Source organism: Pedobacter sp. AC212, assembly GCF_979258625.1.
Genome location: NZ_OZ409870.1, coordinates 980,417 through 1,038,087 on the forward strand (window position 1 = coordinate 980,417; position 57,671 = coordinate 1,038,087).

A 57,671-nucleotide genomic window follows, 5' to 3' on the forward strand; every position below is an offset into this window, starting at 1 on the left:
CGACCGCGACCACGATTCAATTTACATTCATCGTATCGTTACGCACCCTGCTTATCGTGGTTGTTCTTTCGTAAAAGAAATTATCAAGTGGGCAAAAGGTTATGCAGCCAAAAACGATATCAAATATATTCGTATGGATACCTGGGCTGATAATGAGAAGCTTTTAGCATATTATACTGGCTGCGGTTTTGATTATGTTGGCGTAGTTACACTCGAAAAATCGGAAGGTTTGCCTAAACACTATGAGGGAATCAGTTTAAGTCTCTTCGAGATTGTCGTTTAGCAATCATTTTAATTCGATTTCCCAACTTAACATATCATCTACCTCACCAATATTTACAAAATGGTTTTTTTCCAGAATGGAATAGGAGGCTACATTACTCTTTTCAGTAGCAGCATAAATTGATTTAACCTTTGGTTGTTCTCTTGCCCATTCAATTATTCTGCCCACTGCCTCGGTCATAAAGCCTTTGCCCCTAAAATCTTCGTAAGTGCCATAGCCAATTTCAATTTCTCCATCAGCGTCGGGTTCGCCAACAAAGCAAATATCGCCAACCATTTTTTGGTCTGATTTAGAAATAATTACCCACAAGGTGTGATAGAGATAGTCTTTATCTTTATCGAAAACGTTGGGTAAAATAGTTTGCTGAAGTGCATCGTGTAACGATTTCGAAATATTTTTTTTGGTAGGTAAAAGTCCGAATTCTTTTTCAAGGGAATGATCATCGAGAATATATTTTAATAGTTGATCATGAAGCAATGGTTTTAAAATAAGCCGATCGGTTTCTATCATAGTGGAGCATTAAACAGAAGTTAATTTACGGTTTTTGTTGATTATCTTTTCGAACTAATGCTGCATTAAACCCCATCTCCCCGTAAGTTTCTAAACCTTTTGCGGGCTTCTGCACTGAACATGCTGCCGGGATAATCGGTAATCAGTTTTTGGAAATAAAGTTTAGCCTGTACAATGTCGTTCAGTTTTTTCTCGTACAAATCGCCAAGTGTAAACAGCGCATCATCAGTCCAGATACCATCTTTAAAATCTTCGCTTACTTTTTTTAGAATCTCTGCAGCTTTTTGGAATTCGTTTGATTTAATAAAGATTTTTGCCTTGGTCATCATGACTGCATCAGCAAGGCCATTTTGCGGATAAGCAATGGCTATACTATCTAGCTTATTGACTGCTTTTGCCGGTAAATTTCTAAAAATCAACATCTCTGCATCAGCGTACATTTTCAAAGCATTACTATCTGTAGGGGTTTGAATATTATCAGAAATTAATAGACTTAAATTCAAAGCATCGTTAGCGATTAATTGTGAGGTCGCAGCCTTTAATACCTGGCATTGGCCATTACTGTATTCAAAATTACCCTGATAAAAGGAAAGTTTTGCACTTCGAAAACGAGCCTCGTTTCCTATGGATTGACCTTCAAACTGTTTACTCACTTGCTCATATACCAAAAAGGCCTCCCAAGGTTGGTTGGTAAGAATGTAAACATCACCCAAATCAAGTTTCAGCTGGCCAAGATCCTGGCTACTTAATCCTGGCATTTGCAAAGCTTCTTCTAAACCTTTTTCGGCCTTCTCAGCCTGATTTAAATAATATGCATGCAGATTCGCTAATTTCTTAATCGCGAATAAAGTGTTTTTATTTTTTCCATTTTCATCTAGCAGAGTTTGATAATCTTTGGCTAATAAATTAAGGTCTGCTAAAATTGGTTTGCCAGTAGTTTGGATATTGTATTTGGTATTTAACAGTTCAATTTTGGATGGTAAATAGTATGGGTTATCCTTACCTTTAGTGAGCAGGTACTCATAAGCTTTGATAGCAGTTTCATAAGCGCTATTATCAACGAAAGTATATATCGCATTAAACAAAGTGCCGCCATCGGCCTTAGTGCGTTTATCAAAAGCAATCAGCTGGCGCAAAGCCATGTCGAACTCTTGCTGTTGAATGTAATTCCAGGTTAATAACTGGATGTAAACCTCTGCATCTGGAAATCTTTGAATCTTTTTTAAAATACCTGTCTGAAAGGTTTGATAATCGGCCTTGTCATCAAAAATTACAGGCAAGATGGCTTGCGCTTGTGGCAGTAACTGTGGGAGTGTGGCCAATGCATCTAGATATTCCTGCATGAGCATGAGTTTATCCTTTTTAAAACGGTAGATGTTTAAAAGCTCGTAAACAAAAAACTCATCATTACCCAGTATTTTCCTGCCTTGTTTAAAAGTTTGAACAGCGAAATCATAATTTTCAAATCTATAAAAGCTATTGGCCAGACTACGGATTTTAAACTCATCCTTCGGTAATTTATTAATAACCTCATTAAAAATTTTATTAGCTGCCTGAATATCGCACTTTTCTTGATAGAGCTTGCCTAATGCAACAGGATAGGCATCATTTTCTGGACTTTGGCGAATGAGCTTCTTTACAGCTTTTTCGGCAACATCGTAACGTTTTAATTTTAAAAGAGAATTGAAATAAATATCAAAATAGCCTTCATTATTTGGGCTGGCAAAAACTTTCTCTAATAAAACGACAGCTTTTTCATATTCCCCATCACGATAATATTGAATAATTAACGACGTATTATCGGCAGTAATAGGTGGATTTAGCCGTAAAACTTGCGCATTAGCACCTAATGTTAACAAGAAAAATACAAATACGATTAGTCTATTCATTATGCCAATTATAAGGTTTAAAAGTAATTAAAAAGGCTGAAAGCTAAAAACCCGATTGGTAAACATTAACTAAATGGATTTAGTTGAAAGCTAAGGCAAAGGCTTATTAATTCCAATAATAATGTTACCTGCAATTTATTTTGTCTCTATTTTTTAAATACTAAATTGAGCCCGTTGGCATCTCATTTTGATAAGTAACATTGTTGGTGTAAAGCATAGTAAACTAACAGGGTTCCTTATTTTTGTCATCCCGTGAGAAATTAATTTATGTTAAAAAGAATTATTCTATTTGTTTTAATAGCTTCAGTTTGGGGATGTAAGAATCCGCAAAAGGGGGAGACTATACCTGTAGATGATTTTTTTAAAACGTTTGATAAAGCTTATTATCACATCTCTCCGGATGGTAAAAGTTTATCGTACTTGAAACTTCAGGATAAGAAACTCGATCTCTTTGTTGAAGATCTGGCCACTGGAAATAGTGTTCAGCTGACGCATTTAACTGAAAAAACAATCAGTTTTCATTTTTGGACAAGCAATAATGAATTGATCTATTACACTGAAGATGAATCTAAAGACCGGCGTTCGGATATTTTTGTAATTAACAAAGATGGAAGCAAGCAGGTACAACTTAGTGCAAATGAAAAAACACGTCTAAAGGTTATTGAAGATCAGCTTATTGATGATAAATATATCATTGTTGCATCCAATAAAAGAGATTCTACAGTGTTTGATGTTTATCGTTTAAATGTGAGGAATGGCCAAATGGATATCGCGGCTAAAAATCCAGGGAATATTACCGAATGGATGACTGATAATAAAGGTGTCTTAAAAATTGCTATCGCCAGTGATGGTGTAAACGAAACACTTTTATATCGCGAAAATGAAAATCAGTCGTTTCAGCCGGTTTTCAGCAACAATTTTGAAACCACTTTCCGACCTGTGGCATTTTCAGAGCAAGAGCCAAATGTGCTTTATGCGATATCGAATGTGAATAGGGATAAAAATGCGCTAGTTTCTCTTGATTTGAAAACAGGTAAAGAAAAGAAAGTGCTGTTTGCAAACGACACTTTGAATGTAGTGGATGCGAGATATTCACGGGCAAAAAAGAAAATGCTGTTTGTAACCTGCGAAACCTGGAAGAAGCAAAAATACTATCTGGATAGCGATTCTAGAGATACCTACAGTAAAATTGATTTAAATTTGCCAGGCTCCGAATGGCGGATAATGGATAAAGACAAGCAGGAAAAAGTTTTTGTAATTAGAACTTTTACCGATAAAAGCCCAGGTTCGTACTACTTATACACTGCAGGTGATAATAAATTAAAAAAACTCACTGATATCAATTCTTCCATTAAAGAAGAGATGATGTGCGATATGAAGCCGATTAGTTTCAAAAGTCGCGATAGTTTAACCATTAATGGGTACCTCACGCTCCCGAAAAACAAAAAAGCAACAAATTTGCCTGTTGTGGTATTGCCGCATAATGGGCCGGGGGAAGAAATAGTTGGGGTTATAATGCTGAAGTACAGTTTTTGGCCAGTCGGGGTTATGCTGTTTTGCAGGTAAACTACAGAGGATCGACGGGTTATGGTAAATCATTTTATGCAGCTGGTTTTAAGCAGTGGAGCGATAAGATACAGGAAGATGTAAACGATGGTGTGCGTTGGCTAATCGAAAAGCAAATCGCAAATCCTAAAAAAGTGGCTATTTATGGGAATGGTTTTGGTGGTTATATTGCATTAAACTGTTTGTATAAAAATCCCGATCTTTACAGCTGCGGCGGATCAAATTCTGGAGTAATTAACTTGTTTAGTTATCTGAAAACCATTCCTCCGTTTTTAAAATCGAACCTGCAAATGTATTATGAAATTGTTGGCAATCCGGTAACCGATACAGATTATATGCGTTTTGCATCACCCGTATTCCATGCCGATCGTTTTAAAACGCCGGTTTTTATTGCGCAAAACCCTAAAGATCCACGGGTAAATGTAGCAGAAGGTGTTCAGTTTATTAAGGAATTGAAAAAGAGAAATGTGCCAGTTACCTATATTGAGAAAGAAGAAGGGCCAAACCCTGTATTACGCCAGCAAGGAAGAACTGCATTGTATAAAGCGTTGGAAGAGTTTTTAAAAACAAATCTGAGCAAGAAATAAATTATGGCCCTCGACAAAAAAAGTGGTTATCGCAAAAATTTCTCGCTTGGCGTTACCTTTATTGTTCTCATCTCGATTCTATTTATTCTATCATTATTTTTGGCTTTTAATTTCAGTAAAAAGTCTATTGAAAACGAATTTGTATCAGAAAAAGTAAACGTTTTAGAGCAAAGCATTAAAGCTTATAACGATTTTTTTCAGAACAAAATGCCTGAAATTTCATATTATAATGGCTTTTTGGATTCTGCAACTGCGGCAAAATTTGTAGATACGGTAACGATTAAATATCCATTTATCTCGAAAGTTACTTTTTATGATACTGAGGTAAAAAACGTTGCTGTGAAAGACGGGATGAACGTTGGTAATCTATCCATCGGACCGAAATCCATCTATCAATTTGGTAAAACCGTAGCACCAGATTCGGTAAAACTGTTTTCTGAATATGATACACGTTCTTTTAAAGTTGGAGATGATTTTAATGCAATGGCTTACAAGCTGGTAACCTTTGTAGACCTATTAGATACTGCAGCTGTACCCACCCAGGAAGAACTTTTCACGAATTTTTCTGTGGTAAAATCAAATAAAATCACTTACCTAAACATTCCCCGACGCGAAGATCTAAAAATCTACAAGGATATGATGCGCCATAAGCTGAACCCTTTGCCGGTTTATCAGCAGGATATGTTGGTATTTCAACTTGACCCAAATAAGATCAAGGTAATTAATACAAGACCATTGTTGTATCAAAAGATTGAAGTTGAGCCATTAACCTATGACCCAATTGATACCTCTGATGAGAATATGACTACTGAAATTGCGCTGCCGGGTGCATTTTCTGATTTCAAATTATATTTCACCTCGTCAAAATCATATATCAAAAAAGAGATATTTATTTACTTTATGCCGATTGCTTTAGTATTGCTTTTGGTGTATGGCGTATTGTTGTTGGTAGCTTTTCTAATCTATCGTAATCTCAACATCAACAGTAAAATGTTTAAGCTTCAATATGATTTTGTCAACAACCTTACCCATGAGTTTAAAACACCGGTTAGTGTAATTAAAATTGCAGGCAACAACATTAAAAGTGCAACTGCATTAAGTCAAAAAGAACAGCAACTTTATGGAAAAATTTTAGATGAAGAAGCGGATAAACTCAATGGCTTAATGAACAAGTTACTGGCTTTTACTCAAATTGAAAACAAAGCCATAAAGCTTAACCAGGAGCAGGTAAATATTGAAGACTTCATCGAAAGTACAATTGAATCGCACACGTTAAAACATCCTGATTTTAAAATTACTTATGAAGTTGTAGGGTTTAAAACCTTTATTACAGACCCGGTGTTATTAGGAAGCCTTTTCGATAATTTAGCAGAAAACGCTTATAAATATTCTAAACCTGCTCACAAGATACTTCACATTAGCGCAAAGCTAATTAAGGGTGTTTTGGTTTTTAGGTTTGCGGATAAAGGAATTGGTATTCCGGCATCTGAATTAAACAATATATTTAAAAAGTTTTTCAGGATACAGAATGAATACAACCAAATGGGAAGTGTAGGCTTAGGTTTGGCATTTTGTAAAGAACTGGTTAACTTTATGCAGGGAGAAATCTCGGTTAAGAGCAAAGTGGGGAATGGCACGGAGTTTAAAATTGTGCTGCCTTACAATAGTTCAAAGTAGAAAGTTAAAAGTAGAAATGCGATTGAGGCTATTTGAGCTTAATGCATTGAAAATTAAAATACTATAAAGTCTGAATGTTGTGATTTTGTTTGCCATGGTTAACATCTCAACCTTTGAACTTTACAACATATAAACACACAAAAATGTCTAAAGAAGTAAAAATATTAATTGTTGAGGATGATGAAAATCTTCGCTTTTTAGTCGCACATCGTTTAAAAACTGAAGGCTATAATGTTTTAGAAGCCAATGATGGCGAATCGGGTGAGCGGATGATTATAGCCGACCAGCCAGATATTGTTTTATTGGACTGGATGATGCCAGGAAAGCAAGGTGCCGAGGTTTGTGAAAGTGTTCGTAAACAAGGTTTCGAAAATCTAATCATTATGATGACGGCTAAGGCACAGGATGTTGATAAAATTGATGCTTATAACTTTGGCGCATCAGATTACATTACCAAGCCATTTAATATGGATGTTTTGGTTGCGATGCTGGAAAGCAAAGTAAAATTCATCGTAAATAAAGATACCGCAGAAATTCACCGTTTCGGTAACATGGAGCATCATCCGAATATTCATACTTTATTTAGAGATGGAAAGAAAATTGAGCTTACCATTTTAGAAAACCGGATTTTGCTTTATTTCTTGCGCAATCCTGGAAAAGTAATTAATCGCGATGAGTTGATGTTGGTGGTTTGGGGTTACAATTCTGATGTTAACACCCGAACATTGGATATGCACATTGTTCGCCTGCGTAAAAAAATTGAATTGAATCCTGATAATCCGCAATTGCTGCAAACCGTTCGCGGTGTGGGTTATCGTTTTAATGCGGGATAAGAAATGATTGGATGATTGAGTTTTGAATGAGAGAATGTTTTAGGTTATCGCACATTCTCTCATTCCATCAATTTTCTAATTCAAAATTCTCTACGCTCTTTTCAACGTAAATACCGTTATTTCTGGCAAAATTCCTACTCTTCCCGGATAGCCTAAAAATCCATAACCTACGTTAACGTAAAGCTGTTGTTTTTGCTCCTGATACAATCCGGCCCATTCTTTATATATGTATTGCACCGGGCTCCATTGGTATTCTTTTAAGCGAACGCCAAACTGCATTCCATGGGTATGGCCACTGAACATTGCATCAATTTGCGGGTATTTTTGTAGCACTTCACCCCGCCAATGCGAAGGGTCATGACTGAGCAATAATTTCACCGGCAGGTCATCAGTATTTTGAACAGCCAGTTCCATTTTACCATATTTTGGAAAACGGCCCATTCCCCAGTTTTCTATACCTAAAATGCCAATTTCTTCACCATCTACTTTTAACCTGCGGTGTTCGTTCATCAACAAATCGTAACCCATAATTTTATGGACATCAACCATATCCTTTAAGTTTTTAACTTTTGCCGGAGATGATGTTTTGCCAAAATAGTAGTCGCCATAATCATGGTTACCTAAAGAGGAATACACGCCCAATGGCGCTTTCACTTTTGCGAAAATATCCTGGTAATCTTTGACTTCATTGGTGAGGTTATTAACCAAATCTCCGGTGAAGAAAACAAAATCAGGTTTTTCGCCCATCAGCATTTCTATACCACCTTTAACCGCGGTTTTGTTATAAAAACTACCAGAATGGATATCGGAAATTTGGGCCATCGTAATTCCATCGAAAGCTTTTGGAAGATTAGGTAGAATTAGATTTACCTTTCTAACCTGATAATCGTAAGCACCCGAGATAATGCCCCAGCTTAAGGAAGTTAAAGGAACTGCTGCTGCTACTAAACCAGCTTTAACTAGAAACTCTGAACGTGAAATCGGTTCTGCTTCGCTTATTGGCTGGTCTTCTGCTGTAGGTTTTTTTCTGAAAATCTTTATGAATAACCTACGTAAATCATCGAGCACTAAAAATGGCAGCATTGCAAATTTGCAGGCTACTGTGAGAAAGAAGGCGACTAAAATGATAGCTCTTAAAGTAAGAAACAGGTTTAAATAAATTCCGGCGAAAACGCCAACAATTAAAAGAATACTATAAGACCAATATAAAATTCCAAAAACCTTTTTGGTGCGTGGTTTCCAGTTTTTAAAAACAGAAACGATTGCTTTGTAGCAATAAATATCGAATGCAATAATAAATATACAGGCAACGATGATGAAAGGAAGTCTTCCCATACTCGGGTTGTTCGATTTAAATTAAAAATTTGGGTACTCTATTGGTCTGCTAAATTAAGTATTTGCAGTCAATAAACTATTTAGAATTCTGTTAGGGTTATCTAGAAAGGATTTGTAAACCCGATAAACTTCAGTTTCCTCATAGCTCACCCTCGTTATATCTTCTTCAGCCATTTCATAAATTGCTGCATTTGGGTATGCCAGCAATATCGGAGAATGTGTGGTAATGATAAATTGGGCATTTTGATTAACCAAGCTGTTAATTTTGGATAACATTGCAATTTGCTTAGTTGCAGAAAGTGCCGATTCTGGCTCATCCAGAATATAAACACCATTTCCGTTAAATCGATTCATAAACAGTGACCAAAATGACTGCCCATGAGATTGCCTATGCAACGAAAGCCCACCGTAGGAGTCAATGATTTTTGGTCCTCCAACTTCTTCATCAAGTTTGTCAATCTCGCTGGCAACATTATAAAAACTTTCACCCCTTAAGAAAAAACCATCTCTTGGTTTCTTAAAACTTTTGGCTATTGTTAAATAGTTGTGTAAATCGGAATGGGTTTCAGTACTTTTGAAATTGAAATTCTTACTTCCTCCTTCAGCATTAAAGCCAAGATTAACGGCGATTGCCTCAGTTAATGTCGATTTGCCAACTCCATTTTCACCAGTTAGAAACGTTACTTTTGGATGAAAAACCAATTCTTCAAAAGATTTTAAACAAGGAATATTAAACGGATATCTTTCTGGAAGATTTTGCCGATTTAGCCTCAGCGATAGAAGATATCCGTTAAATTCCATTTAATTTATTCTAGAATTTATTAAGTCTTTCATTAATTACTACCTAAAATCGTCTTCATCTTCTTCCTCGTCAAACTCGGCATTAAATAAACTGCCAAACATATCTGAGAATCCAAAACCTCCGTTCAAATAGTTTTTGCTCAATTGAGAATATTCTGCGAGACCGTGCAACACAAATTCCATCAAAAGAAGGGTTTGGTTTTCACTTAATTTAGGATGAAATTTCTTAACCGTATCATATAAACTTGGAACCAGCATCAATGCCTTTTTGTATTGTGCATTGGTCAAGGTATCGGTAACATCGATATTATTTCCTTCAGTAAACCACTCGGTAATTTCAGTATATGGATTAGCCGTTTTAGTTTTCTTTGCCTTTTCAGGATCTGGGAAATAGCGGGCAAATAAGGTTTTAACTGCCTTACCGATTAGAGTTGTTGCTACATGCGCAGGCCCTTCCAATTCACCTTCGTAAACCAATTCTATTTTACCGGTAATAGCAGGGATAATGCCAGCCAAGTCAGATAAACGAACAAAAGTGTTTTTCTCACCAGAAATTAACATCCTTCTTTCGGCTGTGCTTATTAAATTCTCATAAGCTGAAATGGTTAGTCTTGCCGATACCCCCGATTTCTGATCAATGTATTCGCTTTTACGTGCCTCGAAAGCAATTTGCTCCACTAAATCTTTAACCAACCCATCCGCTTCAATATTAGCTCGTTGCTCGCTGGTGAGTTTGGCTTCTTGAAAAGTAATTTTACGGGAAATTTCGATGCTTTTCGGATAGTGGGTTAAAATCTGACTTTCAATTCTATCTTTCAACGGTGTAACAATGCTTCCCCGATTGGTGTAATCTTCTGGATTTGCCGTAAACACAAATTGGATATCCAAAGGCAAACGGAGTTTGAAACCACGAATTTGTATATCTTTTTCCTGGAGCATGTTAAACAGAGCCACCTGGATACGAGCTTGCAGATCTGGCAATTCGTTAATAACGAAAATACTGCGGTGCGCTCTTGGAATTAAACCGAAGTGAATAACACGCTCATCGTTGTAAGTCAGTTTTAAAGTGGCGGCCTTAATCGGATCAACATCACCAATTAAATCGGCAACGGTAACATCCGGCGTAGCCAATTTTTCGGTATAACGCTCGCTGCGGTGTAACCAGGCAATCTCGGTTTCATCACCTTTAGTAGCAATTTCGTTTTTCGCATACCATGAAATAGGGTTCAATGGGTCATCGAAAATTTCACTTCCAGCAACGTACGGAACATATTCATCTAATAGGTTTACCATTAAACGGGCAATACGTGTTTTAGCCTGTCCGCGTAAACCGAGAAGTAAAATATTATGACGGGAAAGAATTGCAGTTTGCAACTCCGGAATCACCGTTTCATCGTAACCGATAATTCCTTCGAATTCCGTTTTCTTATCTCTAAGTACCTTGATTAAGTTCTCTCTAAGTTCTTCTTTTACACTCCGAGATTTATAATTTGTTGCCTTTAACTGGCCTAATGTTGTGTTTTGCATATATTGGAGTAAGGATAAAGGATTAAAGTTATAATTGTGAAAATATAATCTTTGCTCTTTTATCTTTGTTCTTATTTCTATTTTACAGTCTTTCTTCTATTCTTAATGTAATCTTCAAAAATGTATTCACCTAATCCGTTTAGAGAGCTGTAAAAAGCTCTTCCACCATTAATTTCGGTAAACTGGCGAACAAATTGTTGAAGGTAGGGGTCTTTTGCAATCATAAACGTGGTGATTGGAATTTTCAATCGCTTACATTGTGCAGCCATATTTAAGGTTTTGTTAATCACCTTTCTATCTAACCCCATGCTGTTTTTGTAGTACTTTCCATTTTCTTTCAAACAGGTTGGCTTGCCATCTGTAATCATAAAAATTTGCTTGTTATGTGTTTTGCGGCGGCGGAGTAAATCTGTAGCCAACTCTAAACCAGCAAAAGTATTGGTGTGATAGGGGCCAACTTGAAGGTAAGGCAAATCTTTAACAGTAATCGGCCAGGCATCATTACCAAAAACCACAATGTCTAATGTATCTTTTGGGTACTTCGTTTTAATGAGTTCGGCTAAGGCCATCGCCACTTTTTTGGCGGGAGTAATTCTGTCCTCCCCATATAAAATCATGGAATGCGAAATGTCGATCATCAACACGGTTGAGGTAAGTGTTTTAAAATCCTTTTCCTCTACCTCTAAATCTCTATCAGTTAGGGTAAAATCGCCAATTCCATGGTTGATTTGAGCATTTTGGATAGAGGCAGTCATATCGATCTGGTCTAAACTATCGCCAAAACTATACTCACGTCTATCGGCATTTTTCTCTTCACCAATACCCGATTGGTTGCTATTGTGATTGCCTCTGCCAGATTTTTTCAGCTTTCCAAAAATCTCGTCCAAGGCCGATTTTCGGATAGTCTGTTCTGTTTTGGCGGTAATTTTAAACTCTCCCGACTGATTGTCTTCAGTCAGGTAGCCTTTTTCTTTCAGGTCATCGATGAAATTCCCAATGCCATAATCATTATTTGTTAGTTTGTATTGCTTGTCGAGTTCATTGAGCCAGCTTAGAGCCTCTGCCGCATCACCTGCTGTATAGTTAAGCAGTTCGCTAAACAATTTCAGCAACTCATCAAACCCACCTTGTGGCGTATCGCCAGGCTTATAATCAGAAAAACGAAAACCTCTCATGTATGTGTATTAACGGATTATTAAAGGTAAAAGTTTCGATTTGGATTAATTTAAGCGGGGTGTCATATTTGGGTGAAAGCAGAAAGATAGCGAGAGAGGATGAAATCAAAAAACTAGCTAGAAAAGTTTGAATAGTAACGTTGGATTCAAAACGTCGAAAACAATGGACATCTGCCAGCTTGCATTCTTCAAGTGCATGATTTATCGAAAGACTTAGTCGTGATTCAGCTGGATCATATTTGCTACAGATGCTCCAATACTAAAATGACTGCGTTATCGCTCAATGATAAAATGCGAACCTGTTCTAAATCCCAGAGCGACAAACCATCCCTGGCTTTTAATATTCTTCCTTCAATTTCAAAGGTGCCATCAATTACTAAAAAAAAGAGTTTGTGAACTTTGCTTTGGATCTTATAAATCAATTCCTGGCCATTGGTAAAACTACCTGCATTTAGCTTGAACGGAAGTTTAGCATGATTAACAATTTCAATGAAATGGTTTTTATCTTTCTCAAAATCGAATTTAAATAACATTTCGCTTGCCCTAAGCAAGAACAAATCGGTGGTAATTCCCAACTGGATATAATTGATTTCCTTAGTTGGATAAGGATTGCTGATTTCTAAAACCTCACCTTTACCTAAATTTAAAACCTGTACTTCACCAGTCTCAACTCCAAATTCTTTCCCTCCCTGAACAATATCTATTCTTCCTGTAATGGGAAAAAATAATTGATAAGAATCTTCCTTGGAAAGAAAAAAGATCATTTTGCCAGCAGCAATAGAATCATCATTGCAGATAAATAAATTTCCTATGGCATGCTGCTCGCTAAAAAATTGTTCAAAGTAAAATGTGCTATATCTTTTTAATGTATCCGTTGTTTTTAGGCCACGTTCATCAGCAAGGAATAATTTGTCAGGTGTTAACCCCATTATTAAATTGTTTTTATAGAATAAATACTTACAAACGGTTGAATTTGAAGAAGATGAGTAAACACCTCCGGCTCCGTTACCTCACTGTATGGCGAGAGCAATAAATAGTGATGAAGGCTATCATGCCAGATCATGGGTTTAGAAAAAAAGTTAATAGCAACCTTATGTTGTTCGATGTCATTGATGTCGGAATTAATAATCTCAAATTTAAAATTTTCAAAGGGTAGAAATTTTCTTCCAAGGTTATCCAAAATATCTGGAATAATGCCATTCAGTTGTCTTAGATAACCTGTAATGGCTGCACTTACTAAAAAGTGAAGTTTATCTGCCTCTGGTACATTTAAAATTAGCTCGGCAAATGTATTGTACTTTTCTTCCTGATTGAAAAGCTGCGATTGCATTTGGAATTCTAAAAAACTGTCTTCATGTATAAACTTATCCCAATGGTTTAGGCTTGAATCGTCAATTATCTTCCGATAACCTATCGTAATTACTTTTTGCGGCATGGTATAAAATTAAAAAAGGACGTCAGTATTTCCTAACCTCTTTTGCAAATAAAAATGATGGAACAACTTTACTTTGAATGTATGTCAACTGTAGTGTTTTTTGTCAGTAATTGATTCATGAAAATGAATTCTTCTTACTTTGTAGCAAAAAAAGGTGTCAAATAAAGGATTCGAAATTAGGGGTATAGTTTTTGAGTAGGTGTAATTTCATTTTGTAAAAGATTAAAACTAGCTTTGCCGCAAATTAATGAAACACCTCGTTACCATATCTCTTGTATTTTTTAGCTTAACACACTTGGCAAAAGCCGAGCGTGTTGAAGGGCTAAGGATATTGAACGAATATTGTAGTGAGCACAAAATTAGTGTAAATAACCCCGGGAAGGCTTCCATTCAGTTAAATGAGGAGCATAACCCTTACTTATTATCTTACAGTGCGCTTGCCTTAAGCGGTACCCAAGCTCCATCAAAAACTGTTAAATATATATGTGTAAATCAGTTAATCTCTGATTTGACCATCCGTAAAAAGCCAAAAAACAATAGTCCATAATTTCGTTTTTCTGGATCTTTTTAAAAGATTTTATTCCCATTTAAACCCTCAGCAGCCCAATTGACTTATTACAAGTCAATATTCTGGTTGTTGGAATCAACCCTTTTTCAATAATAAATAAGATTTAAAATACAATAATGTTAGGATTTTTAGCGAAGATTTTCGGAAGTAAATCAGAGAGAGATATAAAGGCAATTCAGCCATTGGTTGTTGCCATAAATGAACAATTTAGTAAACTATCGGTACTTAGTAACGACGAATTACGTGGGAAAACCATCCAATTCAAAGAAAAAATAGCTTCTTTTTTAGCTGATATCGATAGTAAAATTGCTGCGTTAAAAGCTGATGCTGAAGGAGATGGTTTGGATCTTCATCAAAAAACTGCCATCTACGATCAGGTTGATGCTTTAGGTAAAGAGCGTGATACTGAATTGGAAAAAGTGCTATTGGAGATTCTTCCTGAAGCATTTGCTGTAGTTAAGGAAACTTCTCGTCGTTTAAGCGAGAACGATTATCTAGAAGTAACGGCCACACAGTTTGATAGAGATTATGCTGCTCGTAAAAGCAATGTGAAAATCGTTGGCGACAAAGCTCAATGGGCTAATCGCTGGGATGCCGCGGGTACCGAAGTAGTATGGAACATGGTTCACTACGATGTCCAGTTAATTGGTGGTATTGTTTTGCACAGTGGTAAAATTGCCGAAATGGCTACTGGTGAGGGTAAAACTTTGGTTTCTACCTTGCCAGCATATTTAAATGCGCTTGCCGGTCAAGGTGTTCACATTGTAACGGTGAATGATTATTTGGCCCGTAGGGATAGTGAGTGGAATGGTCCACTATTCGAATTCCACGGAATTAGTGTCGATTGTATTGATAAGCATGAGCCAAACTCTGAGGAGAGAAGAAAAGCTTATGCGGCAGATATTACTTACGGAACCAATAACGAATTTGGCTTTGATTACCTGCGTGACAATATGTCGCAAACACCTGATCAATTGGTGCAGCGTAAACAACATTTTGCCATGGTTGATGAGGTCGATTCAGTTTTGATTGATGATGCCCGTACACCATTAATTATTTCAGGTCCTATTCCTCGTGGAGATGAGCACGAGTTTTATGAATTAAAACCTCGTATTGAGCGTTTGGTAAATGCCCAGAAAGCTTATGTTTCTTCTGCTTTAAATGAGGCTAAAAAGTTAATCAATGCAGGTAACACCGGTACCGAAGAAGGTGAAGGTGGTTTGGCGCTATTACGTGCTTACCGCGGTTTGCCAAAGAATAAAGCATTAATTAAATTTTTGAGTGAAAGCGGTGTTCGTGGTTTGTTGTTGAAAACTGAAAACTACTACATGGCTGATCAATCTAAGAATATGCCTAAGGTTGATTCGGAATTGTATTTCTATATAGATGAGAAAAACAATCAGGTAGAGTTAACGGAGAAAGGTATCGAATTGATTACTCAATCTGGGGAAGATCCTCATTTCTTTGTATTGCCAGATGTTGGTACTGAAGTAGCTGAATTGGAAAAATCTGATATGCCTTTAGAAGAAAAGGTTGTTCAAAAAGATGCTTTAATGCGTGATTATTCTGTTAAAGCAGAGCGAATTCATTCGGTAAATCAATTATTAAAAGCCTATACTTTGTTCGAAATTGATGTGGAATACATCATCGATGAAGGGAAAATTAAAATTGTTGATGAGCAAACGGGTCGTATTATGGATGGCCGTCGTTACTCTGACGGTTTACACCAGGCTATTGAGGCTAAAGAAAATGTTAAGGTTGAAGATGCAACTCAAACTTATGCTACTGTAACGCTGCAAAACTATTTCCGTATGTACCACAAACTTTGCGGTATGACGGGTACAGCAACCACGGAAGCAGGCGAATTCTGGTCGATCTATAAATTAGACGTGGTTGAAATTCCCACCAATAGAAACATTTCACGTCTGGATCAGCAGGATTATGTTTACCGTACTGTTCGGGAGAAGTATAATGCCGTTGCCGATGAGATTGTAAAATTAACTGAAGCAGGCCGACCAGTGCTTGTAGGTACAACATCGGTAGAGATTTCCGAATTATTGAGCCGTATGTTGAAGCTTCGGGGAATTAAGCACAACGTACTGAATGCAAAAATGCACCAAAAAGAGGCTGATATTGTTGCAGAAGCTGGTCAAGCAGGAACAGTAACTATTGCAACCAACATGGCTGGTCGTGGTACCGATATTAAATTAGGCGCAGGTGTTAAAGAAGCTGGTGGTTTGGCAATTGTGGGTACTGAGCGTCATGAGTCTCGTCGTGTAGACAGGCAGTTACGCGGTCGTGCTGGTCGTCAGGGCGATCCAGGTTCGTCACAATTCTTCGTTTCGTTAGAAGATAACTTAATGCGTTTATTCGGTTCTGAAAGAATTTCAAGCATTATGGTTCGTATGGGTATCGAAGATGGCGAAGTGATTCAACATTCGATGATTACCAAATCTATCGAACGTGCTCAAAAGAAAGTAGAGGAAAACAACTTTGGTATCCGTAAACGTTTGCTGGAGTACGATGATGTGATGAACTCTCAACGTACTGTTATTTATGCTAAACGTAAAAATGCCCTTTTTGGCGAGCGTTTAGATGTAGATATGAACAACATGGTTTATGATGTTGCTGAAGATATCGTTAATGAGTATAAACAAGAAGGAAATTACGATGGTTTTAAACTGGAAGTAATTAAAAACTTCTCTTTGGACACTGAAATTACAGAGAAAGATTTCTCGTCTACCAATGTAGCGCAATTAACAGAGCGTTTATTTGAAGAGGCTGAATCATTTTACGCTCGTAAGTCAGAAGCCATTATTCACCAGTCGTTACCCGTTTTAACTCAGGTTTACGAAGAACGTGGTGAGCACATAGAGCAAATTGTAGTTCCATTTACCGATGGTATCCGTGGAATTCAGGTTGCTGTTGATTTAAAGAAAGCAATTGATAATAAGGGAAAAGAAGTTATTCGTTCATTTGAAAAAACAATTGTTCTGGCCTTGATTGATGATAGCTGGAAAGAGCATTTACGTGAAATGGATGATTTGAAGCAATCTGTTCAAAATGCAGTTTATGAGCAGAAAGATCCATTGGTGATTTACAAAATGGAAGCTTTTAACTTGTTTAAAAACATGCTTAACGCAGTGAATAAAGAAGTAGTAAGTTTCTTGTATAAAGGCGGTATTCCTGTTCAGCAAGAAGCTGATGAGGTTAGAGAAGCACCCGCACCTGTTAAACAACCGAAATTGCAGACTACTAAGCAAGAGTTTGGTGCTGAGCAGCCAGGTGTAGAATTTGGCGATACCCGCGAGGCCGTTCCGCAACAACCGATTCGTAAAGAAGCAACCGTTGGACGTAATGAGCCTTGCCCATGTGGAAGTGGCAAAAAGTTTAAAAACTGCCACGGAGCGAATTTGTAAAGGAGTTTTTAATCATGAATATTAAAGTCTTAGCACTCGCTAAGGCTTTTTTTATTTTGGTAATTTGCAACAACGTACAATTTGGTGTACATTTGCAAGTACTAAAATTGTTTTTATGAAAGCTGTAACAATTTCTTCACTGAGGAATAACATGAAGAGCTATTTTGATGAGGTGTGTTCAACAGAAGATATTTTAATTGTTCCTCGCAATAATAATGAGGATGAAGCTGTAGTTGTAATTTCTATTAAGGAATATAATGCACTGACAGAAACAGCACATTTAATGTCGACAGAGGCTAATCGTAAACGATTAGAAAGTTCGATTGAAAGCGTGAAAAAAGGTAATGTGAAACACTTTATACTTGATGACGAAGTATAATATATGAACATTGTATTTACAGAAGAAGGATGGGAAGACTTTGAGTATTGGAGAGATAATGATATTGAAGCTGAGAAAAAAATTAGGGACTTGCTTAAAGACATCAAAAGAACTCCATTTCATGGCTTAGGTAAACCGGAGCCTTTGAAACATAATTTAAAGGGGTTTTGGTCTCGGCGTATTACCGGTGAACATCGTTTAGTATATCAAGTTTCGGGTACTAAAGGTAAAGATCAACAGTGTGCGGTAATTCAATGTCGGTTTCATTATAATAAATAAATATCATTTTCCTGATTTTAGACAGTTACGAAGAATAAAACTACCATTTGCACAACCCATAAAGAATGCCGATTTTTGCGAAGAATTCGGCATTCTTGTTTTTAAACAATTCTGGAATGATCATGGTTAATTACAAATGAAGATAATACTCACGCTAATACTAAGCTTATTTCTGTTTTCAGCATCTTTTGCTCAGCGAGGCGAAGTAACTGTTATAAAAGATCCACTCATCGATAGTTTGATCGCAAAGCGTTCCGAAGTTTACAAAACTACTGGTGAAGTGAAAATAGGTAAGCCAATTGTCTCTTCTTATGGCTATCGGGTGCAAATATTTTACGGTTCGGATAGGAGAGAAGTGTTTAATCAACAGGCCCGATTTAAAAGTCTCTACCCAAAATTTAATACTTACCTTATTTACAAGGAGCCTAATTATTACATTAGAGTGGGCGATTTTAGAACACGTTTAGAAGCACAACGTTTGATGAATGAAATCCGACCTGCTTTCCCAACATTGTTTATTTTTAGGGAAAAAATTAATGCGCCACAATTAGATACGACTATCACTGATGATCAAAAATAAAATCCAAGAACTTGCTGCCTCTATTTTTAATGATGTAGTGGGTTACCGTCAACATATTCACGCCAATCCTGAATTATCTTATCAAGAGTTCGAAACTTCAAAATTTGTCAAAGACAAGCTATCGGCTTGGGGAATCGAATTTACCGATTGCGCAAACACAGGCGTTGTAGGTTTAATTAAAGGAAATTTAGCATCAGATAAGGTGATTGCTTTACGTGCTGATATGGATGCCTTGCCAATTCTGGAAGCGAACGATAAACCATATGCGTCTAAGAATCCAGGCGTAATGCATGCCTGTGGTCACGATGTACACACCTCTTCACTTTTAGGTTCAGCTTATATCCTAAATCAATTGAAGGCTGAATTTGGTGGTACTATCAAATTGATCTTCCAACCTGCAGAAGAGCTGTTACCAGGTGGTGCGAGTATCATGATTAAGGAAGGTGTTCTTGAAAATCCGAAGCCAAATTACATCGTTGGTCAGCATGTGATGCCTTTAATTGAGTCGGGTAAAGTTGGTTTTCGTTCGGGTATTTATATGGCATCAACCGATGAGTTATACGTGACCGTAACCGGAAAAGGTGGCCACGGCGCACAGCCGCACCAAAATATCGATCCGGTTTTAATTGCCTCACATATCATTATTGCCTTACAGCAAATCGTTTCCCGTAATGCCGATCCGCGTTTGCCATCGGTTTTGTCGTTCGGTAAAGTAACGGCAAATGGCGCCACCAACATCATTCCAAATGAAGTTAAAATTGAAGGCACTTTTAGAACTTTGGATGAAGATTGGAGAGCAGAGGCACATAAACGCATGAAAAAAATGGCCGAAGGTATTGCCGAAGCCATGGGCGGAAGTTGTGATTTTGATATCCACAAGGGCTATCCTTTCCTTATCAATGAGGAAAAATTAACGGCTAATGCCAGATCATTTGCTGAGGAATTTTTAGGCAAAGAAAATGTAATTGATTTAGACATTTGGATGGCTGCTGAAGATTTTTCTTTCTACTCTCAGGTAACAGATGCTTGTTTTTATCGTTTAGGTACTGGTAACGCAGCAAAGGATACGCAGTATTCTGTGCATACGCCAAAGTTTGATATCGACGAGGATGCACTTAAAATTTCTACTGGTTTAATGGCTTATATCGCCCTAAAGCAGCTCGGAAATTAATTGATGTAGTGGAACAATCAAGATCTCACTTACATCACCATATTATATACCATTATACATGAAGAAATTATTTTTGATTACCATTTTATCCGCTTTCATTTTTAGTGGTTTTGCTCAAGAAATTCCTCGTTTTAATCCCGATACGATTAAAACAATTACTTTAGATTCTGTAGTGAATATCAAGGCGGAGCGGTTAAACATCGAAACCTTCATTAATAAAGTGGTAAATGATACATCTTTCTATCAATCATTCAGAGACATGAAGCGCTACAGCTTCATAGCTGAAAACAGAATCTTCAGCTATAACAAGAAAAACAAAGTTGATGGAAAAATTTATCGGAAAATAAAGCACAACAACGCCGGCCAGTATAAAATGGAGTATTTGGTGAAAGAAGAAAGTGGTAACCTTTATAAGAAAAACGGTAAGTATCAATTATATACGGTAGAAATGTTCGATTACATTTTTATGAATGCTTATAACACCGATTTTGTGCCCAATGCACCAGCCGCTGACGGAAAAGGTGGTACTAACGAGAGCTACAAAAACAAGTTAAAAACGCTAATCTTCAATCCCGGTCGGCCAGTTAAAGTGCCATTTATTGGCAGTAAAACAGAAATTTTTTCGGCAAATATGCGCCAGTATTATGATTATGCGTTTACCAGTGGCACTTATTTAGATTCCATTCCTGTTTATCGCTTTAAAGTTTCTGTCAAACCAGATATCTCCAGTTGGACAAAAGATGGCATCATGATCAAAGAACTGGTTACAATTTTTGATAAACGAAATTTCAATATTTTGGGGCGTTATGTTGATATGAAATATGGCAACATGCTCTTTGATTTTGATGTTCAAATGAATATCGAAATGGGTTATTTCGGCGATGATAAACTCCCTACCAAGATTACGTATCAGGGCAATTGGGACTACCCTTTCAAAAAAGAAGAGCGGGCAAGCTTCCTCATTGTACATAAAAATTATAAGCTCGAAAAGGATAAGTAGGCGAAAAATGCCCCTGAAAGAATGATTATTTTTAAGCGATATTTAAACCCACCCTCCATGCGATTATCATTTCAAAAAATCTTTATACAGGCGAGTTTTCTACTGATCTTTTGCAGTACGAATCTGTCTGCTCAGATACTTACATCTAAACAAATCGACAGTGTTGCAGAAAAAACCTTAACTGCTTTAAATGTTCCTGGTATTGCTGTAGCAGTAGTAAAAGATGGAAAGGTAATCCACGCCAAAGGTTATGGTGTTCGGTCTTTAAAAAATAACTTAAAGGTTGATGAAAATACCCTTTTCGGTATTGCCTCGAACACCAAAGCATTTACAGCAGCAGCCTTAGCCATGCTGGTAGATGAAAAGAAAATTACCTGGGACAAGAAAGTAACCGACATTATTCCCGAGTTTAAATTATACGATGCATATGTTACTTCTGAGTTTACCATCAGTGATTTACTTTCGCATAGAAGTGGATTAGGTCTTGGTGCTGGTGATTTAATGATTTGGCCTGATTCTTCCACGGTTTCAAAAAAACAAATCATTCACAACTTAAGGTATCTCAAACCTGTTTCTAGTTTCCGTACCAAATGGGATTACGATAACTTACTTTACATCGTGGCAGGCGAAGTAATCGAACGGATTTCTGGAATGAAATATGAAGATTTTATTGAGCAAAAAATTGCGCAACCATTAGGCATGAATAAAACTGCGCTTTCTTTTAATCGATTAAAAGATAAGACGAATATTATTGATGCACATGCGCCTGTGAATGGGAAAGTATCAGTCATCCCAAAAGATTTCTCCGAGAATAGCAATGCCGCTGGCGGAATGAATTCGAGCGTAGCAGATTTGAGCAAATGGGCGATTATGCAATTAAACGGAGGGAAGTATGGCGAGAAATTAGACAAAACCTTATTTAGCAGAGCTTCGCAGAACAGAATGTGGACCTTGCACAGCATCATCCCTGCGGGAAAAGGCGATTATAACAGGCATTTCTTTGGTTATGGATTAGGTTGGTTTTTGAGTGATGAAAAAGGTTATATGGTGGCTGAGCATACCGGTGGTCTGGCCGGAATGGTAAGTGAAGTAACTTTAATACCAGATTTGAAATTGGGAATTATCGTGCTGACGAATCAACAATCTGGAGGCGCTTTTACTGCAATTACTGAAGCCATTAAGGATGGCTATTTCGGTATCAAGGGCAAAGACAGAGTTAAAGAAGTAACCGACAGTGAGAAAGAAGATAAGGAAGACGCTAAAAAAGTGACTGATAAAATTTGGGCTGATATCGCCTCTGCTCAAAAAGACGGTATTAACAAGCCAGACTTAAAAAATTATTTCGGTACTTACAACGATGTTTGGTTTGGTGTAGTTACCATTAGCAATGTAAATGGGAAAATGCATTTCCAGGCAAGAAACTCCCCAAAGTTAACCGGCGATATGGTGTATTACAAAGGCAATACTTTTATTGTTAAATGGTACGATAGAAGTATGGATGCGGATGCATTTGTGAACTTTTCGCTTGATACCGAAGGAAAACCTACAGGCTTTAAAATGGAGGCAATTTCTCCATTAACCGATTTTAGTTTCGATTTTCAGGATCTGGATCTAAAAAAGATTGATCAAAAATAATCAAACCTATATTTCAATGAAAAATTTATTCAGAACAGGCATTTTACTAAGCTTTTGCCTAATTGCATTGACTTCAATGACATTTAAACCAAAACATATTATCTTCTTTGGAGACTCTATCACGCAGCAAGGCGTTTCGAAAAATGGCTATGTTACCTTAATAAAAAAAGCTTTAGATTCTACCAAGTATGCTGTTACAGGAGCTGGTATTGGTGGCAACAAAGTGTACGATTTGTATTTGCGCTTGGAAGATGATGTATTAAATAAAAAACCAGATCTGGTAGTTATTTATGTGGGGATTAATGATGTTTGGCACAAACAATCATCACATACCGGAACTGATTATGACAAATATTTAAAATTTTATCAAGCTCTGATTAACAAAATTCAGGGTGTAGGTAGTAAGGTGGTTTTAGTTACACCATCTGTTGTGGGAGAAAAGAAAGACGGGACGAATGAACTTGATGCAGACTTAAATAAATATTCTGAAGGAATAAGAAAGCTGGCTGCAAAAAATAATTTACCTATCTGCGATTTGAGGAAAATCTTCACTGACTACGAAGCGAAAAACAACCCTGAGGACAAAGATAAAGGTATTTTAACTACAGATCGTGTTCATTTAAACGAGGTTGGAAATAAATTGGTGGCTGATCAGTTATTGCCTTTGGTGAAATAACCCCCTAGTCCCCTAGAGGGGCAATTACTGGCAAGGATGAAATAGTATGATAAACGTAAAATTCCATAAAGCGATATAAAAACAAAGTTTTGGGAATAGGTATTAAAACGAAAGAAAGGAAAAGCCCCTTTAGGGGTTTGGGGTTATGATAAACCGCGAAACGATAGATAAGATAATGGATATTGCCCGAATTGAGGAGGTAGTAGGGGATTTTGTGCACTTAAAAAAACGCGGAACTAGTTTAATTGGCAATTGCCCGTTCCATGGCGAAAAAACCCCTTCTTTCCACGTTTCGGTAACCAAGGGGATTTACAAATGCTTTGGATGCGGAAAAGGAGGCGATTCGGTGCGTTTTATCATGGATCACGAGAAATATTCGTATCCGGAAGCGCTTAAGTTTTTAGCCAACAAATACAATATTGAGGTTGAGGAGACTGAACTCACGCCGCAAGATGCCGAGGCACAAAGCGCCAAAGAAAGTTTGTACATCGTATCTCAATTTGCATCAACATTTTTTGTAAAACAACTTTGGGAAACAGATGAAGGGAAAGGAATTGGACTCAGCTATTTTAAAGAGCGTGGTTTTCGGGAAGATATCCTTAGGAAATTTGAAGTAGGTTATTCGCCCGATGTTTGGGATGCACTGACTCAAAGCGCTACCAATGCAGGTCATAAACTAGAGTTTTTAGAATCTACCGGATTATCTATCAAAAACGATAATGGGAAAATTTACGACCGCTTTCGTGGCCGGGTGATGTTTCCTATTCATGGTTTTACAGGCAGGGTAATTGGCTTTGGTGGCAGAACCCTCAAAACCGATAAAAACGTACCTAAATATGTAAACTCTCCCGAAAGCGAAATTTATCACAAATCGAATGTTCTTTATGGCTTGTTCCATGCGAAGAAGGCAATTCGAGATTTGGATAACTGTTATCTGGCCGAAGGATATGCCGATGTACTTTCTGTACATCAGGCAGGTATAGAAAATGTTGTCGCTTCGTCCGGAACTTCTTTAACTGTTGAACAGATTAAACTTATTGGTCGTTTCACGCAAAATATTACGATTTTATTTGATGGTGATGCCGCCGGGATAAAGGCTTCATTGCGTGGTTTGGATATGATTCTGGAAGAGGGACTAAACGTTAAGATCGTTTCATTTCCCGATGGGCATGATCCCGATTCCTATATGCATCATGTAGGTGCTGGCGCTTTCAAGACTTATTTAGAGCAAAATCGAAAAGATTTTATCCTTTACAAGGCCAATGTTTTATTGAAGGATGCTGGCGATGATCCGATAAAGAGGGCTGGAATTATCCGCGATATTGTAGAAAGTATTGCGAAAATCCCTGACCCAATTAAGGCGTCGGTTTTTGTTCGTGAATCGAGCAGCCTGCTTGAAATTGAAGAAAAGATTTTGATGAGCGAGTTGAATAAAATGCGCTCAAACAAAGTGAAGAAAAACTTCGAAAGCAATCAAAGGGCTCAAAGTAATTTTTCAAACAACAATAGTAATCCTTATTCTTCTGGTCCCCCTGAGCCGTTAGGGCCGCCAGACGATTTTTGGGATGACAATGCTGGCCCGGATAGCCAACAAACAGCTTCGGGAACAGACGAAATTCAGGAGAAGGAAATAGTACGCTTGTTGTTAACTTACGGGCATGAATTTGTAAATTGGGACAAAATCGATGACATGTATATCGGTTCGTTTATTATGCAAAACCTGGCAGACGTCGACTTTGAGAATTCGCTTTGTAAAAGGATTATCGAGCATTATAAAACGGAGATTGACAACGGAAGATTACCGACTGCAAATCATTTTATAAAACATGAAGATCGCGACCTTGCAGATTTAGCTATCACGCTTTCTACATCAGAATATGCTTTAAGTGAAAACTGGCTTAATAAACACCTGATTTACGTTAAAGATGAAAGTATGAACCTCAAAGCAACCATTTTAGGAGGTATCTTTCATCTGAAGAAAAGAAAGGTTGATAAGATTTTGACCAATTTGTTAAAAGAAATCAAAGACGAAAAGGATGCAGATAACCAAATGATTTTAATGCAGCGTTACGGTGTAATTAAAGGAGTGGAACGGGAAATATCTAAGTTCTTAGGTTCAGTAATTGTGAAATAGGATCAGAATTAACAAGACTTAGGGATTTTTAGATCAGGGCAGTTTATTCATTTCTTCATACAGGTATCATTCACTCATTCAAAAATCGATTATTCAATAATTCATCAAAATGGCAATTCATAACGATTTAGGGAGAGAAGGAGAAAGTATTGCAAAACAATATTTAGAGGGTAAAGGTTACGAAGTGCTGGACGAGAACTGGACGCATGGTAAATCGGAGATAGATTTAATAGTGTATAAAGATGGAATTATGGTTTTCGTGGAGGTAAAAGCCCGAACATCTGTTGCCTTTGGCCAGCCGGAGGAGTTTGTACATGATGGAAAGCGGAAACAAATGGAGCTGGCCGCAACTGAATATATAGAAATTATGAATCATCAAAATGATATTCGTTTTGATATAATTGCGATTACCTTTACAAAAAATAAAAGTTATAACCTAAATCACATTGAAGATGCTTTTTGGCCTGAAGAATAACCAAATCAAAAACTCACTTTTCATCGCAATTATCGTTGTATTTGTCAGCTCATGCAAGGATGATAAACCAGGGGAATATAGAAGTTTCTTATCGCCGATGATTGGCTTAAATGTTCCTGTTGGAAATGAATTTGAAGTTAAAGTTCAATTTGGAAAGGACAAGAGAGTAGATTCTGTTGTCTATTTAATTGATACAGCTAAAGTTATCGCTAAAACGGACACTTCGGTCGTTAAGCTTAAAACAGCAGGATTGAAGCTGGGAAGCCATATTTTAACTGCCAAAATTTACGAAGGTACAGAAGCTGAAGAGCTAACGACCAATATTAATGTATTGGCTGCACAGGCACCAGTGGAATATACTTACAAAGTAATTAAAACACTGCCTCACGATACTGCTTCATACGTGGAAGGTTTAGAATATCATGATGGATTTTTTTATGAAAGCGCTGGCGATTACGGCCATTCGAGTCTGCGCAAAGTAGAACCATCAACAGGTAAAATAGTTCAATCAACACCGGTTGATAAACAATATTTTGCAGAGGGAATCACGGTTATTGGTGATAAAATCATTCAACTTACCTATCGTGAAAAAGTGGGTTTTGTTTACGACAAAGCTACCATGAAAAAACTTTCAGAATTTTCTTACACTACCGGAAGAGAGGGTTGGGGTTTAGCTTTTGATGGAGAAAAGGTGCTTAACACAGATGGTTCAAATACAATCTTCTTTTTAGATAAAGATAAGTACAACCGCATCGGTTCTATTGATGTTTATGACAATAAAGGGCCAATTCAAAATCTTAATGAATTAGAAGTTATCGATGGAAAAATCTACGCTAATGTTTACACCACAAACGATATTTTGATCATCAACCCAGATAATGGCGCTGTTGAAGCACGTATCAATTTGGCAGGGATTTTTTCTGCAGATAATTTCAAAACCGAAGACGAAAAGGCGAACAATGTGCTGAACGGGATTGCCTACGATAAAGCAACAAAAAGCCTGTTTGTAACGGGTAAAAAATGGCCCCATATTTATCAGATTCAGTTGGTAAAGAAGTAAAGATAATTCTCAAATGGTCGGTAGAACACCGACCACGAACAGTCTTCATTCTAAAATTAATGTTTTTAATCTAAGTCTTTGCCTCGCCTGCCTTCTGCAGGCAGGCAAAGACGACTGCTATAAACGGCCGTCATCCTCAGCTTGCCATATCTAAAAATGCTTGCTAATTCCAAATCATAAACGTTTCGCATAATCGGTCGTCATCCTCAGCTTGACTGGGGATCTTACTCATATTTCTTATCTATCGCTTTAAGATTCCCGCCTACGCGGAAATGACGGGATGGCTGTGCGATACTGTTCGCTGATTTCAAACCATGAACGGTCGGTATAAGCGGCCGTCATCCTCAGCTTGCCTGGAAATCTTAACGCAATTTCTTATCTATCGCTTTAAAATTCCCGCCTACGCGGGAATGACGAAGTGGCTGTGCGATACTGATTGCTTATTCCAAATCATGAACGTTTTGTATAAACGGCCGTCATCCTCAGCTTGACTGGGGATCTTAATCCTACCTCTTACATGTCGCTTTAAGATTCCCGCCTACGCGGAATGACGAAGTGGCTATGCGATACTGCTTGCTGATTCCAAACCATGAACGTTTTGTATAAACGGCCGTCATCCTCAGCTTGCCTGGGGATCTTTATCATATTTACGTATTTGTCGCTTTAAGATTCCCGCCTACGCGGGAATGACGGGATGGCTGTGCGATACTGGTTGCTTATTCCAAATCATGAACGGTTTGTATAAACGGGCGTCATCCTCAGCTTGACTGGGGATCTTAATGCCCAATACAGGATTAGATTTCCACCTCCTTCTTATAAATTTTAATCTTTCTTCTTCGACTCTTGCAATACCCCATTAAAAGTAATCGGTTGCCTATTGTTTCCCGAGGCAACTAAAGTAGCGTATCCACTTGTAGAAACATTTAACGTAAACCTATAATTTTCCCTTTTAACATCCTTCGTATTTATCTGAACAGTATAGGCACCTTTTTTACTCACAGTTTGCTTGTAAGTAAAATCTTTTGAAGTAAACTTTATTCCGCCTTCATTCGGGTTATATGGTGCACTAAATGCTCTTCCATAAAATGGTAAGTAAGCAATAATGCTATCCTTAGTTACTGTTAAGTCGTAGTTACTTCCTGATAAATTGATGTAAGATCCACTTGGATTTCCGGGCATTCTTTCCAAAACTCTTGAAACATCCATATTAGCCATCGGGATCGCAGAATTGGCTACAAATGTATAGTTCTGCTCTTTAATTATTTTTTCTGTGGTTTGTTTATCTGTCTGTGCGAATAATGATAATGATGAGCTCACCAAAACCAAGCTCAGTATTAATCTTAATTGTTTCATAACTTGTGTGTTTTAAAGTATAACAATTTAAAGATGTGCAAGTTTCAAACATTCCATAAATGATCATGATGAAAAAGTAAAGATAGTCACCAAAAATAAAAAGCCGTTACATTTTAAATGCAACGGCTTTCTATCTTCAAAATAACTCGTTAATTAAATTCTTCTGCTTTTAGGGGCGGATTCACTTTAATTTCCTTAATTATAATGGCAAACTCTTGCGAGCCTTGTGGAGTTTGGACGCTTTGCGTCAATGAATGAGGAAATAATAGGTCTTCTACTTTCTTGTAATCACCATACTCCGTCGATTGACTAATTTCTACAGTGCCCTTTGTTACCGTTTTTTCATCTTTCAAAAGCAAACCAGTCTTGACATCATAATATTCAGTTTTCTTTTTGCCAGATGGTGAAGTAATTGCTAACTTATAAGCGTCGGCTGTTCCTACTTTTGCTGTTCCCGCCGATTCAACTTTCCAGCCATCAGTGGCATAGTACAATTGACTTACCAAACCTTTTTCCTCTTTCTTTTCTGTCAGGTCATCTCCAGTTAATTCTTTCTTTTGCCCCATTTGCGTGGCATATCCCGTGGTTCCATTAAAAACTTGTTTCATTGCAGTTTGTCCCATCATAGATATTTCCATGCTATTTGAGTTCGGCGCCATGTTTTTCATGGTTACAGTTAACTTGTTGCCCTGCATGTCCATTTCACCATTTTGTTGTAACGACGTGATCTTCTTAATCGCTGCTTCTCCACCTATTGCTGCAATGTAACTTGCTATAACATCTTTAGCAGCTTTTGTAGTGGCTGTGCTAGTAGTAGCGGCAGCTGTAACAGGCATTGCGTAACTATCAAATTGATTGACTGTAAACCCAGCTTTCTTTAAGCCTGGAATAAAAGCTTCCGTTTTTCCAACAATTACTACACGGGTATTGTCATGATTGTAATATTTTTTGGCAACCCTTAAAATGTCGTCAGCTGTTACCGCATTTAATTTTTGTAAGTAAGTACGGTAAAAATCTTTAGGTAAATCATTAATCAAAATACTGCTAGCAAAGCCAGCAATACGGGCAGGGTTTTCGAGGCCTAATGCAAAGCTTCCATTATAAAGGTTTTTTGCATTTTGCAGCTCCTCCGCAGATACCTTTGCCGTACGGATGGTATTTATCTCTTTCAAAAATTCAACTACGGCACTATCAACTTTTTCATTTCTAACGGCTGCGTTAGCGGAGAATTTCGACTGAAATCGTCCGGCGCCTGTGCTAGAATAGGCGCCATAAGTAAAGCCATGTTTTTCACGTAGATTCATAAATAATCTGGATTCCGAACCTCCGCCTAAGATTTGATTAGCTAATAGAAGTGGAAAGTAATCAGGATTGCTCATTGGTAAGTCGATTAAATTTACCACCGTAATTTCAGATTGTACCGCGTTGCTTACATTGATTACATCAACTTCAGTTTTAGCAGGATTGCTCACTTTTGCTAATGTAGGTAAAGTCAATGTTGCGCCTTTCCAATCGCCGAATGCTTTTTCTGCAAGCGCTTTTGCCGCTTCTGGTTTAATATCGCCAACAAAAGTTAAATAACCTCTAGATGGAGTGATGTATTTGGCATAAGCGTTTTTCACATCAGCCAAAGTTAAACCGTTAATAGATGCTTCCGTCTCAAATTCTCCGTTAGGATGATTTTTTCCATAAGCCAGGGCATCTACCACACGTGAAGATATTGCTTTGGCATTTTTTTCGTTTGATTTTAACCCCGTGATTGTTTGAGATTTTATCTTTTCAAAAGAAGCTTCAGGGAATGCGGGCTTTCTAATACTTTCTGCCATTAAAGCGAAAGCCTGAGGAAAATAACGGGTTAAAGCTGAAGCCGAACCTCCCGATGCACTAGCGCCAACATCGGCACCTAATTGATCTACCGCCTCATCGAATTGGACCTTGGTTTTAGCGGTTGTTCCTTCATTTAACATGCTTCCCATTAAGCCCACCACGCCAGCTTTAGTGCTTTCGGTAATCGGACCAGCATCGATACTATAGCTCGCTGAGATTTTCGGTAACTTATGATTTTCTACCACTAAAACAGTGATGCCGTTGGCCAGTTTATAAATTACCGGATCGCCAATAGTAATTACAGGCGCCGGACCAGGTTTTGGTTTTTGACTGCGATTTATAGTTTGTGCCGAAATACCTTGAGCCAATAAGGAAATTGCAGCTATTATGAATAATTTTTTCATGATTTTAAATAATGTAAGATATAAAGCACTTATTTCTTAGGTAAGTAATACAAAACAACTCGTTGATTTTTGCCTAGGTATTTCTTAGCAACGTCTCTGATTTCCTCACGGGTAATCGATCTTATTATTTCTAATTCTTTGTTGATGTCGTTTGTATCTTTATCGTGGAAGGTGTAACCTGCAGCTAAATTTTCGGCAACTCCGAGCATTCTGCTGTTAGCGCTTACGTAATCGTTTTCAAATTTATTCTGCAACTTTTTATAATCGCTTTCGCTGATTAAATCCGTTTGTAAACGCGATACTTCTTCATCGATATCTTTCAATAAATCGTTTAGTGGGGTGTTTTTATTTGGTAGGGCTAAAGTGATATAAGCACCGTAATCCTCTAAACTGTAATTGAAAGCCGCTACTTGTAAGGCTGTTTTCTTTTCATCAACCATTTTAGTACTCAATCTTGAGCTTCCGCCACCCGATAAAATAGAGCTGATCATACCTAATACTTTGCTATCTCTGCTTTTCATTCCCGGTACGCGATACGCTGCAAATATTGCCGGAATTTGAATATTGGCATCGTAAGCGGTATCGATAATCTCTTTGGTGATTTCTGGTAGCTTGAACTCCTTGCGAACAACCGGTGCTCCTTTTGGTACCTCGTTAAAATAAGCTTTAACCAGACCTTTGGTTTTTTCGATATCTAAATCGCCAGCAATAGTTAAAACCGCATTGTTAGGGATATAATATTTTTTAAAGAACGCAATGAATTCACTAAGTTTTGCAGCATCTAAATGTTCCATTGAGCCAATTGGCTGCCAACGATAAGGATGGCCAGCAAACAACTGTGAGAATATTTTTTCGGTAAACTTTCCGTAAGGCGCATTATCAATTCGCAATCGTTTTTCCTCTTTAACAACTTCATTTTGGGTTTTTACGCCAACTTCATTAATTACAGGGTGCAACATTCTTTCACTTTCTAACCAAAGGCCTAATTCCAATTGATTTGAGGGGAACACTTCATAATAAAAAGTACGATCTTGAGAGGTATTTGCATTGTTCTGCCCGCCATTGCTACTCACCAATTTCATAAATTCACCGCGTTTGATATTATCCGATCCTTCAAATAATAAATGCTCGAAAAAGTGTGCAAAGCCTGTGCGCTCTGTTTCTTCATCTTTCGAACCAACATGATACATTACAGAAACGGCTACTACAGGTGCGGTTTTGTCTTGATGTAAAATAACGTGAAGACCATTGTCAAGGTCGAACTCCGTAAATTGTACTTTTTGAGCAGAGGCACTTAAACATAAAATGGAAAGGGCCGAAGCAAAAAGAAATCTTTTTTTCATTCGTAATTTGTTTTTAATGATTAGAAACAATCAAAGGCGAGAAGCGAGAGAAAATTTCATTAATAAGTTAATTTGGATTTGCCACTTGGCTAAGGGTGCCCTAAAATATTGATTATAAATAGAAAAAGCGAGTATAAAACTCGCTTTTTGCTAAACTTTGTTTGATTTTCTTTTCAAAAGCCAAAACTACCTGTAGGTTTTACCTCCAAGTCTTATATTGATTAATCAAACCATTGGTCGAACTGTCGTGGCTCGCCACTTTCTCATCACCTTCCAACTCTGGAAGAATTTTTTTAGCCAATTGTTTACCTAACTCCACACCCCACTGATCAAAGCTGAAAATATTCCATATGACACCCTGAACAAAAATTTTGTGCTCATACATAGCTACCAAGCTCCCTAAAGTGTATGGCGTAATTTTTTTCAATAAAATAGAGTTCGTTGGTCTGTTTCCTTCAAAAACTTTAAACGGAGCAATTTTTGAAATGTCTTCTGCCGACTTGCCATCTTTTTTCAGTTCTTCGGTAACCTCTTCTTCGGTTTTACCGTTCATTAAAGCTTCGGTCTGCGCAAAAAAGTTAGATAGTAAAATCGGGTGATGGTCTCCCAGTGGATTTAAGCTTTGAGCCGGAGCGATAAAATCAGCAGGAATAATTCTGGTACCTTGATGGATCAGTTGATAAAATGCATGCTGCCCATTTGTACCAGGCTCGCCCCAAATAATTGGCCCTGTTTCATAATCAACTTCGTTGCCATTTCTATCTACATGTTTGCCGTTGCTTTCCATATCTCCCTGTTGGAAATACGCTGCAAAGCGATGCATATATTGATCGTAAGGTAAAATTACCTGCGTTTCTGCATTGTAAAAATTAATATACCAAACGCCTAATAATCCTAAAATTACAGGAATGTTGCTTTCAAATTCTGCGGTTTTAAAGTGGTTATCTGTTGCATGGGCACCAGCTAAAAGTTCTTTAAAATTATCGAAGCCAATACTTAATGAAATAGATAAACCAATTGCACTCCATAAAGAATACCGGCCGCCAACCCAGTCCCAAAATTCGAACATGTTTTCGGTATCAATTCCAAAAGCTGAAACATCTTTAGCATTGGTAGATAAGGCAGCAAAATGTTTGGCAATATCATTCTCTTTACCACCATTTTCTAAAAACCACGAGCGGGCAGAATGCGCATTGGTCATGGTTTCTTGTGTAGTAAATGTTTTCGAAGCCACCAAAAACAAAGTCGTTTCTGCGTTTAATCCTGAAAGGGTTTCAGCGATGTGCGTTCCATCAATATTAGAAACGAAGTGAATATTCAGATGGTTCTTGTAGTGTTTCAAGGCTTCGGTAACCATTACAGGTCCTAAATCTGAACCTCCGATTCCTATGTTCACAATATCGGTAATGGCTTTTCCTGTATAACCTTTCCATTCACCACTGATAATGCTGTTGCTAAATTTTTCCATTTTGGCAAGCACGGCATTTACTTCAGGCATTACATCCTTGCCATCAGCCAAAATGGGTATATTGCTTAAATTACGCAGTGCAATATGAAGTACAGAACGATCTTCAGTTTCATTAATTTTATCGCCATTGTACATGGCTTTAATGGCTTCGTCTAATTTACACTCGCGGGCCAGTTGAATTAACAAAGCCAAGGTTTCATCTGTAATTCTATTCTTGCTGTAGTCTAGCAAGATATCTTCAAAAAAAACAGAAAATTTGTTGAAACGATCTGCATCTTCTGCGAAAAGATCTTTAATGCTTTTTTGATTAATATCTATAAAATGATCGGCCAGGTATTTATATGCCTCGGTTTCAGTAAAATTTATTTTTGGTAGCATAGTCTTTGTTTTTTGTAAAAGTAATAAAGCAAATTTTTAATTCTGTCTTTTAATGTTCAAAAATCCATAAGAATTTTTATTGTTGAATCTATAGTGTAACTTTAATATTAGTCCCCGTTGAAATTTTGCACCCAACAATAAAATAAATAACAAACGATATGTTAGAAAATTTAAATGAATTGGTGCGTGAAAACGTACAGGACAGCGTTGTAAATAACAGCGAAATTCCAAATGAGCAAAATGAACAGGTAATTCAAGCGGCTTCAGGTTCCATTTTTGATACGTTAAAAGATCAAATTTCCTCTGGAAATGTAGGTGGATTAGCCGAAATTTTTAATTCTGGAAATGCAGAAGGATCAGCGGTTACACAGCAGGCAGCTGGAAGTTTTACAGATAAATTAGCGGGTTTAGGCATAAATGCAGAAACAGCTAAAAAATTGGCTGCAACGGTAATCCCCGTAATCATTGGAAAACTAACCCAAAAAACTGCCGATCCAAATGATAGTTCGTTCAATATTAAAGATGTACTGGGCAGTTTGGCTGGTGGAAGTGATGGTAAATTTGATGTGAGCGATGTAATTGGGATGTTTAACGGAGGCGGACAAGCGCCTGCAGCTAACCAAAATGATGAAAATCCTGCCGAAGGTGGGATATTAGATAAGCTGAAAGGCATGTTTAATTAGCGATTTTTAAATTGAAAGAAGCTGTATCATAAATCTAAACATCTTCAACTTTGTCACGTTGAGCTTGTCGAAACGCCTTAATTGGTGTTTTAATAAGTAATTCGACAGGCTGAAAATAACAGATTGTTTATATGATACAGCTTTTTCTTGTTAAATTAGCCATTCAACTAATCATCTCCTATGAAGAAATTATACATCATCCCTTTTCTGCTGATTTCGTTAGCCAGCCTTGCTCAGCAATCAGATTTACATTCATCTGTTGCCAAAAAAGCTGATGCGTTAGAACAAAAAGTAATCGCCTGGCGAAGAGATTTTCATGAACATCCTGAATTGGGCAATACCGAAACCAGAACAGCGGAAATCATTGCAAAGCATCTCGAATCGTTGGGCATAATGGTAAAAACGGGCGTTGCTAAAACTGGTGTGGTTGGCATTTTAAAAGGTGGTAAGCCTGGTCCGGTGGTTGCATTACGGGCGGATATGGATGGCCTGCCTGTTACCGAGCGAGTAAATATTCCTTTCGCTTCAAAAGTAAAGACACATTATAACGGACAAGAAGTTGGTGTAATGCATGCTTGCGGTCATGATAGCCACATGGCCATTTTAATGGGCGTAGCAGAGGTCCTGGCATCTATGAAAAAGGATATCCCTGGTACAGTAAAATTCATTTTTCAACCCGCAGAAGAAGGTGTTCCGGCAGGAGAAGAAGGCGGTGCCGCTTTGATGATTAAGGAAGGCGTACTGGAAAACCCAAAAGTTGAAGCTATTTTTGGCTTACACATCAATGCACAAACAGAAGTTGGGAAAGTAACCTATCGCCCGGGTGGAACAATGGCCGCGGTAAATGATATGAAAATTACGGTTACAGGCCGGCAAGCGCATGGTGCTTACCCTTGGAGCAGTATTGATCCAATCGTCATTTCAGCACAAATTGTAAACAATCTTCAAACCATCGTTAGTAGAAATTTAAATGTTACGGAAAACCCAGGAGTGGTCACTATTGGCGCTATAAATGGTGGCGTTCGTTCGAACATCATTCCTGAAAAGGTAGAAATGCTCGGAACGGTTCGTAATTTCAGCAAAGAAGATGAAGCGATGTTCATCGAGCGTATTAAAACCATTGCCACTAAAACAGCCGAGGCTGGTGGTGGAACTGCAGAAGTTAAAATTCCATATAGCAATCATTATCCGGTAACATTCAATGATATCGCATTAACAGAAAAAATGCTTCCAAGTATGAAAGCAACTGCCGGAGCCGACAATGTAATGCTTAAGCCGCCTGTTACTGGCGCTGAAGACTTTTCATTTTTTCAGGAAAAAATACCAGGCTTGTTTGTCTTTCTTGGTGGCATGCCAAAGGGTAAAGATCCTTTAAAAACGGCTTCTCATCATACCCCTGATTTTTATTTGGATGAAAGTGGCTTTGTGTTAGGCGTAAAATTATTATCCAATTTAACGCTGGATTATATGGGGATGAAGAAGTAAGAACGAGTTTTAAATCAATCGATCTGGTCAGTTAAATCAACTCAATTTTATATATTTGCCATTATGACCAAAGAACAGATTCAGGATTTAAGAGACAGAGTAACGTCTCTGAGGAGGCATCTTTGACGTCGATGAGCTACTATACGCCGTCCGTGAAGAGGAAAAATTAACGATGGCGCCCAATTTCTGGGACGACCCAAAAAAAGCAGAAAAAATATTAGCAGAAATCAGTTCAAAGAAAAAATGGACAGATGGATTTAATCAAACCAATAATGCGGTAGAAGATGCAGCAGTGATGTTTGAGTTTTTTCAATCTGGCGATGCATCAGAAACAGAACTCCAAGAGCAATTTGAGATCAGCAAAACTTCAGTAGAAGAACTGGAGCTCAAAAATATGCTCCGTAACAAAGAAGATCAACTCTCCGCCGTGGTGCAAATTACGGCCGGTGCTGGAGGAACCGAAAGTTGCGACTGGGCCTACATGCTCATGCGGATGTATATGATGTGGGGCGATAAAAATGGTTACAAAATTACCGAACAAGATAGTCAGGAAGGGGAGATTGCAGGAATAAAATCGGTTACGCTTCAGTTTGATGGCGACTTTTCTTATGGCTATTTGAAAGGGGAAAACGGCGTTCATCGTCTGGTGCGTATTTCTCCGTTTGATTCGAATGCCCGTCGCCATACTTCTTTTGCATCGGTTTACGTTTATCCGTTGGTTGATGATACCATTCAGATTGACATCAATCCGGCAGATATTGAATTTGAAACTTTTAGAGCAGGTGGAGCCGGTGGACAGAACGTAAATAAAGTGGAAACCGCTGTTCGTTTGTACCACAAACCATCGGGTATCATCATCAAAAATCAGGAGTCGAGATCGCAGTTGCAGAATAAAGAGAATGCTATTCGTTTACTTAAATCTCAATTATATGAAATTGAAGAACGTAAACGCAATGAAGCCATTGCTGCGGTAGAAGGATCGAAGAAAAAGATAGAATGGGGTTCGCAGATTAGAAGTTATGTGCTCGATGACCGAAGGGTTAAAGATCACCGTACCAACTATCAAACCTCTAACCCTGATGCCGTTTTAAATGGTGATATCAACGACTTTTTGAAAGCTTATTTAATGGAATTTTAAAACTCACATCTAAATTTTACTTTTTGTATATTTGATTTGCGGACAGTTTTATTTAATCCCCATATTATTATGAATACGCTGACTATTGAGTTAACAAACGAAAAGGCTTATAAAATTTTGAAAGAGCTAGAGGAACTAAAACTTATAAAAGTTCTAAAAAACTCTGTGAAAATATCTGCGTTAAGAAATCAAATTAAAGAACCTATGAGCGCAGGAGCAATCGATGCTCAGCTTAATGATTTGCGTGGTGAATGGCAAAGAGATATTTGATTGACACCTCAGCGGCTATAAAGTATCTTAATGGTACCTTCCCATCTGATGGCTTAACTTTCATGGATAACGTTGTTGATACTGAAGCGGTAATCTCATTCATTTCAGAAATAGAGTTGCAAGTGTGGAAACCCAAAAATCCTGATGACATCATCATCTATCAAAGATTTGTATCTGGTGCGCTGATATTGGGTTTAGAAAATGGGGTTATTACAGAAACAATTAGAATAAGAAAAAACTATAATTTAAAGTTACCTGACGCGTTGATAGCAGCTACCTCTTTAGTGCACGATTTAATATTAATAGCAGATAATGATAAAGATTTCGCCAGAGTAGAGCAATTGAGTTGCTTAAATCCAAATAACTTTTCCAATGAATAAAATATTACTAACCTTAATGATGCTCTTTTGTTTTTTTTCGATGCAAGCACAAGAAGTAATTCCTTTGTATACTGATAGCATTCCAGGGGCAAAGCCTACACCCTCAACTTATGTCGAAAATACCGAGGTAAGATCTAATGGTACATTAAGCGTTACGAAGGTTTCGATACCAACACTTACGGTATTTGAAGCGCCAAAAGATATCGCCACCGGAACAGCAATAATTATTTGCCCGGGGGGTGGTTATGGAGCGCTTGCTTTTAGTCATGAGGGAACAGATGTAGCCAAACGTTTCAATGCCATTGGGGTAACCGCTTTTGTTTTAAAATATCGTTTGCCGAGTGATCAAATCATGGTTGATAAAACTTACGCATTGCTTCAGGATGCACAGCAAGCCATTTATTTAGTAAGAAAGGCTGCTAAACAATACAATATCAAAAGCAATAAGATAGGGATAATGGGCTTTTCGGCAGGTGGACACTTCGCCTCTACCTTAGAAACACATTATAACGATTTAAAAATAGCGAACCCGGAAAAAATAGATTTACGACCAAGCTTCGGTGTGCTGGTTTATCCAGTAATTAGTTTCGAAGAATCGGTACACACAGGGACGATGAAAAATCTATTAGGGCCAAATCCGCCAGATTCGTTAAAAAGGTACTTTTCTGCAAATGAAAATGTAACTAAAAAAACACCTCCAACTTATTTCGTACACGCTAAAGATGACAAAACCGTACCTGTAGCAAATAGCGAATTAATGCATAAAGCATTACTTGCTGCTAAAGTTCCAAGTAACCTTTTCTATTTTGAAAAAGGCGGTCATGGCTTCGGGCTAATTAACAAAACGAGCACCACCGACTGGTTTAGCCTGATGGCCGGATGGTTAAAAGTTCAAAAATTTAAAGTAAAAGGAAATTTCTAATCTGGGCTAAAAGCCAATAGTTTCTGGAAAGAATAATTTTAATATATTTGTAGCCAACAATTTACGCTCTAAATCTGGCCAAATGAATCATAAAATTAAACTTGCAATGGTGGCTGTTATTGCCATTATTTCTATCGCAAGCTGTCAAAAGGAAATCAATTATAACGACCCGAATGGGAACAACTGTAAGCTGAGCAATCTGGTTTTAACATTGCCTGGTTTTGGAGATTTCAATCTCAGTTTTACTTACGATGCGTCTGGTAAGGTAATCAAGGGAGTAAGTAATGATGAAATTCTCAATTATGCTTACTCAATGAATAAAATTACTGCAACTGATCCGGACGGAAAAGTTAGTGAAATTTCGTTATCAAACGGAAGAGCAGTGAGCAGTTCGTCTCCAGATTATATTCAGATTAACGGAATAAGTTACGATATCAAGAGGGACTATACCTACAATGCAGAGGGTTACCTTGCTATGGTAAAGAACTATGTAAATGGAGAATTAAATTCTACAGATGTAATTACTTACACTGGTGGTAACCTCACTAAATCAGTCGTAACTTTTGCAAGTGGTGGCGAACAGGAGATTACTGTTTACGAATATTCAGGTTCGGCTGCGGTGAATACTTATGAAATGGCCGATCCGCTTACAGGCCATGTAGATTATTTTCCGGGCAAATACTACGGCATCCAATCTAAAAACGTATTGATCAAATCGACTATTTCACATGTTAATCCAACAAATGGCGTTATATCCGCACAGGATGTTGTTGATCATAAATATCAGTTCGATGCAAAAGGGAATGCCACATCAATTATTTTAGCTACCAAAAGTTATCAAAATGAGTCTGGTAAACTTATTTTAACCGATGAATATCAAATATCGAATACCTTAACCTGGGACTGTAAATAGCAATGGAAATATTGAGTAGCCGCAATTTAATTTGCGGCTTTTTTATTTCTTTAAAGTTTCAGCTATAACATCTACCAGTCCATTGGAATAAGCATCATCCGTTAACTCCCAAAACATAATACCGTTTAAATTATGGTCAACTACATATTTGGTTTTTAAAGCAATTGATTTTGGGTCATCGAAAGTAACAAGTTGTTTTGAAGCGGCATTGTAATAATATGGCGCTTTGGCTACATCATCCCAATAGTATTGAAAACCTTTGTCTACCGTAAACTGATCTGGGAAATTCTTATAAGAAACGCCACTTAAGAATTTTGTTGGTTGATATAACCCATGGTTGGCATCCGTAGTGTTTTGGAAAATTCTTGAATAGAAAGCTGCACCTAAAGCAATTTTTTGGGGTGGAACGCCTACTTTAATCATTTCATTTATGGCCCAATCTGCAGAAAGTTGTTGTTGCGGCGTAGAGAAAAGTGGTGTATGGTGCCCGCTTTGTGTGGCATAACCGCTTACCAGGTCGTAGCTCATTAAGTTTACGCGATCTACTAAAGGCATTACTTTTTGCCACTCAAAACAAGAATCTATACAGTTTTTTGTACCTCCGGCAGCAAAACTAATCTCGGCTTTTTTGCCCAGTTTTTTGCGCAACTCCTGAATCAATAGAGTGAAGTTGTGTTTATCAGCTTCTGTGTATCTATGGCCTGGGTAACCCACTACTGCAGGATATTCCCAGTCGATATCGATTCCGTCTGCATGGAAATAATCCAATAGTTCTTTAGTGGTTTTGGCAAAAGTTTCCCGTCCGTTTTTTCTGCTGAATACTTCCGAGCAGGGTTCGCAAGCACTCCAACCTCCCATGGCAATCATCACTTTCAAATCTTTATTGCGGCTCTTTAATGCCACCATTTTCGAAATCAAAGCCGAATCTTTAGCACTTTTAATGTTCAGGCTATCGCCTTTAACATGCCCAAAGCTGTAAATTAAATGGCTCAGTTTCTCTACAGGGAAGCTGTCTATTAAAGTTTCGCCGCCACCAGTGTAATAGGCTATTACATTTGGCTTAGCTATTTTTTGTGCTTGAAGATTATTTGCAAAGCAGATAAATCCTGCGAAAATAATAAATGAAGAAAAAGACAGAGGGGAGATTTTTTTCAATTTTTAGGATGTTTAAGGTTCGGCAATAATATTTTGCAGTTCGTTCAGTTCTCTCACTTTTTCTGTTGCACCGGCATTTTCGTAAGCAGAAATCAAATTCCTAATTACCCTGCGAATGATATCTGTATTGCTGCATGGCCTGTAATATTCTGGGAGTGATTCTAAATTTAGTTGGCGCAGGAACTGATCAACATCATGTTTGCCAAAAATATTTCCTCGGTTAAACGCATTAATGTAAAACAACACGCCGTATTCAGTTCCTTCTTGTTTACTTTCATCTATAAAACCCAAAATGAAATGCTGAGGCAAATTAATACCATAAATTGGCAAATCCAATTTCTGGGCAAGGGTAGAGTAAATGATGGCTAACGATATTTGATTGCCTTTTTTGCTCTCCAAAACCTGGTTTAAATAAGAGTTTTGAGGGTCGTGGTGATTTTTTGTGTTGCCACCAAAACCATATTGTTGGTACAAAACATGGTTAATCAATTTTACCTTTTCTACCGAACTCATTTCGTATTGTAAGCCCAGCCAGATATCTCTTTTAATTTCCTCTATTTGGTTAATCACTTTTTGTTCATCCAAATCAGGATATTGATAACGGTTAATGATGAGCGCACCCTGCATCAAATCGAAAGCACCGCTCAAATACCATAAATTCAAATCTTCTTTAACCGTTTTAAATTGGATTTGGTGAACAATGTTTTCAATTCGTTCCTGCAAAAGCCCATCAAAAGATTGCTCCCAGGCATTTTCCAGATAGTGAATCACTTCACCACCATATTCGAGCAGTTTTTGCTCAACATGCTGATAAACTTCTTCATCCGGATCATCCAATAATTTAACTAATGCGCTTATCTCTCCGATATTTTCCATAAAACATACACACGTTTGCCGCGTTTAATTACTTTTGCAATATTATGCTATTTCAATTTATTACCGATTACATTAAACATCGTTTAACAGCGAAAACCCGTCATGGAACGCATTCACCATTCGTATACAAGCTAGCTGATGCGGTAATTTACGATTTTAGCGAGAAATCTCAATACAAAAATATAGAAGAGCAAAGAAAAAAACTTTTTTCTGACGATTCCAAAATCACCGTCACAGATCTGGGGGCAGGTTCTCATCTTAATAAGAACCGAACAAAGAAGATTAGTGAAATCGCTAAAAATGCACTTAAAAGTCCGCGGTTAGCTAAACTTATTTATCGGCTAGCAGAAAACACTAATCCAAAAACAGCAATCGAACTGGGCACTTGTTTAGGAATTACCTCATCATACTTGGCGAAAGCTTGTCCCGAAGCTGAAATTATTACTATAGAGGGCTGTCCTCAAACGGCCGAGGTGGCAAAGAGAAATTTCCAGGATCTCGATCTAAATAACATTGAGCTTCATGTAGGTAATTTCGACCTCATTTTACCCGATATTATTGCTAAGCAGCCAAGCCTCGATTTCGTTTATATTGATGGCAACCACCGCAAAGATGCTACCTTAAATTACTTTAAATGGTGTTTGCCAAAAGTTACCGAAAATTCTTTGCTCATTTTTGATGATATTTACTGGAGCCAGGGAATGAAGGAAGCTTGGGAAGAGATCAAAAACCATCCAGAAGTAACAGTAACAGTTGATTTGTTTTGGATTGGATTGGTTTATTTCAAAAAAGGACAAGCCAAAGAGCATTTCAAGCTGAAATTTAATCAGTAAACAAACCAGTATGAAAATCGAACCCAAACTTGAAGGTATCCAGAAGTTATCGGCATTGTATATTTTGCTAATTAGCTTTTTTGTGGGGGTTTTAGGTTTTTTCGGCTCGTTGCTCTTAAAAACTGACATGCTCACCCACGTGATGTTTGGCTGGGATATTTTTAGTTTAATGCTGATATCACTGCACTGGTTCATGTTTTTCAAAACATCACCTATCGAAACCTGCTTAAAAGCAAAAATTCAAGATGAAACTAAGGAAGAGATTTTTGCAATTGTTTTGGTTTCTACCTTCGCCGGTTTGTTGGCTGTAATTCTTCTGTTAATCAATAAAGATATCAAACCGCTCTCATTGGTTATTGCCTTGTCAGGAATGTTTTTGTCGTGGTTCCTGGTGCATACCACTTTCAGCATGCGTTATGCGCATCTTTTTTATGGCGATAACGAAAATGGAAAAGGCTCAGGATTGGATTTTCCCGGCAATGAATCGCCAGATTTTGTTGATTTTGCCTACTTTTCTTTCGTTTTAGGAATGACTTTTCAGGTTTCCGATGTCGAAATTTCTTCCCGTCAAATTCGTCGGCTTTCATTGCTGCACAGTTTAATCGCTTTTATTTTCAACACGATAATTGTGGCTTTAACCATTAATGCATTGGCTGGATTAAGTCACTAATTTCAGAAGTTATTTTGCCGATCAATTATTTGGAAATGATCAGTCCTCTGTTTCGTGGCGGCTTTCTGTCCCGTTCCCGCTTCTGCTCCCGATAAAAAATCGGGGAACATCTCGCTTCGATCGGGTTTAAAAACAAAGACAGCTGCATATTGGCTATTCATCTAGTGTAATACCTTCTCAAAACTTTAGGGTAATTCATTTTAATTTTTGCCATAATAGGTTGACCTAGTATATTTTACCCTGTGATAGTCAAGTTGAAAACTGATAAATCAATAATATAACTTATTTTATAGTTGTATAACTGAAAAATAAGTTATAAATTTGGGTATGGAAGAATTAACCAAAACGGAAGAGCGGATTATGCAGGTTTTATGGAAGCTAAAGAAAGCTTTCGTAAAAAATATTATCGATGAGCTGGATGACGAACCAAAACCACCATATAATACTATTTCATCTATCGTAAGGCTTTTAGAAAAGAAAGGTTATGTAAACTATAAAGCTTATGGAAAAACCTATGAGTATTTTCCTGCCATCGATAAAGATGATTATGCCAAGACAACATTTTCTAAACTGTTTTCTGGCTATTTTGATAATTCACCAGCCAGTTTATTATCCTTTATGGTTAAAGAAGAAAAATTGAGTGAAAGCGATATAGAAGAAATCCAAAAGATCATTCACCAAAATCAAAAATCATGATTTTACTGTATTTACTAAAAGTTTCGGCTTGTACGGTTATCCTCTTCATAGCCTATCATTTTTTGTTATCGAAACTTACTTTCTTTAAACTTAACCGTTTATTCTTATTAACTGCATTGCTTTTTAGTTTCGTCATTCCGGCTTTAACAGTAGAAAGTACAAGGGAAATTTCGATCAATCAGCAAGAAACACCAGTTAAGGTAGCTTATAGCAATGAAGCTGCTTTTGAACAAGATTTTGATGATAATCAGCCAATGAGTGATTTGCCAATTCATTGGAGTCAGTTAGTATCTTATGTGTATGGTGCCGTTTTGCTGGCATTAATTTTACGAATGGTTATTATGATGGGTATCGTTCAGCGTTCTATCACAAAATACAAATCCTTTCAAAATGGTAAACTTATTCTGGTTAAACCTGATGCACAAATAAAAAATTGCTCCTTTTTAAATCAAATCATTATCGATGAAAGCTTAATAGAAAATGAAAGAGATTTGGTAGTTCAGCACGAGTCGGCTCATGTAACACAAGGCCACGCTGTAGACAAGATCCTGGTAAATTTAGCAGTCTGTATTTTATGGTTCAATCCCATCATTTATTTCTGGAGAAATGCGATCGATCATAATCACGAGTTTTTGGCTGATCAGGAAACACTAAAAACCGCTGATAAAAAGGCTTATGCATCTTTATTGTTGAATTTGGCCATGCCTTCAAGTACGCTGTTGGCGCATAGTTTTAGTAAACTGCCATTAAAGAAAAGAATTATGATGTTTTACAAAAAACCAAACTCCAATATGAAAAAGCTCATTTACTTTTCATTTATTCCAATAATTGCGCTTTGCTTATTAGCCTTTGTAAACCGTAAAGAAGTTATTGTAACAAAAAATGTGGCAGAAAATGGAAATTATTTTACTCATGTTAAGGTTTACAAGCAAGATTATTTCAAAACAGCAATAGTTTTAGATCCAAATGCGAAATCTGCATTCAACGAAGCAGAAGTGGTATTGGTTCTTGATGCAGGACATGGAGGCAGAGATGCAGCTTCGGTTGCCCTGGATGGGCAAAGGGAAAAAGACATGAATTTGAGAGCCGTAAACATTTTAAAAGAAGAGGCTGCCAAACGAGGCATCAAAGTTCGGTTAACCAGAAGTAGTGATGAGTATGTATCGCTTCGCGATCGATTACCTGTTCAACCTGCTACTGCTTTTATATCTATTCATCATAATGCAATGCCTAAAAATGGTCCCGTGGCCTTCGGCGGCATAGAGGTTTATGTTTCGAAATTAAATAAGAACATTAAAATAGCAGAAGAACTAGGCGCAAATATCTTAGAAAAACTTAAACAAGTGAAGGGGACGCCAGTTCAAGATTCTCTTAAAGATGCAAGTTTGTTGTTGTTAAGAGAATCCAAAACGCCAGCAGTTTTGATTGAATTAGGGAATATTACCGATCAAAAAAGTCTGGATTTTATCACTCAGGAAAGCAACCTTCGTAAAATCAGTAATTTAATATTAGATGGGTTTGTCATGTTCTCAAAACGAGGTTGTTAAAGATTATGCTAGTTCGAAATTTCATGTTCAGTGGTCTTCTATCTTTGTTTGCTTTTCAAGCAAAAGCCCAATTTAATTTATTGGGTAAAATTGAAACCGAACAAACCAATGCACAGCCGAATGTTTCGATAAAATTAATAGATGTGGCTAAAAGGCTAAAATATACCCAATCAGATACCTTGGGTATTTATTCTTTTTTAAACATCAGCGGCGGCGAGTATTTAATCACCTTTTCGGCAGTTGGCTTTAATACACAGCAGAAAAGTATCCAATTATCAAGAGACACTTCCATTAACGTTAAACTAGAAACAGCTTCGAATGAGCTTGCCGATGTTCAAATCAATTCAAAAAGGCCTTTATTGGAAAAAAGAATTGATCGAACAATATTTAACGTAGAAAATAGCGTGACTGCAATCGGTAGCGATGCGCTTGAATTATTGTCCAAAGTTCCAGGCGTTCGGGTAGTAAATGATCAGGTTTCACTCGTGGGCAAAGGTGGTGTTAATGTGATGGTGAATGATAAATTGGTACAGCTGAGTCAGGATGACTTATCTAATTATCTCAAATCTATTCCATCTGATCAAATTTCGAAAATAGATGTGATTACCAATCCTCCGGCAAAGTATGATGCACAGGGGAATAACGGCTTGATTAATATCGTACTAAAAAAAACAACAGCTGAAGGTTTAAAAGGTTCCGTTAATACGATTTTTACGCAAGCTTCACATCAAACGGCTTCCATGGGTGGAAATGTGAGTTATCGAAAAGATAAAATTGCCGTTAATTCAACCTTCAACATCAGAAAAGGTTCCATTGTACCATTTGAACAAAGTACTATTTTCTACCCTTCGCAAAGCTGGAACGTAGTTAACAAAGATCGGAATTTCAGAACGGTACCAAGCGGGCAAATTGGATTGGATTATCAAATTTCCAAAAAAACAATGCTTGGTGCTGCGTACAATGGCGGTTATACAGATTTTCATTCGGAAGAGAATATAAAAACCAGGGTGTCTAACGTCAATCAACAGCTAGATTCTATCCTAAATTCTGATGCAAATGCAGAAATCAGCTCCCATTATCATTCTGCAAATCTGTTTTTGAAACAAAATTTCGATTCAACAGGCAAACAGCTTACCATAAATGCTGACTGGTTTACCTTTGCCGACGATAAAAATCGGGCTTTCAATAACCAGAGTTTTTTCGGCGATGGTGCTATAATACCGGGATCATTTGCAGAATATTTATCAACGAGCAAACAAGGAATTGCACTTTATACGCTAAAAGCAGATGTAGATTTGCCTTATAAAAATTTTAAAGTTTCGTTCGGTACCAAACTTAGTTTTATCACGAACGAAAGCGATATTGCTTTTTATAGAAAACGGAATGATATTTATGAAGTCGATTTGAATCAAAGCAATTTATTTATTTATCATGAAAACACTCAGGCCTTGTATGCTAATGTGAATGAGACCATTAAAAAGTGGGATTTTCAACTTGGCTTGCGGTCGGAATACACCCAGATAAATGGAAATTCAGTTAATCAAAAAATAAAGTCTAATTATCTGCAGTTGTTTCCTACTTTCTACGCAACTTATCGTGCTGGCAATCAAAGTGCATGGAGCATTAATTATGGGCGTAGAATTAACCGACCTGCCTACCGCAAGTTAAATCCATTTCGGTGGTACAGCAATCAATATGTTTATACTGAAGGTAACCCGTTTTTGCAGCCGTCTTATAATCACAACATCGAGCTTTCGCACACTTACAAAAGTTCTCTCACCAGTACTTTATCGTTTAGCGGTGCCACTAATGGTTTTGCTGATGTGAATTTTATCGATGTAAATTCAAATACCCAAGCCACTAAACCCGTAAACTTCATCACCGGATATAGTTACCAGTTTAGTAATTCTCTAGTGTCAAACCCATTCGAAAATTGGCAAACCATTAATCAGTTTGATGTTTTTTACAATGTATCGAAGTCGGCAATTTTGCAAACACAAACAAATTTGAGCAGAATGGGCGCATACTTTTCTACTTCAAATCAATTTACCATAAATAAAAGCAAAACTGTTTTGGCAGATGTTAATTTTTGGTTTCAATTTCCGACAGCTGAAGGGTTAAATGAAATTAAAAGCCAGTATAATTTAGATTTTGGAGTGAAGACCTTGCTGCTCAATAAAAAACTTCAGCTATCGTTAAGCGCAAACGATTTGCTGAAATCCAATAGGTATCGGTTTAGCAGTTTAATCAATAACATTAAACAAGATTACAATAATTATTACGATGCCAGACAGTTACGAATCACTGCCCGATTTAATTTCGGAAATGAGAAACTGAAACAAACGGATCGTAAATCAGGAAATGAAGAGGAGCGAAGGCGGAGCAATTAAACTTATTACTGACCAAAAGTCATTGCCACAATTGCAGTTGCTGAATTAGATTGCGGCGTCGTTCCTCCTCGTAAAGATGTGTTGGTCAATTAAAACGCTTCCGCGATACTGATGTAAAATCCACTTTGACGCTTTTCATTTGGTCTTTTCTCGCCAATTCCGTAGTCTAAACGAACGCTGATTCCTTTCTCCGGATCGAAGAAATACCGAAGTCCAGCGCCATAATTTGGCTTGAAAGAATCGGTAGAGAAATCATCAACACCCCAAACGGTTCCGGTTCCGCCAAATAGCGTAGCGCCGAAACGACTGCTATAACGGTACCTTAATTCCGCCTGCGCCGCCAATAAGTTTTTATCGCGATAGCGCCCGCCATAGTAGCCACGCATCATTTCGTCGTTACCAATTTGTGGTAACAGATAAACAGGTGTATTGCTGCCTAACACGGTATTATACAATCCTTGTACGCCTACTGCGAAGCTTTTGTTCAATCGCCAGAAATTCCTTACATCAATTTTTATCTGGCTACCTGTAAAATTGCCCTCCGAAAAAATATCAGGTGCATATTGATACGTACCTCTGATGAAAAAGCCTTTGGTGGTGTAGTTGTTATTATTCCTGGCGTCATAACTTTGCGAAACACCTAGATATAAAACGCTACCAGTTCTATTATTATAATATGGGTCGCTGTTAAAAATTCCATCGGCAACTACATCCTTATATTTGTAGTTTTCAAAACCTAGCGAAACCCCGGTATAGGCCTTTGGCAATAACTGTTTCTCTGCCTGAAGCAAAACTTTAATCTGCTGCTGGATCAATTTATCTTCATTAGCTTCTTCGGTGCTGTTGCCAATGCCATAAAAATTAAAAGGCATGCGTTTGAAACGCAATTCGCCAATGTAATGGAGCTTATTTCCTTTTCCCCAAATATCAATGAGCGAACTCATATTGTAAGCTTTCAAGGTAGAGTAGTTCAGATTTAAGGTTAAAGATGATGGACGATTTGTGGTATCCAACCGATCAGCATAAAAACCCACAATTGCACCAACACCAAACTGAAAACCGGTTTCCTGGGCATATCCAAAGGAAGGAATGGGCAAAAAGCTTGCTTTGCGTAAAGTATCTTTTTCGTTTGATAGCAACTTTTTTATCAATTTCATTTGAGCAAATGAACTTCCAGATAGGAACACAAAAACCAGGAGAAAATAAACTTTTTTCATTGCCGCAAATTAACTCATTTTTTTATTAAGAATTATTTACTGACGGGCGATAGCTGTTTTATGACAGTGGCTTGGGATTTTTTAATAGTAGCAAGGCCTGGGCCACCTAAACCGGATTAACGGGGAAAGCGGCCAACTTTTCGTTGGGCCTTGTACCAAAAAGCCGGACTGCCTTTAATAATATTGCAGCATCTGCTTTTCAAAAAAAATACTTCGGCATGCTAACCATTGACGTTTTTAATTTCCGTCATTGCTTGCCTGCGGCAGACAGGGTTGATCAATTCAACACCTCGGTCTGTGTCCTCACAGACCGAAACGCAAACAAACAGGAAATGGTCTGCGGGGACACAGACCATGGGAAAGGAAAATAAGTTATAAGTATTGATTTTGTTATCCAAAATAGCAACCAAAGCTGTAATTTTAAGCAAAACGGACTTTAACGCCTCGGTCTGTGTCTTTACAGACCGAAACGCTGACAAACAGATAATGGTCTGTGGGGACACCGACCATGGGAAAAAGACTATATTCTTATAAGCGGAATAATTTCTCCCGCAGATTAAGGTGATTATCGCTGATTGTTTCTGCGTTAATCTTTTTTGATGTTCGGAATTACTGTTAACGAGTGTCACAATGAATTTCAAACTTTTGACTCCTAGCTCCAAATACTTTTAATGTTTTATCCTTTCGGGCTAAATGCCTACTTTTGCGAAAAATAATACATAACAAAATGAGCAATACTAGAGGACCAATATCTCAGTTTATGGAGCGTAATTATCTCCATTTTAATGCTGCGGCGATGATGGATGCGGCTAAGGGCTACGAAACGCATTTGGATGAAGGTGGTAAAATGATGATTACCCTAGCCGGTGCAATGAGTACTGCTGAATTGGGTATTTCGCTTGCAGAAATGATCCGCCAGGATAAGGTATCTATCATTTCTTGTACAGGAGCTAATCTGGAAGAGGATATAATGAACCTGGTAGCGCATTCGCATTATAAACGTGTGCCTAACTACCGTGATTTGAGTCCGCAGGATGAGTGGGATTTATTAGAAAACCATTACAACCGCGTTACTGATACTTGTATTCCTGAAGAAGAGGCTTTCCGTCGTTTGCAAAAACACATTCAAAAAATCTGGATGGACGCTGAAGCAGCAGGCGAACGCTATTTCCCGCATGAGTTTATGTACAAAATGCTTTTAAGTGGCGATTTAGAGCAATATTATGAAATTGATCCAAAAAATTCGTGGATGTTAGCTGCTGCTGAAAAAAATCTTCCAATTGTGGTTCCAGGATGGGAAGATTCAACTATGGGCAATATTTTTGCTTCCTACGTAATGAAAAAAGAGCTAACGGCGACTACTGTAAAAGGTGGTATTGAATATATGGGTTGGTTAGCCGATTGGTATATCGCAAACAGCGGTGGTAAAGGAATTGGTTTCTTCCAGATCGGTGGTGGTATTGCTGGTGATTTCCCAATCTGCGTGGTGCCAATGTTATATCAAGATATGGAAATGGAAAATATTCCTTTCTGGAGCTATTTCTGCCAGATTTCTGATTCTACAACTTCATACGGTTCCTACTCTGGAGCTGTTCCGAATGAAAAAATTACCTGGGGTAAGTTAGATATCAATACACCAAAGTTCATCGTAGAAAGTGATGCAACAATTGTAGCACCGCTGATGTTTGCCTGGATATTAAAGCAATAAGAATAACATTTTGATAAAACAAAATTGAAGCTTGATGCCCATTTTAGATAAAGATCAAAAAATGGGCATTTTTATTGCCTGAGTGGCCTGAAACATCATTTGTTTAGAATGATTATAAATTGTATTTCCGGTCACTATTATGTCATGGGATTTATTAATAAGTTATACTTTTGTTCAAGTTTTGGTGGAGCTACATCAGTTCAGGCATCAATTTCACAACAAAAAGTAAATTAAATAAGTATAAAGTGTTCATTATGAGAGATATCTCGATGATTTTAAAAAGCGTTTGGAAGTCGTTATTCGTGTTTTCAGCAGTTACTGTAATGGCGGTTTCAACCGTTAGTGCTCAGGATGCTAAAGAGGGGAGAACGCTTTTCAGAGCTAAATGTTCATCATGCCATGCATTAGATGCCAAATTGGTAGGTCCTGCTTTAACAGGGGTGAGTGATCGCCACTCTGAAGAGTTCTTATTAAAATGGATTCCTAATTCGCAAGGGATGATTGCTGCCGGCAATCCGGAAGCAGTTAAATTATTTAACGAAAATGGTAAAGTTGCGATGACTTCTTTCCCTGAGTTAGATGAGGAAAAAGTTAAAAGCATTTTAGCATACATCAAAGAAGGCGAGCCTAAAGCTGCTGTTGATCCAAATGCGCCAAAAGCTGGTGCTGGAGAAAGCGGTACATCTGGCTTATCGATCGCTGGTATCGTTGCTATTGTATTGGTAGGTATTCTAATCCTGGTAATTTTAGGTCGTGCATCTAAATTGCTAGAGCGTTTAATCTTACAGAAACAAGGTATTGAAATTGAAGAAGATGTGCCGTTAAAGGTAGGTGTTCGTAAAATGTTCAAAAACAAGAAGTTCGTGATGTTCTTCATCTTGTGTTTGGTAATTGCTTTAGGATCTTGGGGTTGGATGGGTATGTGGAACACAGGTGTTCACACCGGTTATCAACCAGTTCAGCCGATTAAATTCTCACATGAGCTACACGCTGGTATCAATCAAATCGACTGTCAGTATTGCCACAATGGTGCTTTCAAATCTAAGAATGCTACTATTCCATCACTAAATGTTTGTATGAACTGCCACAAAGCTGTTCAGGCAAGAGATAATTATGATGGTGAGATTTCTCCAGAGATCAAAAAAATCTACAATGCTTTAGGTTACGATCCTGAGACACAACAATACGATAAGAGCAAAGAGAAACCAATGGAATGGGTACGTGTACACAACCTTCCGGATTTTGCTTACTTCAACCACTCTCAACACGTAGTAGTTGCAGAAGATGCTATTCGTAAAGCAAAAGGATTACAACCAACAGAGCCTGTATGTTTCGCATGTCACGGTCCGGTTAATACAATGGAAGAGATCTACCAATATTCTCCATTAACCATGAAATGGTGTATTAACTGTCACAAGGAAACAGATATTTCTGGTCAGAAAAATAATGCTTTCTATGCTAAGGTTATCGAAGCTCATGAGAAAATTAAAAAAGGCGAGAAAGTTACCCCAGCGTTATTGGGTGGTTTAGAGTGTGGTAAATGCCACTATTAATAGATAGAGTTTAGTAAGAACGTTCGAATAAACAGTAATATAGCTTAAATGGAAAGCAACAAAAAATACTGGAAAGGCTTAGAGGAGTATAATAATACACCCGATTTTGTTAAGAATAGCAAAAACGAATTCGCCGAGCCACTTCCAATAGAAGATGTTTTAAATGAAGCAGGGTTAAGTACCGTTACCCCACGCCGCGACTTTTTAAAGGCGTTAGGTTTTGGTTTAGGTGCAGTTACTTTGGCAGCATGTCAAACAGCCCCGGTTCATAAATCTATTCCTTACCTGGTAAAACCTGAAGAGGTTACGCCTGGTATTCCTAACTATTATACTTCGAGCTTTAACGGCCAAAGTATTTTAGTTAAAACAAGAGAGGGTCGTCCGATTAAAATTGAACCAAACCCTAATGCAGGCGAATTTTATCGCGGTACTGATGCAAGAGCGCAAGCTTCTGTGTTAGATCTTTATGATGTATCGAAATTAAAAGCGCCAGTTCTTAAAAACGAAGAAACTACCTGGGCTAAGTTAGATAGCTTTGTAAAAAGCGAATTGGCAAAAGCACAGGCAGGCGGTAAGAAAATCCGCGTAGTTGCTTCTACAGTTAACAGTCCATCAACAAATGCTGTTTTAGCGCAGTTTATTACAAAATATCCAGCGGCTAAATTAGTTCAGTATGATGCGGTTTCTTATACCGGAATTATTCAGGCTAACCAAAACAGCTTTGGTAAAGCAGTATTGCCAAAATATAACTTCGATAAAGCTGACTTAATTGTAAGTTTCGCTGCCGATTTCTTAGGAACCTGGATTAGCGGAGAAGAGTTTACAGCTCAATATACTTCTAACCGTAACTACAAATCGTTAGAAAACAAAAAAATGAGCCGCCACATTCAATTTGAAAGTGGAATGAGCCTAACGGGTACAAATGCTGATACGCGTGTTCCGATTAAATTATCAGAAGAAGGACCTGCTTTAATCGCTTTATATAATGCAATTACTGGTCAGTCTTTAGCTGGAGGTACACTTGGAAACAACACCACTGCTGATAAAGTAATTAAATTGGTAGCAAAAGAATTAGTACAAAACAAAGGTAAAGGCCTTGTAGTGTGCGGTTCTAACGATGTTTCTACTCAAATTTTAGTAAATGCTATTAACTCCGCTATCGGAAGTTATGGCACTACAATCGATTTAGATAATCCTTGCTATTTATATGCAGGTAACGATGCTGAATTTAACGGTCTAGTTGCCGAAATGAGTCGTGGTGAAGTTGGTGCTGTTTTATTTTTAAACAGTAACCCTGCTTACGATTTCATGAATATTGATGCATTTACTAAGGCTTTAGCTAAAGTTCCTGCAAAAATCTCTTTCTCAGATAGAGCTGATGAAACAGCTTCACTTTGTGATGCCATTGCAATTAACCATAACTATTTAGAGTCGTGGGGTGATGCAAATGCTTACGAAGGATATTATTCAATTGTTCAACCTACCATCAATCCAGTTTTCAACAGCCGTCAGGCAGAAGAGAGTTTATTGGTTTGGGCTGATGCTCCTGTTAAAAATTACTATCAATTTGTTCGCAACAACTGGGAAACCAAAATGTTGCCAGCAATTGGTTTAAAATGGAATGATGTTTTAGAGAAAGGTGTAGTTACAGTAGCTCCAAAAGCAGCTGGTAGTTATTCTTTCACTCAATCATTAGCGCAAGTTGCTACGTCAATCGTAAGCACCAGCAAAGCTTTAGCAAAAGGTGGCGACCAGGTAGAATTGCAGGTTTACGAAAGTGTTCCAATGCGTGATGGTAAAAACGCCAACAATGCATTTTTGCAAGAATTACCAGATCCGGTTTCAAAAGTAACCTGGGATAACTATGTTGCACTTGCACCAAAATTCGCGGAAAAATTAAAGGTTAAGGAATTTGATGTAGTTACTGTAAAAGGTAGCAATGGACATTCTGTAGATCTTCCGGTATTGATCCAGCCAGGACAAGCACAAGGAACAGCATCTATCGCGTTAGGTTATGGCCGTACTAAAGTTGGTAAAGCTGGTAACGAGGTAGGTAAAAATGCTTTCCCTTTTATCTCTTTCCTAAACGGAACAATGCAATATGCCAGCAATGTAACCATTACCCCAACAGGCGGTTACTATGAATTGGCTCAAACACAAACTCACCACTCTTTCGAAGGTCGTGCTGTAATCAAAGAAGCTACATTCAAAGAATATTTGAAAGATGCTTCTGCTGGTAACCACAAAGGTGAACACAAAGATTATGATCTTTGGGATGCTTATGAGAAACCAGGTAACAACTGGGTAATGGCAATCGATTTGAATGCTTGTACAGGTTGTGGTTCTTGTATTGTTGCTTGTAATGTAGAAAATAATATTCCTGTAGTGGGTCGTGATGAGGTTCGCCGTCGTCGTGAAATGCACTGGATTCGTATTGATCGTTACTATAGCTACGAAACCAAAGATGGTGATGTAACCAAAGAAAAAGAGATTGCTAAATTGGAAGATTTAGATCACGTTTCTGTGGTTCACCAACCAATGTTGTGTCAACACTGTGATCACGCACCTTGCGAAACAGTTTGTCCGGTATTGGCAACTGTACACTCAAGTGATGGTTTAAACCATATGGCTTATAACCGTTGCGTAGGTACACGTTACTGTGCGAATAACTGTCCGTATAAAGTTCGTCGTTTTAACTGGTTTAACTACTGGAATGATTCACGTTTCGATAACTACTTAAATAATGAGTTTACTCAATTGGTATTGAATCCTGATGTTACTACCCGTTCTCGTGGTGTAATGGAGAAATGCTCAATGTGTATCCAACGTATTCAGGGTGGAAAGTTACAAGCTAAATTAGAGAAACGCCCATTAAAAGATGGCGATATCAAAATGGCTTGTCAGGAAGCTTGTTCAGCAAATGCAATCATATTTGGTGATTCAAACGATCCAAATTCAGAGGTTTCAAAAGCATTACGTTCTGAGCGTATCTACTACGTATTAGAAGAAATCAACGTGAAACCAGGTATCGGATACATGACAAAAATTAGAAACACAGATACAACAGTACAAGCGTAAGCTTTAGTATAAAGAAAATACAAATTATGTCAGGACATAACGAATCAATACTTAGAGAACCATTAATTACCGGCGATAATATCACGTATGCAAAAATTACGGATGATATTTTAGGACCGGTAGAAAACAAGCCGAACAAGGCTTGGTGGATTGGTTTCATCGTTTCAGCATTAGGTGCTTTACTTTGGGTTGTAGCTGTGAGTTACACTTTTTGGAATGGTATCGGTGCATGGGGCTTAAATAAAACAGTTGGATGGGCATGGGATATCACCGGTTTCGTATGGTGGGTAGGTATCGGCCACGCCGGAACGCTAATTTCAGCGGTACTATTGCTTTTCCGTCAAAACTGGCGTAACTCCATTAACCGTTCTGCAGAGGCGATGACAATTTTCGCCGTTATCTGTGCAGCAACGTACGTCGTATCACACATGGGGCGTCCGTGGTTGGCTTATTGGGTTTTACCATTGCCAAATCAGTTCGGTTCACTTTGGGTAAACTTTAACTCACCATTGGTTTGGGATATGTTTGCCATCTCTACTTACTTCTCGGTATCATTATTATTCTGGTACACAGGTTTGTTGCCAGATATCGCAACTATTCGTGATCGTGCAGTAGGAACACGCAGAAAAATCTATTCTATCTTTTCATTCGGATGGAGTGGAAGTGTTAAAACCTGGCAACGTTTCGAGGCGGTATCATTAATCCTCGCTGGTATTTCAACTCCATTAGTACTTTCGGTACACACTATTGTATCAATGGACTTTGCAACATCAGTAATTCCAGGATGGCACACCACAATCTTTCCTCCATATTTCGTAGCGGGAGCGATTTTCTCAGGCTTTGCAATGGTGTTAACATTATTGTTGGTAGCACGTAAAGTATTGGGTCTTGAAAACTACATCACCATGTTCCACATTGAGTCGATGAATAAAATCATCATCTTAACAGGATCAATTGTGGGTGTGGCTTACTTAACTGAGTTCTTCATTGCATGGTATTCAGGTTCTGAGTATGAGCAATATGCCTTCATCAACCGTTCTACTGGTCCATACTGGTGGTCGTATTGGATGATGATGACCTGTAACGTAATCTCTCCTCAATTGTTATGGTTCAAAAAGATCCGTTTAAGCATTAAAGCTACCTGGATTTTATCAATCGTAGTAAACGTAGGTATGTGGTTCGAACGTTTCGTAATTATCGTTACCTCATTACACCGTGATTATATCCCTTCGAGTTGGGCAATGTTTTATCCAACCTGGGTTGATGTGAGTGTGTTCGTAGGTTCAATCGGTTTGTTCTTTACTTTATTCTTATTATTCTTAAGGGTATTGCCTTCAATCGCGATCGCAGAAGTTAAATTATTATTAAAATCTGCAAGTGAGCAAGCGAAAATGAAACAGATTAAAGACGGACATGAGAACAAAGAATACGTAGCAGAATACGTAGAGTCGTTACAGAAATTTGATAGTGTTAAACAAGAAGATTACGCAAAAATATAACAATGAGTGATATCAAATATATTTTAGGCAGCTTTGGTGATCCTGATGAAATGATGCATGGCATCGAAAAGCTTCAGGAAAATGGTGTAAGCATTTACGATGTTTATACGCCAATGCCTATACACGGAATAGAAGCCAAATTAGGGATTAAAAGATCGAGAATTGATATTGCAGCATTTTGCTTTGGTATCACTGGAACTTGCGCAGCTTTTGCATTAATTTATTTTTGCGCAGTAATCGATTGGAAAGTAAACATTGGTGGTAAGCCATCATTTGCATTGCCGGATTTTATTCCGATAATGTTCGAGCTTACTGTATTGTTTTGTGCTTTCGGTATGGTTTTAACTTATTATGCTTCTACGCATTTGTTTCCAGGAAGAGCGCCAAGAGTAATGGATCTTCGTGCAACAGACGATCGTTTTGTAATCGCTGTTGATGCAAAAGATAACGCAGCGCATACTGTTATTGATGGTTTATTAAAAGATGCAGGTGCTTTAGAAGTAAAGTATAATGAAAGGAAGTACATTAGCTATGAATAAGAATAAATTTGTTTATACAGCGTTTTTAGCTATCGCTTTCGCAGCTACAGTATCCGCTTGTAAAGATAAACGCAGTACTGGTTTAGAATATGCCAGAAATATGTATGATGCATTAGCATTAAACCCGGATCAACCTGTTGATACGGCTAATAAATTACTGGCTAGTTTTAAAGGTCAGGCTGCACAAACGCCACCAGCAAACACAAAACCTGTTGGGTTTACAGAGTACGACGAATTTCCTAACACTAAAGAAGGTTACGAAGCGGCGGGTGTAAGTATGGTAAATCCATTGCCTGTTGATACCGTTAATTTGGCACAAGGAAAACACTTATTCAATGTTTTCTGTAGCCCT

The 57,671-nt window shown here is 37.7% G+C and carries 50 protein-coding genes (2 of these 50 running past the window's edge); 35 read left to right on the forward strand and 15 right to left on the reverse strand.

The window, feature by feature from the left end; all coding sequences use genetic code 11:
• Window positions 1–283: the 3' portion of a GNAT family N-acetyltransferase gene (locus ACZZZC_RS04320; protein WP_463484988.1), read on the forward strand. The gene continues 227 nt to the left of window position 1, outside the view; 283 of the gene's 510 nt are visible here — the last part of the coding sequence; its start codon lies beyond the left edge, outside the window; its stop codon occupies window positions 281–283.
• A 3-nt stretch (window positions 284–286) separates the two neighbouring features.
• Here ACZZZC_RS04320 and ACZZZC_RS04325 read toward each other — a convergent pair whose 3' ends face one another.
• Entirely contained in the window at window positions 287–793 is a 507-nt protein-coding gene (locus tag ACZZZC_RS04325; RefSeq protein WP_463484989.1) for a GNAT family N-acetyltransferase, read from the reverse strand.
• Window positions 794–858: 65 nt separating this feature from the next.
• The gene (locus tag ACZZZC_RS04330; protein WP_463484990.1) at window positions 859–2,682 is read right to left on the reverse strand and encodes a tetratricopeptide repeat protein; all 1,824 of its coding nucleotides are present in this window, start codon (window positions 2,680–2,682) and stop codon (window positions 859–861) included.
• A gap of 267 nt (window positions 2,683–2,949) precedes the next feature.
• Here ACZZZC_RS04330 and ACZZZC_RS04335 point away from each other — a divergent pair, with 267 nt between their 5' ends.
• The 4 genes from ACZZZC_RS04335 (at window position 2,950) to ACZZZC_RS04350 (ending at window position 7,345) form a co-directional block, all read left to right on the forward strand.
• Entirely contained in the window at window positions 2,950–4,248 is a 1,299-nt protein-coding gene (locus tag ACZZZC_RS04335) for a S9 family peptidase (protein WP_463486640.1), read from the forward strand.
• Complete coding sequence (locus ACZZZC_RS04340) at window positions 4,239–4,835, forward strand: alpha/beta hydrolase family protein (RefSeq protein ID WP_463486641.1); 597 nt, start codon at window positions 4,239–4,241, stop codon at window positions 4,833–4,835. Before ACZZZC_RS04335 ends, ACZZZC_RS04340 begins: the two co-directional genes overlap by 10 nt.
• Window positions 4,836–4,838: 3 nt before the next feature.
• A complete protein-coding gene (locus ACZZZC_RS04345; RefSeq protein WP_463484992.1) occupies window positions 4,839–6,512 on the forward strand; it encodes a sensor histidine kinase in 1,674 nt (557 codons plus the stop codon).
• Window positions 6,513–6,655: 143 nt separating this feature from the next.
• Window positions 6,656–7,345 carry a response regulator transcription factor gene (locus tag ACZZZC_RS04350; protein WP_056848356.1) on the forward strand — a complete coding sequence of 230 codons (690 nt, stop codon included), beginning with the start codon at window positions 6,656–6,658 and terminating at the stop codon, window positions 7,343–7,345.
• A 90-nt stretch (window positions 7,346–7,435) separates the two neighbouring features.
• Here ACZZZC_RS04350 and ACZZZC_RS04355 read toward each other — a convergent pair whose 3' ends face one another.
• The 6 genes from ACZZZC_RS04355 to ACZZZC_RS04380 form a co-directional block, all read right to left on the reverse strand.
• Window positions 7,436–8,680: a metallophosphoesterase gene (locus ACZZZC_RS04355; protein WP_463486642.1), complete on the reverse strand. Its 1,245-nt coding sequence runs from the start codon at window positions 8,678–8,680 to the stop codon at window positions 7,436–7,438.
• Between the two features lie 54 nt (window positions 8,681–8,734).
• Complete coding sequence (locus ACZZZC_RS04360) at window positions 8,735–9,481, reverse strand: AAA family ATPase (RefSeq protein ID WP_463486643.1); 747 nt, start codon at window positions 9,479–9,481, stop codon at window positions 8,735–8,737.
• Window positions 9,482–9,520: 39 nt separating this feature from the next.
• Window positions 9,521–11,008, reverse strand: coding sequence for a magnesium chelatase (locus tag ACZZZC_RS04365; protein WP_463486644.1), 1,488 nt, complete (start codon window positions 11,006–11,008; stop codon window positions 9,521–9,523).
• A 77-nt stretch (window positions 11,009–11,085) separates the two neighbouring features.
• Window positions 11,086–12,183: a vWA domain-containing protein gene (locus ACZZZC_RS04370; protein WP_056848359.1), complete on the reverse strand. Its 1,098-nt coding sequence runs from the start codon at window positions 12,181–12,183 to the stop codon at window positions 11,086–11,088.
• Window positions 12,184–12,425: 242 nt separating this feature from the next.
• Entirely contained in the window at window positions 12,426–13,112 is a 687-nt protein-coding gene (locus ACZZZC_RS04375; RefSeq protein ID WP_463486645.1) for a pirin family protein, read from the reverse strand.
• Window positions 13,113–13,114: 2 nt separating this feature from the next.
• Window positions 13,115–13,618 carry a hypothetical protein gene (locus ACZZZC_RS04380; RefSeq protein ID WP_463486646.1) on the reverse strand — a complete coding sequence of 168 codons (504 nt, stop codon included), beginning with the start codon at window positions 13,616–13,618 and terminating at the stop codon, window positions 13,115–13,117.
• 247 nt (window positions 13,619–13,865) lie between these two features.
• Here ACZZZC_RS04380 and ACZZZC_RS04385 point away from each other — a divergent pair, with 247 nt between their 5' ends.
• The 12 genes from ACZZZC_RS04385 (at window position 13,866) to ACZZZC_RS04440 (ending at window position 26,994) form a co-directional block, all read left to right on the forward strand.
• Window positions 13,866–14,165: a hypothetical protein gene (locus tag ACZZZC_RS04385; protein ID WP_463486647.1), complete on the forward strand. Its 300-nt coding sequence runs from the start codon at window positions 13,866–13,868 to the stop codon at window positions 14,163–14,165.
• A 137-nt stretch (window positions 14,166–14,302) separates the two neighbouring features.
• Window positions 14,303–17,605 carry a preprotein translocase subunit SecA gene (gene secA, locus ACZZZC_RS04390; protein ID WP_463485000.1) on the forward strand — a complete coding sequence of 1,101 codons (3,303 nt, stop codon included), beginning with the start codon at window positions 14,303–14,305 and terminating at the stop codon, window positions 17,603–17,605.
• Window positions 17,606–17,720: 115 nt separating this feature from the next.
• Complete coding sequence (locus ACZZZC_RS04395; RefSeq protein ID WP_463485001.1) at window positions 17,721–17,984, forward strand: type II toxin-antitoxin system Phd/YefM family antitoxin; 264 nt, start codon at window positions 17,721–17,723, stop codon at window positions 17,982–17,984.
• Window positions 17,985–17,987: 3 nt separating this feature from the next.
• Complete coding sequence (locus ACZZZC_RS04400) at window positions 17,988–18,263, forward strand: Txe/YoeB family addiction module toxin (RefSeq protein ID WP_463485002.1); 276 nt, start codon at window positions 17,988–17,990, stop codon at window positions 18,261–18,263.
• A gap of 136 nt (window positions 18,264–18,399) precedes the next feature.
• Window positions 18,400–18,843, forward strand: a complete 444-nt coding sequence (locus tag ACZZZC_RS04405) for an SPOR domain-containing protein (RefSeq protein WP_463485003.1) — start codon at window positions 18,400–18,402, stop codon at window positions 18,841–18,843.
• Window positions 18,830–20,014: a M20 metallopeptidase family protein gene (locus ACZZZC_RS04410; RefSeq protein ID WP_463486648.1), complete on the forward strand. Its 1,185-nt coding sequence runs from the start codon at window positions 18,830–18,832 to the stop codon at window positions 20,012–20,014. The genes ACZZZC_RS04405 and ACZZZC_RS04410 overlap by 14 nt, the downstream gene beginning before the upstream one ends.
• 58 nt (window positions 20,015–20,072) lie before the next feature.
• Window positions 20,073–21,014, forward strand: a complete 942-nt coding sequence (locus tag ACZZZC_RS04415) for a hypothetical protein (RefSeq protein WP_463486649.1) — start codon at window positions 20,073–20,075, stop codon at window positions 21,012–21,014.
• Window positions 21,015–21,071: 57 nt separating this feature from the next.
• Window positions 21,072–22,649 carry a serine hydrolase gene (locus ACZZZC_RS04420; RefSeq protein WP_463486650.1) on the forward strand — a complete coding sequence of 526 codons (1,578 nt, stop codon included), beginning with the start codon at window positions 21,072–21,074 and terminating at the stop codon, window positions 22,647–22,649.
• 16 nt (window positions 22,650–22,665) lie between these two features.
• Window positions 22,666–23,325: an SGNH/GDSL hydrolase family protein gene (locus tag ACZZZC_RS04425; RefSeq protein ID WP_463486651.1), complete on the forward strand. Its 660-nt coding sequence runs from the start codon at window positions 22,666–22,668 to the stop codon at window positions 23,323–23,325.
• Between the two features lie 145 nt (window positions 23,326–23,470).
• Window positions 23,471–25,459: a DNA primase gene (gene dnaG / locus ACZZZC_RS04430; protein WP_463486652.1), complete on the forward strand. Its 1,989-nt coding sequence runs from the start codon at window positions 23,471–23,473 to the stop codon at window positions 25,457–25,459.
• 109 nt (window positions 25,460–25,568) lie between these two features.
• Window positions 25,569–25,934, forward strand: a complete 366-nt coding sequence (locus ACZZZC_RS04435) for a YraN family protein (protein WP_463485009.1) — start codon at window positions 25,569–25,571, stop codon at window positions 25,932–25,934.
• Window positions 25,912–26,994 carry a glutaminyl-peptide cyclotransferase gene (locus tag ACZZZC_RS04440; RefSeq protein ID WP_463485010.1) on the forward strand — a complete coding sequence of 361 codons (1,083 nt, stop codon included), beginning with the start codon at window positions 25,912–25,914 and terminating at the stop codon, window positions 26,992–26,994. Before ACZZZC_RS04435 ends, ACZZZC_RS04440 begins: the two co-directional genes overlap by 23 nt.
• Before the next feature lie 822 nt (window positions 26,995–27,816).
• Here the strand turns inward: ACZZZC_RS04440 and ACZZZC_RS04445 are convergent.
• From ACZZZC_RS04445 to pgi, 4 genes are all read right to left on the reverse strand, one after another.
• Window positions 27,817–28,347, reverse strand: a complete 531-nt coding sequence (locus tag ACZZZC_RS04445; RefSeq protein WP_463485011.1) for a DUF4251 domain-containing protein — start codon at window positions 28,345–28,347, stop codon at window positions 27,817–27,819.
• Window positions 28,348–28,496: 149 nt separating this feature from the next.
• On the reverse strand, window positions 28,497–30,578 hold the full coding sequence (locus ACZZZC_RS04450; protein ID WP_463485012.1) for a M16 family metallopeptidase: 2,082 nt from the start codon (window positions 30,576–30,578) through the stop codon (window positions 28,497–28,499).
• A 29-nt stretch (window positions 30,579–30,607) separates the two neighbouring features.
• The gene (locus ACZZZC_RS04455) at window positions 30,608–31,921 is read right to left on the reverse strand and encodes a M16 family metallopeptidase (protein WP_463485013.1); all 1,314 of its coding nucleotides are present in this window, start codon (window positions 31,919–31,921) and stop codon (window positions 30,608–30,610) included.
• Between the two features lie 199 nt (window positions 31,922–32,120).
• The gene (gene pgi / locus ACZZZC_RS04460; RefSeq protein WP_463485014.1) at window positions 32,121–33,767 is read right to left on the reverse strand and encodes a glucose-6-phosphate isomerase; all 1,647 of its coding nucleotides are present in this window, start codon (window positions 33,765–33,767) and stop codon (window positions 32,121–32,123) included.
• Between the two features lie 158 nt (window positions 33,768–33,925).
• Between pgi and ACZZZC_RS04465 the strand changes: the two genes are divergently transcribed.
• The 7 genes from ACZZZC_RS04465 (at window position 33,926) to ACZZZC_RS04495 (ending at window position 39,558) form a co-directional block, all read left to right on the forward strand.
• The gene (locus tag ACZZZC_RS04465) at window positions 33,926–34,450 is read left to right on the forward strand and encodes a hypothetical protein (RefSeq protein WP_463485015.1); all 525 of its coding nucleotides are present in this window, start codon (window positions 33,926–33,928) and stop codon (window positions 34,448–34,450) included.
• Window positions 34,451–34,630: 180 nt separating this feature from the next.
• Entirely contained in the window at window positions 34,631–35,935 is a 1,305-nt protein-coding gene (locus ACZZZC_RS04470; RefSeq protein ID WP_463485016.1) for an amidohydrolase, read from the forward strand.
• A gap of 63 nt (window positions 35,936–35,998) precedes the next feature.
• Window positions 35,999–37,073, forward strand: a protein-coding gene (gene prfB / locus ACZZZC_RS04475; RefSeq protein ID WP_463486653.1) for a peptide chain release factor 2 whose coding sequence is annotated in 2 segments (ribosomal slippage) — window positions 35,999–36,058 and window positions 36,060–37,073 — 1,074 coding nt in all. Because the reading frame shifts where the segments join, the coding sequence is not laid out codon by codon here.
• Window positions 37,074–37,142: 69 nt separating this feature from the next.
• A complete protein-coding gene (locus ACZZZC_RS04480; protein WP_463485018.1) occupies window positions 37,143–37,343 on the forward strand; it encodes a hypothetical protein in 201 nt (66 codons plus the stop codon).
• Window positions 37,325–37,723 (forward strand): type II toxin-antitoxin system VapC family toxin, encoded by a 399-nt coding sequence (locus ACZZZC_RS04485; RefSeq protein ID WP_463485019.1) that lies wholly within the window; start codon window positions 37,325–37,327, stop codon window positions 37,721–37,723. The genes ACZZZC_RS04480 and ACZZZC_RS04485 overlap by 19 nt, the downstream gene beginning before the upstream one ends.
• Entirely contained in the window at window positions 37,716–38,645 is a 930-nt protein-coding gene (locus tag ACZZZC_RS04490; RefSeq protein ID WP_463485020.1) for an alpha/beta hydrolase, read from the forward strand. The genes ACZZZC_RS04485 and ACZZZC_RS04490 overlap by 8 nt, the downstream gene beginning before the upstream one ends.
• Before the next feature lie 82 nt (window positions 38,646–38,727).
• Entirely contained in the window at window positions 38,728–39,558 is an 831-nt protein-coding gene (locus ACZZZC_RS04495) for a hypothetical protein (protein WP_463485021.1), read from the forward strand.
• A gap of 42 nt (window positions 39,559–39,600) precedes the next feature.
• Here the strand turns inward: ACZZZC_RS04495 and ACZZZC_RS04500 are convergent, their stop codons facing one another.
• Both ACZZZC_RS04500 and ACZZZC_RS04505 read right to left on the reverse strand, forming a co-directional pair.
• Complete coding sequence (locus ACZZZC_RS04500; protein ID WP_463485022.1) at window positions 39,601–40,713, reverse strand: glycoside hydrolase family 18 protein; 1,113 nt, start codon at window positions 40,711–40,713, stop codon at window positions 39,601–39,603.
• 12 nt (window positions 40,714–40,725) lie between these two features.
• Window positions 40,726–41,589 (reverse strand): transglutaminase-like domain-containing protein, encoded by an 864-nt coding sequence (locus tag ACZZZC_RS04505; RefSeq protein WP_463485023.1) that lies wholly within the window; start codon window positions 41,587–41,589, stop codon window positions 40,726–40,728.
• 44 nt (window positions 41,590–41,633) lie between these two features.
• Between ACZZZC_RS04505 and ACZZZC_RS04510 the strand changes: the two genes are divergently transcribed.
• From ACZZZC_RS04510 to ACZZZC_RS04530, 5 genes are all read left to right on the forward strand, one after another.
• The gene (locus ACZZZC_RS04510; RefSeq protein ID WP_463485024.1) at window positions 41,634–42,422 is read left to right on the forward strand and encodes an O-methyltransferase; all 789 of its coding nucleotides are present in this window, start codon (window positions 41,634–41,636) and stop codon (window positions 42,420–42,422) included.
• 10 nt (window positions 42,423–42,432) lie between these two features.
• A complete protein-coding gene (locus ACZZZC_RS04515) occupies window positions 42,433–43,092 on the forward strand; it encodes a DUF1345 domain-containing protein (RefSeq protein WP_463486654.1) in 660 nt (219 codons plus the stop codon).
• Window positions 43,093–43,419: 327 nt separating this feature from the next.
• Window positions 43,420–43,788: a BlaI/MecI/CopY family transcriptional regulator gene (locus ACZZZC_RS04520; protein WP_463485026.1), complete on the forward strand. Its 369-nt coding sequence runs from the start codon at window positions 43,420–43,422 to the stop codon at window positions 43,786–43,788.
• Window positions 43,785–45,335, forward strand: coding sequence for an N-acetylmuramoyl-L-alanine amidase (locus ACZZZC_RS04525; RefSeq protein ID WP_463485027.1), 1,551 nt, complete (start codon window positions 43,785–43,787; stop codon window positions 45,333–45,335). The genes ACZZZC_RS04520 and ACZZZC_RS04525 overlap by 4 nt, the downstream gene beginning before the upstream one ends.
• Before the next feature lie 80 nt (window positions 45,336–45,415).
• Window positions 45,416–47,725, forward strand: coding sequence for an outer membrane beta-barrel protein (locus ACZZZC_RS04530; protein WP_463485028.1), 2,310 nt, complete (start codon window positions 45,416–45,418; stop codon window positions 47,723–47,725).
• Window positions 47,726–47,814: 89 nt separating this feature from the next.
• Here ACZZZC_RS04530 and ACZZZC_RS04535 read toward each other — a convergent pair whose 3' ends face one another.
• Complete coding sequence (locus tag ACZZZC_RS04535) at window positions 47,815–48,942, reverse strand: BamA/TamA family outer membrane protein (protein ID WP_463485029.1); 1,128 nt, start codon at window positions 48,940–48,942, stop codon at window positions 47,815–47,817.
• Window positions 48,943–49,669: 727 nt separating this feature from the next.
• Between ACZZZC_RS04535 and ACZZZC_RS04540 the strand changes: the two genes are divergently transcribed.
• From ACZZZC_RS04540 to ACZZZC_RS04565, 6 genes are all read left to right on the forward strand, one after another.
• On the forward strand, window positions 49,670–50,650 hold the full coding sequence (locus ACZZZC_RS04540; RefSeq protein WP_025144047.1) for a deoxyhypusine synthase family protein: 981 nt from the start codon (window positions 49,670–49,672) through the stop codon (window positions 50,648–50,650).
• A gap of 254 nt (window positions 50,651–50,904) precedes the next feature.
• Window positions 50,905–52,203 (forward strand): c-type cytochrome, encoded by a 1,299-nt coding sequence (locus tag ACZZZC_RS04545; RefSeq protein WP_463485030.1) that lies wholly within the window; start codon window positions 50,905–50,907, stop codon window positions 52,201–52,203.
• 48 nt (window positions 52,204–52,251) lie between these two features.
• Entirely contained in the window at window positions 52,252–55,281 is a 3,030-nt protein-coding gene (locus ACZZZC_RS04550; RefSeq protein ID WP_463485031.1) for a TAT-variant-translocated molybdopterin oxidoreductase, read from the forward strand.
• 26 nt (window positions 55,282–55,307) lie between these two features.
• Entirely contained in the window at window positions 55,308–56,780 is a 1,473-nt protein-coding gene (gene nrfD, locus ACZZZC_RS04555) for an NrfD/PsrC family molybdoenzyme membrane anchor subunit (RefSeq protein WP_265798441.1), read from the forward strand.
• 2 nt (window positions 56,781–56,782) lie between these two features.
• Window positions 56,783–57,319, forward strand: a complete 537-nt coding sequence (locus tag ACZZZC_RS04560) for a DUF3341 domain-containing protein (protein ID WP_265798440.1) — start codon at window positions 56,783–56,785, stop codon at window positions 57,317–57,319.
• Window positions 57,291–57,671, forward strand: partial view of a c-type cytochrome gene (locus ACZZZC_RS04565; RefSeq protein WP_265798439.1) — the 5' portion only. It continues 243 nt past the right edge of the window; only the first 381 of its 624 coding nucleotides appear in the window; its start codon is at window positions 57,291–57,293; the stop codon falls past the right edge of the window. Before ACZZZC_RS04560 ends, ACZZZC_RS04565 begins: the two co-directional genes overlap by 29 nt.

What these genes read in the sequence shown, in the direction of transcription:
- ACZZZC_RS04325 (WP_463484989.1), bottom strand. Translation starts at nt 793, where the DNA reads ATGATAGAAACCGATCGGCTTATTTTAAAACCATTGCTTCATGATCAA.
- ACZZZC_RS04330 (WP_463484990.1), bottom strand. Translation starts at nt 2,682, where the DNA reads ATGAATAGACTAATCGTATTTGTATTTTTCTTGTTAACATTAGGTGCT.
- ACZZZC_RS04335 (WP_463486640.1), top strand. Translation starts at nt 2,950, where the DNA reads ATGTTAAAAAGAATTATTCTATTTGTTTTAATAGCTTCAGTTTGGGGA.
- ACZZZC_RS04345 (WP_463484992.1), top strand. Translation starts at nt 4,839, where the DNA reads ATGGCCCTCGACAAAAAAAGTGGTTATCGCAAAAATTTCTCGCTTGGC.
- ACZZZC_RS04350 (WP_056848356.1), top strand. Translation starts at nt 6,656, where the DNA reads ATGTCTAAAGAAGTAAAAATATTAATTGTTGAGGATGATGAAAATCTT.
- ACZZZC_RS04355 (WP_463486642.1), bottom strand. Translation starts at nt 8,680, where the DNA reads ATGGGAAGACTTCCTTTCATCATCGTTGCCTGTATATTTATTATTGCA.
- ACZZZC_RS04360 (WP_463486643.1), bottom strand. Translation starts at nt 9,481, where the DNA reads ATGGAATTTAACGGATATCTTCTATCGCTGAGGCTAAATCGGCAAAAT.
- ACZZZC_RS04365 (WP_463486644.1), bottom strand. Translation starts at nt 11,008, where the DNA reads ATGCAAAACACAACATTAGGCCAGTTAAAGGCAACAAATTATAAATCT.
- ACZZZC_RS04370 (WP_056848359.1), bottom strand. Translation starts at nt 12,183, where the DNA reads ATGAGAGGTTTTCGTTTTTCTGATTATAAGCCTGGCGATACGCCACAA.
- ACZZZC_RS04375 (WP_463486645.1), bottom strand. Translation starts at nt 13,112, where the DNA reads ATGGGGTTAACACCTGACAAATTATTCCTTGCTGATGAACGTGGCCTA.
- ACZZZC_RS04380 (WP_463486646.1), bottom strand. Translation starts at nt 13,618, where the DNA reads ATGCCGCAAAAAGTAATTACGATAGGTTATCGGAAGATAATTGACGAT.
- ACZZZC_RS04385 (WP_463486647.1), top strand. Translation starts at nt 13,866, where the DNA reads ATGAAACACCTCGTTACCATATCTCTTGTATTTTTTAGCTTAACACAC.
- secA (WP_463485000.1), top strand. Translation starts at nt 14,303, where the DNA reads ATGTTAGGATTTTTAGCGAAGATTTTCGGAAGTAAATCAGAGAGAGAT.
- ACZZZC_RS04395 (WP_463485001.1), top strand. Translation starts at nt 17,721, where the DNA reads ATGAAAGCTGTAACAATTTCTTCACTGAGGAATAACATGAAGAGCTAT.
- ACZZZC_RS04400 (WP_463485002.1), top strand. Translation starts at nt 17,988, where the DNA reads ATGAACATTGTATTTACAGAAGAAGGATGGGAAGACTTTGAGTATTGG.
- ACZZZC_RS04405 (WP_463485003.1), top strand. Translation starts at nt 18,400, where the DNA reads ATGAAGATAATACTCACGCTAATACTAAGCTTATTTCTGTTTTCAGCA.
- ACZZZC_RS04410 (WP_463486648.1), top strand. Translation starts at nt 18,830, where the DNA reads ATGATCAAAAATAAAATCCAAGAACTTGCTGCCTCTATTTTTAATGAT.
- ACZZZC_RS04415 (WP_463486649.1), top strand. Translation starts at nt 20,073, where the DNA reads ATGAAGAAATTATTTTTGATTACCATTTTATCCGCTTTCATTTTTAGT.
- ACZZZC_RS04420 (WP_463486650.1), top strand. Translation starts at nt 21,072, where the DNA reads ATGCGATTATCATTTCAAAAAATCTTTATACAGGCGAGTTTTCTACTG.
- ACZZZC_RS04425 (WP_463486651.1), top strand. Translation starts at nt 22,666, where the DNA reads ATGAAAAATTTATTCAGAACAGGCATTTTACTAAGCTTTTGCCTAATT.
- dnaG (WP_463486652.1), top strand. Translation starts at nt 23,471, where the DNA reads ATGATAAACCGCGAAACGATAGATAAGATAATGGATATTGCCCGAATT.
- ACZZZC_RS04435 (WP_463485009.1), top strand. Translation starts at nt 25,569, where the DNA reads ATGGCAATTCATAACGATTTAGGGAGAGAAGGAGAAAGTATTGCAAAA.
- ACZZZC_RS04440 (WP_463485010.1), top strand. Translation starts at nt 25,912, where the DNA reads ATGCTTTTTGGCCTGAAGAATAACCAAATCAAAAACTCACTTTTCATC.
- ACZZZC_RS04445 (WP_463485011.1), bottom strand. Translation starts at nt 28,347, where the DNA reads ATGAAACAATTAAGATTAATACTGAGCTTGGTTTTGGTGAGCTCATCA.
- ACZZZC_RS04450 (WP_463485012.1), bottom strand. Translation starts at nt 30,578, where the DNA reads ATGAAAAAATTATTCATAATAGCTGCAATTTCCTTATTGGCTCAAGGT.
- ACZZZC_RS04455 (WP_463485013.1), bottom strand. Translation starts at nt 31,921, where the DNA reads ATGAAAAAAAGATTTCTTTTTGCTTCGGCCCTTTCCATTTTATGTTTA.
- pgi (WP_463485014.1), bottom strand. Translation starts at nt 33,767, where the DNA reads ATGCTACCAAAAATAAATTTTACTGAAACCGAGGCATATAAATACCTG.
- ACZZZC_RS04465 (WP_463485015.1), top strand. Translation starts at nt 33,926, where the DNA reads ATGTTAGAAAATTTAAATGAATTGGTGCGTGAAAACGTACAGGACAGC.
- ACZZZC_RS04470 (WP_463485016.1), top strand. Translation starts at nt 34,631, where the DNA reads ATGAAGAAATTATACATCATCCCTTTTCTGCTGATTTCGTTAGCCAGC.
- ACZZZC_RS04480 (WP_463485018.1), top strand. Translation starts at nt 37,143, where the DNA reads ATGAATACGCTGACTATTGAGTTAACAAACGAAAAGGCTTATAAAATT.
- ACZZZC_RS04485 (WP_463485019.1), top strand. Translation starts at nt 37,325, where the DNA reads ATGGCAAAGAGATATTTGATTGACACCTCAGCGGCTATAAAGTATCTT.
- ACZZZC_RS04490 (WP_463485020.1), top strand. Translation starts at nt 37,716, where the DNA reads ATGAATAAAATATTACTAACCTTAATGATGCTCTTTTGTTTTTTTTCG.
- ACZZZC_RS04495 (WP_463485021.1), top strand. Translation starts at nt 38,728, where the DNA reads ATGAATCATAAAATTAAACTTGCAATGGTGGCTGTTATTGCCATTATT.
- ACZZZC_RS04505 (WP_463485023.1), bottom strand. Translation starts at nt 41,589, where the DNA reads ATGGAAAATATCGGAGAGATAAGCGCATTAGTTAAATTATTGGATGAT.
- ACZZZC_RS04510 (WP_463485024.1), top strand. Translation starts at nt 41,634, where the DNA reads ATGCTATTTCAATTTATTACCGATTACATTAAACATCGTTTAACAGCG.
- ACZZZC_RS04515 (WP_463486654.1), top strand. Translation starts at nt 42,433, where the DNA reads ATGAAAATCGAACCCAAACTTGAAGGTATCCAGAAGTTATCGGCATTG.
- ACZZZC_RS04520 (WP_463485026.1), top strand. Translation starts at nt 43,420, where the DNA reads ATGGAAGAATTAACCAAAACGGAAGAGCGGATTATGCAGGTTTTATGG.
- ACZZZC_RS04525 (WP_463485027.1), top strand. Translation starts at nt 43,785, where the DNA reads ATGATTTTACTGTATTTACTAAAAGTTTCGGCTTGTACGGTTATCCTC.
- ACZZZC_RS04535 (WP_463485029.1), bottom strand. Translation starts at nt 48,942, where the DNA reads ATGAAAAAAGTTTATTTTCTCCTGGTTTTTGTGTTCCTATCTGGAAGT.
- ACZZZC_RS04540 (WP_025144047.1), top strand. Translation starts at nt 49,670, where the DNA reads ATGAGCAATACTAGAGGACCAATATCTCAGTTTATGGAGCGTAATTAT.
- ACZZZC_RS04545 (WP_463485030.1), top strand. Translation starts at nt 50,905, where the DNA reads ATGAGAGATATCTCGATGATTTTAAAAAGCGTTTGGAAGTCGTTATTC.
- ACZZZC_RS04550 (WP_463485031.1), top strand. Translation starts at nt 52,252, where the DNA reads ATGGAAAGCAACAAAAAATACTGGAAAGGCTTAGAGGAGTATAATAAT.
- nrfD (WP_265798441.1), top strand. Translation starts at nt 55,308, where the DNA reads ATGTCAGGACATAACGAATCAATACTTAGAGAACCATTAATTACCGGC.
- ACZZZC_RS04560 (WP_265798440.1), top strand. Translation starts at nt 56,783, where the DNA reads ATGAGTGATATCAAATATATTTTAGGCAGCTTTGGTGATCCTGATGAA.